This is a genomic window from Arthrobacter sp. 05T410 (assembly GCF_056396505.1).
In genome coordinates this window covers 57,672-114,190 of record NZ_JBFTLP010000005.1, presented here as the reverse complement: position 1 = coordinate 114,190, position 56,519 = coordinate 57,672, and the positions used below count along the sequence as shown (strand labels likewise).

The window sequence follows — 56,519 nt, the reverse complement described above, 5'->3', positions numbered from 1 at the left end:
GCCCTCTGGGCCTCCTATTCGCCAGGCTCCGGCCAGCTGGTGGACGTCCTCGAAGGCATCGTCGAGAGCTACGACGGCCGGCTGGTCCTCGGGGCCGCGGACATCGATGTGTTCCCGGAACTTGCCCAGGCTTTCCAGGTGCAGGCCGTGCCGACCGCCGTCGCGGTGGTCAAAGGCCAGCCCGTGCCGCTCTTCCAGGGAGGCGCGGACGAACAGCAGGTACGCAGCCTGTTCGATGAACTTCTCAAGGTCGCCGCCACCAACGGCGTGACCGGACGGATCGGCGCCGGCGGCCCGGTTGGCGCGGAACCGGAGGCGCCGCCGCTGCCGCCGCTGCACCAGGCGGCGTTCGATGCGATCGAGGCCGGCGACTACGCGGCCGCGGCCGCCGCCTACCGGCAGGCCCTGAACGAGATGCCCGCCGACGCGGAGGCCAAGGCCGGCCTGGCGCAGGTGGAACTGATGGATCGCCTGCAGGCCCTCGCCGGGCCCGAGGCAGATGCCCTGCGCCGGCTCGCGGCCGACGAACCGGACAACCTCGAGGCCCAGCTCGGGGTTGCGGACCTGGATATCGCCGGCGGCCACATCGAGGACGGCCTTGGCCGGATCGTGACGTTCATTGGCCGCAACTTCGGCCCGGAACGGGAGACCGCCCGGGTCCGGCTGCTTGAACTCTTCGACGTCGTCGGCACCGGCGACGAGCGCGTCGCCAAGGCCCGCCAGGGGCTGGCCCGGGTGCTGTTCTAGTGGGATCGGCACTCTTTGCGCCGCTGGATCTAAGGTCACTGCGGCTGCAGCACCGTGGCTGGGTGTCCCCGATGTGCCAGTACAGCTGCGACCCCGAAACGGGCGAGGGCGTGCCCACAGACTGGCACCTGATGCATCTGGGCTCCTTTGCCACCGGGGGAGCGGCCCTGGTCCTCACCGAGGCCAACGCCGTCAACGCCGCGGGCAGGATCAGCCCCCGCGACGCCGGACTCTACAACGACGACCAGGCCGCGGCCTGGGAACGCATCACCGCCTTCGTGCACCGCCACGGCACCGCGGAGACCAAGATCGGCACCCAGCTGGCGCACGCCGGCCGGAAAGCGTCCTCCTACTGGCCGTTCTCCGGCAAGGCGGGCAGCGTGCCGGCGTCCGAGGGCGGCTGGGACACCGTGGGTCCTGGCACCGGCGCATTCGACGGCTACGCGCCGCCGTCGGCCATGACGGAAGCGCAGATCGACGGCGTGATCGCCGATTTCGCCGCGTCCGCCGTGCGGGCCGTCGATGCCGGGTTCGACACGATCGAAATCCATGGCGCGCACGGCTACCTGCTGCACCAGTTCCAAAGCCCGCTGGTCAACGACCGCACGGACCGCTGGGGCGGGGACGAGGCGGGCCGGAACCGATTGACGCTTGCCGTGGTGGACGCCGTCCGCGCCGTCATCCCGGACTCCATGCCCCTGCTGCTGCGGATCTCGGCCTCGGACTGGGCGCCGGGCGGGATCGAGGCCGACGCCTCGGTCCGGATGGCTGCTGCCGCCGCCGAGCGCGGGGTGGACCTGGTGGACGTTTCCAGCGGCGGGGCCGTGGCCCACCAGCAGATTCCCGTAGGCCCGGGCTACCAGACCGGGTTCTCCGCACGGATCCGGCGCGAAACCGGGGTCAGGACCGGCACGGTGGGACTCCTGACGTCCGCCGGGCAGGCCGAACACGCGGTGGCCACCGGCCAGGCGGACGGCGTGTTCATCGCCCGTGCCGCCCTGCGGGATCCGCACTGGTGGCTGCGGGCCGCGTTTGAGCTCGGCCATGACCTCGCGTGGCCGCCGCAGTACGAGCGGGCCATGCCCCGGCATTCGTTCTAGAACCGGCATCCATTCCAGAAACAGCTGCGCGGTTCCCGCGAGTGAAAACGTACGCCTTGCGGACTATCCTTTTCGCGCCGTCCGGCGGTTAGTCTGGCGTCATGACATTCCAGCCCCCTGGCCAGCAGGGACAGCCAGCCCCGCCCGGTCCGTCTTCGCCGCCGGCGGCTGTCCTGCAGGTGCCTGCCTTGTCCCTGCTTGGCCTCGCCAAGTGCTTCGGCGACAAAATCGCCGTCGATGGCATCAGCCTGGACGTTCCGGCCGGCTCCTTCTACGGGGTGGTCGGGCCCAACGGCGCCGGTAAGACCACCACCTTGTCGATGGCGACCGGCCTGCTGCGCCCGGACTTCGGCACCGCGCTGGTCCACGGCGTCGACGTCTGGCAGCATCCGCTGGAGGCCAAGAAGCTGATGGGGATCCTGCCCGACGGCGTCCGGCTGTTCGACCGCCTCAGCGGCGAGCAGCTGGTCACCTATGCCGGCCTGCTGCGCGGGATGGACCGGGCGATGGTGGCGTCCCGGGTGGCGGAACTGCTCGCTGCCCTGGACCTGGCCAATGACGCCGGCACGCTAGTGGTGGACTACTCCGCCGGCATGACCAAGAAGATCGCGCTGGCCTCGGCGCTGATCCACGCCCCGCGGCTGCTGGTCCTCGACGAGCCGTTCGAATCGGTGGACCCGATCTCCGCGGCGAACATCCGCGACATCCTGGACCGCTACGTTTCCTCGGGCGGAACGGTCATCGTCTCCAGCCACGTCATGGACCTGGTCCAGCGCATGTGCGACCACGTCGCCGTCGTCGCGGGCGGCCGGGTCCTCGCCGCCGGGACTGTCGAGGAAGTCCGCGCCGGCGCCAGCCTCGAGGACCGCTTCGTGCAGCTCGTGGGCGGCCGGAACCACACGGAAGGGCTGGAATGGTTGCGCACCTTCTGAGGCTCAAGCTGACCCTGCTGCGCAACAGCGTCCGGCGCAGCCCGTGGCAGCTGGTGGGCCTCGGGATCGGCGCCCTGTATGCCCTGGGAATCGTGGCTGTTTGCGTTGCCGGGCTGTTCGTCCTGCGCGGGGTGGAGATTGAACTCGCCCAGACCGTGGTGGTCCTGGGCGGCGCCACGGCGCTGCTGGGCTGGGCCATCATTCCCGTCGCTGTCTCCGCCGCGGACATGACGCTGGACCCTGCCCGGTTCACCACCTTTGCCGTGCCCATGCCGAAGCTGCTGGCCGGGCTGGCGCTCGGCGGCCTGATCGGCATACCGGGTCTCGCAACCTCACTCGTTGCGCTCGCCACGGTGGGCACCTGGTCCCGCAGCCTGCCGGCCGCAGCCGGCGCCCTCGTCGGTGCCGTGCTGGGCGTGCTGAGCTGCATCGTTCTCTCCAAGGTCGTGACCACGGCCACGGCCGGACTGGCAAGCTCCCGGCGCTTCAAGGACATCAGCTCCGTCGCCTTCCTCATCCCGCTCGTGCTCACGGGGCCCATTGTGGCGGGCATCGCGAGGGGAATCGCCGGTTCCGGCGATTTCCTGACCGGCCTGGCCCGGGCCCTGTCCTGGACGCCGGCCGGGGCGGCCTTCTCGCTCGGCGGCGAGCTGGCTGCCGGCAGCTACGCGGCCGCGGCCGTGAAATTCCTCATCGCCGCGGCCACCCTGGCGGGCCTGGCCCTGGCGTGGAAACTCCTGCTGCAGCGCGCCCTGGTGACCCCGCCCTACGCCGGGACATCCAAGCGGCGGACCGGCGGCACGGGCCTGTTCGGGCTGCTCCCGGCGACACCGGCCGCCGCCGTCGCCGCGAGGTCCCTGTACTACTGGCTGCGCGATCCCCGCTACGCCGGCGCGCTCGTGGTCGTTCCGCTCCTGCCGGTGTTGTTCCTCTTCCAGGGCAGCCAGAGCGGGTTTTACGGCCCGTTCCAGTTCGTCGGGCCGCTGACGGCCTTCCTCCTGGCCTGGTCGATCTCCACGGACGTCTCCTATGACAGCACCGCCTTCGCCCTGCACGTGGCAACGGGGGTGCGCGGCGCCGACGACCGGCTCGGCCGTGCGCTGGCGTGCCTGAGCTTCGCGCTGCCGGTGGCGGTCCTCTTCAGTGTCGGGCCGTTCTTCTTCACCGGCGACTGGGACAAGCTGCCCGCGGTCCTGGGCCTCAGCCTCGGCGTCCTCTTCACCGGCCTGGGCCTGGCCTCGGTGATCTCGGCGCGCTACACCGTGAGCGTCCCGCTCCCGGGGGACAGCCCGTTCAAGAAGCCGCCGGGCAACGTGGCCCAGACCCTCGCCGTGCAGTTCGGCGGCATGGCCGTGCTGCTGGTCCTCGTGGCGCCCGAGGCGGCGCTCGTGGCCGCGCAGTTCATCACCGGCAGCTCCATGCCGGGCTGGATCACGCTGGCCCTCGGACCCGTGCTCGGCCTCACGCTCTTCGCCGTCGGTGTCCGGACCGGCGGAGCATGGCTGGACCGGCGGGCGCCGGAGCTGCTGGCACAACTGGCCGTCAACCGCTGACGGGTGCATGCTGGGAGTGCGCAGACTCGGACACCACGTAGGCCAGTAAAGGCAGGATCATGGAAGTTGTCATCCTTCCCGGCAGCAAACGGATCGCGTCGCTTGCCGCGGATGCGGTGGAAGCCCTTCTCCGCCGCAAGCCCGACGCCGTCCTGGGCCTGGCGACCGGTTCCACGCCCCTGCCGGTGTATGTCGAACTGGCGGCGCGGCACGAGCGCGCCGGACTGGATTTCAGCCGGGTCCGAGCCTTCGCCCTGGACGAGTACGTGGGGCTGCCGGCCGGCCACCCGGAGTCCTACCGCGAGGTGATCGCCCGCGAATTCACCGCACGGGTGAACATCAGTCCGGCCAACGTCCACGTGCCCGACGGCGCGGCGGCGGACATCCCCGCGGCCTGCCGGGCCTATGAAGACGCCATCCGCGACGCCGGGGGAGTGGACCTTCAGCTCCTCGGCGTCGGAACGGACGGCCACATCGGGTTCAACGAACCGGGCTCGTCGCTGGCGTCCCGGACGCGGATCAAGACCCTGATCGAGCAGACACGCCGGGACAACGCACGGTTTTTCGGCAGCCTGGCCGACGTGCCGCACCACGTCCTGACCCAAGGCCTGGGCACCATCCTGGATGCCCGCCACGTGATCCTGATCGCCACCGGTGCGCAAAAAGCCCAGGCCGTCCGGGACCTCGCGGAGGGCCCCGTCGCCGCCATCTGTGCGGCCTCCGTGCTGCAGTTGCACCCGCACGCCACCATCCTCCTGGACGAGGCGGCGGCGTCGTCGCTGCGGCTGGCGGATTACTACCGCCACAGCTACGACCACAAACCCGCCTGGCAGGGCCTCTAGGCCCCGCCGCCGGCACCCCGCAGGTCCGGCAGCGCCCTTCCAACGGCTAAGATGGGTGTCATGACTAGCATGACCGATCCTCTCGAAAACGATCCGATGCGCGAGCTCTCCGGAGCCGGGACGTCAACGGCCACGATCGAGCGCGAGGAACTGCGCCAGGAAGTTGAGCCCGGTGACCGGGAGCGCTTCTCGCACTACGTGCGCAAGGAAAAGATCATGGAATCCGCGCTGACCGGTGAACCGGTGATCGCGCTCTGCGGCAAGGTCTGGACTCCGGGCCGGGATCCGCAGAAGTTCCCCGTCTGCCCCGAATGCAAGGAAGTCTACGAGGGCCTGCGCCCCGGAAACGACGGCGGCAAGGGCTCCGGCGACAAGTAAGGGCAATCAACGGAACCAACAGGTTCCGTTAGCCGCCTTCGGACGGCGCTTCCCTATGGCGGCGCGTCGTCGCGCCCCTGATTTTCTGCTTTCCTGATTGCCGGTCCATGCTGTCCGGGTACTGCCTTACGGTCCATCCAAAAAGATTGGTGTTTTTGTGCTTAATTGGGTTTCTCCGTCGGCTGCAGCCATGCGCGGATGGAGGGCGCCTTAATGACGGAGACACTTTTTGGCGGACCCACGCTTCCCCCCGCCTATCCCGAGCGGGCCGCCTGGGGCACCGCCCCCAAGCTGCGCGCCTGGCAGCAAGAGGCGCTGGACAGCTACTTCAGCACCCACCCCAAGGATTTCCTCGCCGTCGCAACCCCCGGCGCGGGTAAGACCACCTTCGCCCTGCGCGTGGCGTCCATGCTCATCGATTCCGGGGTGGTCAACCGCGTGACCATCGTGGCGCCCACCGACCACCTCAAGCGCCAGTGGGCCGACGCCGCTGCCCGGGTGGGCATCGCGATCGACCCGAACTTCAAGAATGCCGACGGCCAGCACGGCCGCGGGTTCATCGGCGTCGCCGTGACCTATGCCCAGGTGGCCAGCAAGCCCATGCTGCACCGGGCCAAGACCGAAGCCGCCCGCACGCTGGTGATCCTGGACGAAATCCACCATGGCGGCGAGGCCCTGTCCTGGGGTGACGGCCTCCGTGAGGCGTTCGACCCGGCGGCCCGGCGGCTCTCCCTGACGGGCACCCCGTTCCGCTCGGACACCTCGCCCATCCCGTTCGTGGAGTACGCCGAGGACCGGGACGGGATCCGGCGCTCCAAGGCCGACTACACCTACGGCTACGGCAAGGCCCTGCGCGACCACGTGGTCCGCCCGGTGATGTTCATGGCGTACTCCGGCCAAATGCGCTGGCGCACCAGCGCGGGGGACGAGATGGCCGCCTCGCTCGGGGAGTCGGCCGTCACGAAGGACATCACATCCCAGGCCTGGCGCACCGCGCTGAACCCGGCCGGCGAATGGATCCCCGCCGTCCTGGCCGGCGCGGACAAACGTCTCAGCGAGGTCCGGCGCAGCGTACCGGATGCCGGTGGCCTGGTCATTGCCACCGACCACGAGGACGCCCGCGCGTATGCCGGCCAGCTGAAGAAGATCACGGGCGAATCGCCCACCGTCATCCTCTCTGACGACGCCAAGGCCTCCAGCAAGATCGAGGAATTCACCGCCAGCGAGAAGCGCTGGATGGTGGCCGTCCGGATGGTCTCCGAAGGCGTGGACGTTCCGCGGCTGTCCGTCGGCGTCTACGCCACCTCGACCTCCACCCCGCTGTTCTTCGCCCAGGCCGTGGGGCGCTTCGTGCGTGCCCGCAAGCGCGGCGAGACGGCGTCGGTCTTCCTGCCCTCGGTGCCGCAGCTGATGGCCCTGGCCAACTCGATGGAGGCCGAGCGCGACCACGCCCTGGACCGCCCGGAGAAGGAAGACAGCGACGGCCTCTTCAATCCCGAGGATTCGCTCATGGACGAGGCGAACCGCGAGGAGAAGGCCTCCGATTCCCTGATGAAGGGCAAGTTCGAGGCCCTCGACTCCCAGGCGTCCTTTGACCGGGTGCTCTTCGACGGCGGCGAATTCGGCACCGGCGGCGAGGTGGGCTCGGAGGACGAGCTCGACTTCCTCGGGATCCCGGGCCTGCTGGACGCTGAACAGGTCGGCACGCTGTTGCGCCAGCGCCAGCACGAGCAGCTGAACCGGAAGAACAGGCGCTCCCCGCAGACTGAGGCAGCCGCGGCTGCGGCCCCGGCCGTGCCGGACCACCGGATGCTCATGGACCTGCGCACCGAGCTGGCCAAAAACGTCGCGGCCTGGTCGGCCCGCACCGGGACCCCGCACGGCGTCATCCACACCAAGCTCCGGACCGTCTGCGGCGGCCCGGCCGTCGCCCAGGCCAACGAGGAACAGCTGCAGACCCGTCTGCGCAAGCTCCAGGACTGGTTCATCGGCCGGAAGTAGCCCCGCGCAGGCGGTCATGGGCACAGTGTTATGGGCACAGGGTTATGGGCCCGGGGGTTATGGGCTCAGGCCAATAGGCGCCGGGCAACAGCAGAGGGACCAGTTCACTGTGAACTGGTCCCTCTGCTGTTTACTCTGCTGTGAACTTTGCTTCGGCTACTGGCCGGCGCCGCAGACCTGGCCGTAGGTCTGGCCTGCCGCGGTGTAGTCGGCCTTCATGTCCTCGAGCTTGGCGGTGTCCGGGGAGGGCTTGGCCGACTCGTCGAAGTATTCGATGATGGTCTGCAGCGGGGCCCGCAGGTCCTCGGATGCCGCCGCCTTGATGGGCCGAAGCTGGTTGGCGACCCGGGTCATGCCGGTCTTGTCCGATGTGGCCGACTGGGCGGAGACCACGGTCTTGACCCGGGCGCAGGTTTCCTCGTTGGTCAGCTGCGGCGTGGCAGAGCAGCCGGCCGCGCCGAGCAGCGCTCCGGCGGCAATCAGGACGGTCAGGGTCTTCTTCATGGTGTACTCCGGGGTTCTACGGGTCTGTCAATATGGCAAGACTGGCGATGGGGCAAGGATTTCGAGTCTACTGGCTCAGAGGACATCGACGCCGCCGAGCTCCATCTCGGCCACGGCATCGTCCAGGTCTTCGGCAATGCCGACCGTCAGGCCGCGCAGCACCGTGACGGAGTAGCCGGCCTGGACGGCATCCAGAGCGGTCGCTTTGACGCAGTAGTCCGTGGCGATGCCCACCACCACAATGTCCTCGACGTCGTGGCTCTGCAGCCAGTCGTCCAGTCCGATCGCGTCCTCGCCGGCGGCGAAATCACTGCCGGCGAAGGAACTCACTGTGTTGTCGGAGTCTGCGGCGCCGGTAACGGGCATGGCGCCGGGCTGGCGGTCACCGGTGGGGACGTCGTCCTCGGGGGCCAGCAGCCCTTCGAAGCCGGAGTACGCCGCGGCGAACTGGCCCTTGCGGAAGTACGCCTGGATGTGTTCGGGATCAAGATCGGGATGCAGCTCGGCCCCGCGGGTGCCCGCCACGCAGTGCCGCGGCCAGCTGTCCACGAGATCGGGTTTCTCCGAGAAGTGCTCACCCGGATCGATGTGCCAGTCCTGGGTGGCCACGACGTGGTCAAACTGGCCGTGGTGGGCGTCAACGTACTCGCTGATTTCCCCGGCCAGGCTTGCCCCGCCGGGGACGGCCAGGGCACCTCCCTCACAGAAATCGTTTTGGACGTCAACGATGATCAGGGCGCGGGACATTCAGTCCTCCTCGTAGATGGTGGGGATGGCCGCCTCGCCGCGCTGGAGCCGGTTGACCACCGCGGGAAGCTCCCGCATGGTTTCCGCGTGGCGCCGGCGCGCGCGCTGGACCCCCTCCGGGCCCGTCCACCCGGGGAGGAGCTCGCCGTTCTTGACGAACTGCTGCAGCAGCGGACGGTCGTTGCCGTCGTCCTCCGGGTGATGGCCGACGCCGACGATTTCGGCCGTGGCGGTCCCGCGCTCGTTGAGCTTGCGCAGCGCGTACTTCCGGCCGCCCTTGCTGGCCTTGTTCTTGGCGGCCTTGGCGACGGAGATGAAATCGCCGGCGTCGTCGGTGCGGCTGACGAGCTTGTAGACCATGCTCGCCGTCGGGGCCCCGGACCCGGTCACGAGCGAGGTGCCCACGCCGTAGGAGTCCACCGGCGCGGACGCCAGCGCCGCGATGGCGAATTCGTCGAGGTCTGAGGTCACCACGATCTTGGTGTGGTCGTTGCCGAGCTCGTCGAGCAGCCGGCGCACCCACTGGGCCTGGGCCACGAGGTCGCCCGAGTCCAGCCGGACAGCGCCCAGCTTGTCCCCGGCGAGATCGACGGCGGTGCGGACGGCCGTTTCGACGTCGTACGTGTCCACCAGCAGGGAGGTGTCCGGCCCAAAGGCGGCAATCTGGGCCTCGAAGGCCTCCCGCTCGGTGTCATGGAGGAGCGTGAAGGAATGGGCGGCCGTGCCCACCGTCTTCAGCCCGTAGCGCAATCCGGCCTCCAGGTTCGAGGTGCTGTCGAACCCGGCAATGACAGCGGCCCGGGCAGCGGCGGCCGCCGATTCCTCGTGCGTCCGGCGCGATCCCATTTCGATGCACGGGCGGGTCCCGGCCGCGGAGATCATCCGGGAGGCGGCAGAGGCGATGGCGCAGTCGTGGTTGAGCACGGAGAGCAGGTAGGTCTCCAGGATGCAGGCCTCGGCGAACGTGGACTCAACGATCAGCACGGGGGAGTTCGGGAAGTACGCCTCACCCTCCGGATAGCCCCAGATGTCGCCGGAAAAGCTGTAGCCGGCCAGGTACTCCAGTGTCTGGTCGTTGACCACCTTGGTCCGGTGCAGGTAGTCCAGTTCCGGCTCGCCGAAGCGGAAGTTCGCGATCCCTTCCAGGAGGCGGCCGGTGCCTGCCACGATGCCGTAGCGGCGCCCGTCCGGGAGCCGCCGGGCGAAGGCCTCGAAGACCGATTTGCGGTGCGCCGCGCCGGACTGCAGGGCGCCCTGCAGCATGGTCAGCTCGTAGTGGTCTGTGTACAGGGACGTGCGGGGACGGTCCCAGCCAGCGGAGGTACTCACAAATTCACTCTAGTGTGCATCCCCATAGAATGGACAGATGACCCTCAGCGTTGCGCTCGGCCCCGACACACGGGAGAGTACCCAGACCGGAACAGTGACGTCCGGCGACGTCCTGACCGCCCCGGACGTCCCCTGGAACCTCGTGATCTGGAACGATCCCGTGAACCTGATGAGCTATGTGAGCTATGTGTTCCGCAGCTATTTCGGCTACTCGGAGGCCAAGGCGAACAAGCTGATGATGGAGGTCCACAAAAAGGGCCGCTCGATCGTGGCGCACGGCAGCAAGGAACAGGTCGAGCAGCACGCCGTCGCGATGCATGGCTACGGCCTCTGGGCGACGGTGGAAAAGGCCACCGGCGGCAACGCGGGCGGTTCCGGCAAAGGCAAGGGAAAACGTGGCTAAGGCATTCAAGTACGGGCTCAAGGGCATCAAGGGCCATCTGGAGCCGGCCGAGCGGGAGCTGCTGCGCAGCCTTTTCGATGACGTCATCTCCATGCTGGAGCCGGAGCAGCGCGCCAACGAGGACCCGCTGGCGGCCCTGGTGGGTTTGGACACCGAAGCCCGCGAACCCTCGGACCGTGCCATGCGGCGGCTGTTGCCGAACGTGATGAAGAACGACGACGACGCCTCCCTGGAGTTCCGCCGTTACACCGAGCGGTCGCTGCGCGAAAGCAAGATCGGCGCGCTGAAGGCGGCCGCACTGAGCCTGGACCGGGACAACCTCGTCCTGACCCCGGACGACGCCCGGCACTGGGCCACCGCGCTCAACGATGTCCGGCTGGTGCTGGCCGAACGCCTCGACATCCGTGATGATGCCGACGCCGACAACATCCACCTCATGCAGGACTGGGCCCAGGCCGAGGACGTCGAAAGCTACCTGGCCCTGGTGTACAACTTCACCACGTGGCTGCAGGAGTCGCTGGTCCAGGCAATGGTGCACTCGCTCGATAGGTAGGGCCGCTAAGCGACAGCGGTGGCGTCAGAAACAGGCACGGACTGTATCTGTGGAAGCTCCTCGAATGCCGGCTTTGCGAACCAGTATCCCTGAAACAAGCGGATGCCGGCTTCCTTCAGAATCCGGAACTCCGCCTCCGTCTCGATGCCCTCTGCGAGCACCGTGATGTCGAGCTCCTTGGCGATGCCGACGATGCCAGCAACGACAGCCTGGCGGGCCGGGCTGGTATCGATTCCTCGGATGAGCTTCATGTCGATCTTGATCAGGTCTGGCTGGAAATCGACCAGGAGCCCCAGCCCTGCATGACCGGCACCAAAGTCGTCGATGGCGGTGGTGAAACCATGCTTGCGGTATTCGGTGATGATGTTCGTGAGGTGGGCAGTGTCGGAAACCTCCTCATTCTCCGTGAACTCGAACATGATCGACGACGTCGGAAAGCTGCAACGACTGGCTGCAAGCAGCGTCGCACGAAGGCACGCAGCCGGTTCGTAGACCGCGTTCGGCATGAAGTTGATGGAGAGAATCAAGCCCTCACCGGCAGGAAACAGCCGCGATGCCAGCTCGATTGCCTTGACGCGGCAGTCCTGGTCGAAACGGTACTTTTGCTCAGGTGCGACTCTGGACAGGACGTGAAAAGCCCCCTCGCCCGACAAGCCTCTGACCAGTGCCTCGTAGCCCCATACGCGACCAGCAACGGCGTCATAGATCGGTTGGAAGGCCATGCTGAAATCGAAGTCGAGCTGTGACGACGTCGTGCAGCCGTCGCATGTCATATGCGGTCCTTTCGCTGTTTCGTCCATCGTGGGGGCACGACGGTCGCCCCCGATATCTCGACGGCGCCCATAGCATACAGGGCGGGGACAGCGGCAGGCTGCCACCGATGAGCAGGGGTCTTCCCCGCGTTGCCCATCCGCCGGAAACCCGTGTGACCCATCAGACACGAGTTGCAGGACACAATGTGATGGCCGCGCCTGTAGTGAAGCCCTATCCTCGAATAATCATGACTTCAGCATCAAATACGGATCCGGCAGCGCCAGCTGCGGCGGAGACCGCAGCGGGCAGCGCCGGAAATGCCGGGTTGGCATCGCGCCCCATCGGCGTCTTCGACTCCGGCGTCGGCGGCCTCACGGTGGCCCGCTCGATCATCGACCAGCTGCCCAACGAATCCATCCTGTATGTCGGTGACACTGCGCATGGCCCCTACGGCCCCCTTCCCATCGCCGAAGTCCGGGCCAACGCACTCGGCGTCATGGACGAGCTCGTGGATTCCGGCGTGAAGCTGCTGACCATCGCCTGCAACTCCGCGTCCGCCGCCGTGCTGCGTGACGCCCGCGAACGGTACACGGCCCGGTACGGGATCCCCGTGATCGAAGTGATCCAGCCGGCCGTGCGGCGTGCCGTCGCGGCGACCCGGACGGGCCGGGTGGGCGTGATCGGGACCTCGGCCACGGTGGGCTCGCGCGCCTACGAGGACACCTTCGCCGCGGCCCCGGACCTGGAGATCACGTCCGTGGCCTGCCCGGCGTTCGTGCCGTACGTGGAGGCCGGGATTACCACCGGACCGGAACTGCTCGCCGTCGCCCGCGACTACCTGGCACCGCTCATTGCCGCCGGGGTGGACACCGTGGTGCTCGGCTGCACCCACTACCCGCTGCTCACCGGCGTGATCTCCTTCGTTATGGGCGAGGACGTCACGCTGGTTTCCAGCGCCGAGGAGACGGCCAAGGACGTCTACCGGGCTTTGGCCTCCCGGGGCCTGGAGCGCACGGACACCGCGGCGCCGGAGCACAATTTCATCGCCACCGGCGACGCCGCCCAGTTTGAGCACCTCGCCCGGCGCTTCCTGGGCCCCGAGGTCCTCAGTGTCCGCCACGTGGATCACGTCGCGGCGCAGTACCCCACCGGCAGCCTCGCCCGGATCACCCCGGAAATGATCGCCGCCGCCCGGGCCGGCGCGGGCGGGCCGCGGATCTCCAACTTTGTGGGCGGGTCCGCGGGCGGGGGACCGCGGCTGTGAAGCTGACCATCGTGGGCTGTACCGGCTCCTTCCCGGGGCCGGGCTCGCCGGCGTCGTGCTATCTGCTGACCGCCAACGACGGCGAGCGGAACTGGAAGATCGTCCTGGACCTCGGCAGCGGGGCGCTCGGCGCCATCCAGCGCTACACGGACCTGGAGGACATTGACGCGATCTTCCTCACCCACCTGCACCCGGACCACTGCATGGACCTGTGCGGGCTCCATGTTGCCGTGCGCTGGAAGCCGGGCGGCTGGGGACGGGGCAGGATTCCGGTGTGGGGGCCTGCCGCGACGGCCGACCGGATGGCCACGGCCTACGGGCTGGACCTGGATCCGGGCATGCACGAGGAATTCGATTTCAGCAACTGGTCCGAGCGCAAGCCAGTCAGCGTCGGCCCGTTCACGGTGACGCCCTACGCGGTGAACCACCCCGTTGAGGAGGCCTACGCCCTCCGCGTGGAGGTCACCGAGCCCGCCAAGGACGGCACGCCCGTGACCCGCGTCCTGAGCTACTCCGGGGACACGGATTCCTGCGCGGGCCTGGAGGACGCCGCTCGCGACGCCGACCTTTTCCTGTGCGAGGCGGCGTTCGAGGAAGGCCGCGACGACGGGATCAAGGACGTGCACCTGACGGGCAAGCGGGCGGGGGAGGCCGCCGTCGCCGCCGGCGCGCGCCGGCTGCTGCTGACGCACATTCCCGTCTGGACGTCGCCGACCACCGTCATGGCCGAGGCCAAAGAGATCTTCGGCAAGGACGTGGCCGTCGCCGTCGCGGGTGTGCACTACACCGTCTAGCGCGCGCTGACCGCCCGCGCGGGCCGGGGCGGGTGAGTCGATAAGCTAAAGGCATGACTTCCCAAGCTCCCAGTGTCCCCGTCATCCGCGCCGACGGCCGTACCCCCGACCAGCTGCGCCCGATCAGCATCACGCGCGGCTGGTCCAAGCAGGCCGAGGGTTCGGCCCTGATCGAGTTCGGCAACACCCGGGTCCTGTGCACGGCTTCGCTGACCGAAGGCGTGCCGCGCTGGCTCAAGGGCGAGGGCCGCGGCTGGGTCACGGCCGAGTACGCCATGCTGCCCCGGGCCACGAACACCCGGTCCGACCGTGAGTCCGTCAAAGGCAAAATCGGCGGCCGCACCCACGAGATCTCCCGACTGATCGGCCGCTCGCTGCGCTCCATCATCGACACCAAGGCCCTCGGCGAGATCACGATCGTGCTGGACTGCGATGTCCTGCAGGCCGACGGCGGCACCCGCACCGCGGCGATCACCGGCGCCTACGTGGCACTGGCCGACGCCATCCGGTTCGCCCGCGAGAAGAAGATGATCGCCCGCAACGCCCAGCCCCTGATCGACACGATCGCCGCGGTGTCCGTCGGCATCATCGACGGCGTCCCGATGCTCGACCTGCCCTACGTCGAAGACGTGCGCGCCGAGACCGACATGAACGTCGTGGTGACAGGCTCCGGCAAGTTCGTCGAAGTCCAGGGCACCGCCGAGGGCGCACCGTTCGACCGCGACGAGCTGAACAAGCTGCTGGACCTGGCGCTGCTGGGCACGGAGCAGCTCGCCGCGATCCAGCGCGACACCCTGGCGGAGGCCCCGTGACGGAGACGCCCGTCGCGGACCGGCCGGAAGCCGACGGCCCGGGCCCGCGGCTCGTCCTCGCCACCCACAACAAAGGCAAGCTCCGGGAACTGCGTGAGCTGCTCCGCGGCCAGGTTCCCGGGCTCGACGTCGACACGCAGGTGGTGGACGCCGGCGCCGTCGGTGCCCCCGACGTCGCCGAAACCGGCGTAACCTTCGCCGAAAACTCGCTGCTCAAGGCCCGGGCGGTGGCAGAGGCCACGGGGCTCGTGGCGATCGCCGACGACTCCGGGCTTTCTGTGGACGTCCTCGGCGGCGCGCCCGGGATTTTCTCGGCCCGCTGGTCCGGCCGGCACGGCGACGACGCCGCGAACCTGCAGTTGCTGCTCGCCCAGCTGGCCGACGTGCCAGACAAGTACCGCGGGGCCGCGTTCGTCTGCGCGGCAGCGCTGGCGGTCCCCGGGTCCTCGCCCGACGGCGGCCGGGAAGTCGTGGAATACGGGCAGCTGGAAGGGACACTCCTGCGGGAGCCGCGCGGGGAGGGTGGCTTCGGCTATGACCCCGTCCTGCAGCCGAACGGGCTGGACCGCAGCTGCGCCGAGCTCAGTTCCGAGGAGAAGAACGCCATCAGCCACCGGGGCCATGCGTTCCGGGCGCTCCTGCCGGCCATCGTCGAGGCCCTGGCCGGGAAGTAGCCGGCCCGGCCAGGCTCAGGACGAAGGAAGGCGCCCCACTCGGTGGGGCGCCTTCCTTGTTAACTGCTGCGTTCACTGCGGCACTGCATTTACTGCGGCGCTGCGCTACGGGGTCCGGCGTTCTTCTTCCGGCTCGTGCTCTTCGATGAATTCGTCCACGACGTCGGTGCCGTACTTCTCGGCCTGGCGCTTGGCGATCGTGCCGCGGACAACCTCGATGGCGATCGGGATCACGGAGACCAGCACGATGGCGATGAAGATGATGTCCAGGTTGTCCTTGACCCACGGGACCTTGTCCCCGAGCAGGTAACCGAGGAGGGTGACGCCGCCGCCCCACAGCACCGCGCCGATCACGTTGTAGGTGAAGAATTTGCGTTTGCTCATCTGCGCGACGCCCACGATCACCGGGACGAAGGTGCGGATGATCGGAACGAACCGGGCCAGGATCAGGGCCTTGCCGCCGTGCTTTTCGAAGAACGCATGCGCACTATCCACGTTTTCACGCTTGAACAGCTTGGAGTTGGGCCTGTTGAACAGGGCAGGTCCCGCCTTGGACCCAATCAGGTAGCCCACCTGGTTGCCGATGATCGCGGCGACGATGATCAGCGCGGTCAGGACCCAGATGTTGACCTGGATGGTGCCGGTGGCCACGAGCAGCCCGGCCGTGAACAGCATGGAGTCCCCAGGCAGGAAGAATCCGATCAGCAGCCCGGTTTCGGCAAAGATGATGCCGCAGACCAGCAGGACCACCCACGGCGCGAAGGCCGGATTCGCCAGGAAAACCTGGGGGTTGAGCCAGTCCGGCAGGAAGGAGGCCAGGTGCGGCTGGACGGGGCCGGCGCCGCCAAGGGCGGACACGGCGAGGTCGCTCATTGCTAGTACGTTCACCTGTTAAGGGTACTTGACGGCAGGCTGCAGGCCCGGGGGCCGAGCCCCGCGGGCCGGTCCGGTGCGGGAGGGTCCGTCCGCGGGCGGTAAAGTTGGGCCGTGACTTTGGACTTTACGGCGATCGACTTTGAGACCGCGAACGGCTTCCGCGGTTCACCGTGCGCTGTTGGCCTGAGCAAGGTCCGTGGCCGCGTCGTCGTAGAGGAAGCCTCCTGGCTCATGCGGCCACCGGAAAACCATGACACATTTGATCCCCACAACGTCCGGATCCACGGCATCCGGCCGGACCAGGTGGCTGGACTGCCCCGGTTCGGGGAGTTGTTCCCGGAGATCGGCGCGTTCATCGGCGGCGACGTGCTCGCGGCCCACAATGCAGGGTTCGATCTCGGTGTGATCCGCTCCGGCCTGGAGGTGTCCGGGCTGTCCGGACCCGCCTACGACTACGTCTGCACGGTGATATTGTCCCGGCGCTGCTACTCCCTGGTGTCCAATTCGCTGCCCTACGCCGCCGAGGAGGCCGGGGTCCCGCTGCTCAACCACCACGATGCCGCCGAGGACGCCCGCGCCTGTGCCGGCATCCTGATCGACATCGCGGCCCGCAACGGGGCAGCAAGCATCGCGGAACTTTACCTGTCCCTCGGCCTGACGGTGTCCCACCAGCCGGCGTTCGACCCCCGGCGCGACCCGCTGTCCAAGGCCACCGTGGCCGCCATGGAGGCGCTCGCGGGGGGAACCGCCGGCTCGCCCCCGGGCCGGCGCTTCGTGGCCGGCTGGCCGGAGGAAGGCCCCAACCCGGCCCCCAACGCCGCCGCCAGCCCCGACCACCCGCTGTTCGGCCAGACCGTGGTGTTCACCGGCGAACTGGCAATTCCCCGCCCCGAAGCAAAGGTCCGTTCCGCAGAGCTTGGCGCCAGGCCTGAAAGCCGGGTGACGGCCCGTACCACCGTTCTGGTGGTGGGCGACGGGTTTGTGGCCGCGGACCTGCGCTCCGGCCGGTTGACCGGCAAGGCGCGCCGCGTCCTGGAACTGCACGAACGCGGGCAACGGATCGAGGTCCTGTCCGAGGGCGAATTCCTCCAGATGGTCGGCGGACATCTGGCTGCCGCACCTGCCTGACCCGGTCCTGGCTGACGGGTCCTGCCTGATCCGGTCCTGGCTGATCCGGTCCTGGCTGACGGGTCCTTTCTGCCCGGGTCCTGCCTGACCCGGCAGTCACACGGCGCAACAATCATTCCTCCCACTGCGCGCCCGCTCGTAGCCTTGGCGGATGAGCAAACCCACGGATGCACAGGCCCCCACAGCGCCGGCCAAGTCAGCGCCGCCGGCGTCAATGCCGGCGGACTCGGCGTCGTCGGCGCCCGCGAAGTCAGCACCGGCGACGCGCGGAATTGATTGGCATCGGGTGTTCGCGTTTCCGAACCCGGTGAATGAGTACGCCGCCCGCATCACCGCAGCCCTGGTGGTGGCGCTGTCCGCCGTGACCCTGCTGACCGGTTTCGGCTGGGGGCTCGCCGTCATCGCCGCCGGGTTCTGGCTGCGCGTGCTGTTCGGTCCCCGGATCTCGCCCCTGGCCCAGCTCTCGGTCAAGGTCCTGACGCCCTGGCTTGGGCGGACCCGTCTCGTTCCCGGACCGCCCAAGCGGTTCGCCCAGGGCATCGGCGCTGCCGTGTCGACGGCGTCGGCGGTGCTGCTGGCCGCCGGCCTCGCGCCGGCGGCGTGGGTGCTGCTCGCCGTGCTGATCGCCGCCGCGTCCCTTGAGGCCTTCGCCGGGTTCTGCCTCGGCTGCACCATTTTCGGCTTCCTGCAGCGCCGCGGGCTCATCCCCGAGGACGTCTGCGAAGCCTGCAACAACATCTCGCTCCGCGGCGCCTAGGATTCGGGGCGCTTAGGTCCGGTGCGCCGGGGCTCCGCCGAAGCGGTCGGGTTCCGCCGAGGCGGCCGCCAGGGACGGACATGTCCTCCGGAGGCTAGGACGGGTGGACATAGTGGCAATATGTCCAGTCGCCGCCGCCGGAGATGGGCATGTCCTGAGGATGCCGCGGCCAGGGATGGACACGTCCTTCGCAGCGGGGGCGACCGGACATGTCCTCCGGAGGCTCTGACGGGTGGACAAAGTGGGAATATGCCCAGTCCTAGCCGCCAGAAATGGGCATGTCCTGAGGATGCAGCGGCCGGGGATGGACATGTCCTTCGCAGCGGGGCGGTACGGGGCATGTCCCGCGGGCAAGCCGGGCCGCTGCTTCCGGGCGCAGCCGGCTGCGCTGCGCAAATGCCGGAGACTCGACACCTGGCGTGCACGGGCCCGGCCGAGTGTTGCCGGCCGAAGCTATGAGCCAGTGACGGCGGCCAGCTTCGACGCCATGCCCCGGATGACCTCCGGCGCCTGAAGGGCCGCCAGCCAGTCTGCCGGCAGGCACCGCTCGCCGTAGAACGCGCCCAGGATGTTCCCGGCGATCGACGCCGTTGAATCGCTGTCCCCGCTGTGGTTCACCGCCAGCGCGATCGCGGCACGGAAGTGGGCCTGGGCGGGATCGGCCTCGGCAGCGCCGGCGTCCGCCGTCCCCGTTCCTGTCCCGGTTCCCGGGGCTGTGGCCAGCACGGCGTACAGCGCGACGGCAAGGGCTTCCTCGGCCACCCACCCCTCGCCGAGTTCGCCGACCAGGCCCTCGGGGCTGAGCACGTCTCCGCCGGGCAGGTCTCCGGCCAACCGCAGGGCCGCCTCCAGCCGTGCCACCACCTCCGGATCCGGATTTTCGCCCTTGCGCAGGATGCCGCCGAGCAGCTGCCCGAGGGCCGATTCCGCCGCTTCGCGCAGCCCGTGGCCGGAGGACAGGGCATGGATGAGAAGGCTGAAAACTCCGGCGCTCTGCCGTGCCGCGGGGTGGCCGTGCGTCAGGGACGCGGCATCGGCGCTGAGCTTATAGACCGTTTCCGCTTCGAGGTGGGGGATCAGGCCGAAGGGCGCCGACCGCATCACGGTGCCGCAGCCCTTCGAATCCGGATTGACCGGCCGCTTCACGGTACCCATCTCGCCCGTGGCGAGTCCGCTCAGGCACGCGTCGCCGGGTGAGCGCCGGCTCTTCAGGACATCCTGGGCATCGATCCAGCGCGGCGGCTGGAACGGGGCCGACGCCGGCACGGCGACGCCCTGGGTGCCCAGCCAGCGCAGGTACGCGAGCCACAGGCACGCGTTGATGTCCGCCGCCACGCCGTCGTTGGCCCATTCCAGCGCCTCGAGGAGGCCGTCGGCGGTGTACAGCGTCATTTGCGTGTCGTCCGAAAACGGGCTGCCGGCGTCGAGCGCGGAAAAATCCTGCAGGCCCGCGGGGCCGAACCGGGCCCGGATGGCGGAAATGCTGTCGAACTCGACGGCGTAGCCCAGCGAATCTCCGAGCGCGCCGCCCAGCAGGCAGCCGTGGATGCGCGAGCCGTGGGCAGGGGAGTGCGGCTGGCCGGGTGTTGGGGCGGGTGCGGGGCTGGTCCCGGGCTCGGTGCTCATGCCCTCAAATTTACCCGGCGCTGCACCGCACCCCGCAATGCCGGCGCCCGCCGGGGACTTAGCGCCGCCGCCTGGGGGCCGGGCGGCGGCGGATGCGGAAGGCCGGTAGGGTGCTGGTAGGACCCGTCCAGCGGTCAGACGAGGCAACCGCCGGCGCCGTACCGCCGGGCAGCGGAGGAAACGAATGCGCGAACCAGCGTGGCGGAAGACCGGGACCACCCCCGACTACAGGTTCTCTCTGGCCAACGAGCGGACCTTCCTGGCCTGGATCCGCACGTCCCTGGCCCTGATTGCCGGAGCCCTTGCGATCGACCAGCTGGCCCCGGAGATCGCGCCCGGACCCGTGCGGATCGTGTTGTGCGTCATCCTCGCGTTCCTGGGCGCTGGCCTGGCCGCCCTGTCCTACCACCGGTGGGGTCTCATGGAGGCTGCCATGCGGAACAACAGGGAGCTGCCGTTCTCCGGAGTGATGCTGGTGATGACCATCGGCGTCGCGGCTGCGGCCCTGGTGTTCGCGGTCCTGATCCTGGTGGCGCGGTGAGGCCAGCTGCGGCCAGGGACCCCGGGCTGCAGCCCGAGCGGACCTCCCTGGCCTGGCGCCGGACGTTGCTGGCCCTCATCGTGGCGGACCTGCTGGTCTGGCGCAGCTGGGCGCTCGCAGGATCCCGGGGCGGCGTTGTAGGTCCCGTTGATTTCCTTGGCATCTGCGCGCTGGCCGCCATGGCCGCGACGCTGGTCCTGGGCGTGTGCGTGCTGGTCCGCGGGCGCGAGCTCCGGCGGTCCAACGCTGCGCCGCCGGCGACGCTGCTGCGCTGGGCCGCCGCTGCCGTCGTGGTCCTGGCCGCCAGCGCCGTAGCCGCGGTGGCCCTGGGGCACTGAACTGAGGCACTGAGCCGCGGCCCGGAACGGGCACCCAGCCGGAATCCAGCCAACATCCAGATTGCGCTGGCAGACTGCTGGCGGACCCATTCTCCCAGGCGGCCGAGGCCGCCCCGGACCACGAACCCGGCGGCGGTCCAGCGACGCCGCAACTGCAGCCCCTGGGCGCGCCGCCAGCAAAGGAATCCTGACCATGACCCTGCTTGTGCCAGCCCCAGACTCCGTTGACGTCCAGCCACCGGCCGCCAGCGACGTCCCGCCCCGGCCCGGGCTCGTGGCCCGGCTGTCCGCCGAGGCCCTGGGGACCCTGATCGTCGTGGTTGCGGGCCTGGGCGTGCCGCTCTTCACCATTCCGCAGTCGAGCCCGCTGCCCGCCGCCCTGGCCGCCGGCCTGGCCCTGACGGCGGCGATGCTCGCCGTCGGTTACGTCTCCGGCGGCCACTTCAACCCTGCCCTCACCGTGGGCAACGCCATCGCCGGCCGGATCCGGCTTGCCGACGCCGCCGCCTACATCGGCGCGCAGCTGGTGGGCGCCGTGCTCGGGGCCGTCGCCCTGTACGGCGTCCTGCGCACCGTGCCGACCATCAACGACTCCCAGGGCGCGTTCGCCACCGTGGCCGCCGGATTCGGCGAGCACTCGATCATCCAGGTGCCCATGGCAGGCGTCCTGCTCGTGGAGGTCCTCGGCACGGCACTGCTCGTGGCCATCTTCCTTGCCACGACCGCCCGCCGGAATCCGGCCAGGGCGGCTGCGCCCTTCGCGGTCGGCCTGACGACGGCGATGCTCCTGCAGTTGGGCCAGGCCCTCGGCAATGTGCCGTTCAACCCGGCCCGGGCAACGGCGGCGGCCATCTTCAGCGGCCCGGACGCGCTCGGGCAGCTGTGGCTCTTCTGGGTGGCACCGGTGGTCGGTGCGGCCATCGCCGGGCTGGTTTTCCGCGGCTTCGTGCAGTCGGCCCGGACCAGTGGACAGGCCAGTGACGCTGCCACTGCCGCGGTCACCGCCCAGCCCGCCGCCCAGCCCACCGACCAGCCCACCGCCCAGACCGACGGAAAGCTCACGGAAGCCGATGTGGATGGCGCCGATTTCGATGACGCCGGGCTGGCCGAGGTCACGGCCACCACCGCTTCTGCTTCGGCCGTCCCCGCCGGCAACGACGAGGCCCGCAGCTTCTTCGACCGCAAGGGCGGGAAGTAGCCACTGCTGACCACTTTTAACCTCCGTCACACCTCCGGGGTGGTGGCGCAAGAGTGTCGGTGGCAGCCGATACCGTAGGAATATGCGGTTATTGCACACCTCCGACTGGCACTTGGGCCGGTCCTTCCACGGCATCGGCATGCTGGATGCCCAGCGCGCCTTCATCGACCAGCTCGTGGCGTTTGTCCGGGAAGAGAGCGTCGACGTCGTCCTCATCGCCGGGGACGTTTATGACCGCGCATTGCCGGGCGTCGACGTCGTCGGCCTGCTGGATGACGCCCTGGTGCGCCTCACCGGGGCCGGCGCCGAAGTTGTGTTGACCAGCGGCAACCACGATTCCGCCATCAGGCTGGGGTTCGCGTCGCGGCTGCTCGAGCGCGGGGGAGTGCATTTGCGCACACGGCTGAATGAACTGGACGTTCCCGTGCTCTTTCCGCTCGGGGACGATGCCGGGAATGAGGCAGCGCCGGTGCTCGCCATCTACGGGATCCCCTGGCTGGAGCCCCGGCTCGTCGCCGAGCAGCTGGGCGTAGAGACCGCGAGCCACTTCGAGGTCACCCGCGCCGCCACCGAACGGATCCGTGCCGACGTGCGGCAGCGGAGTCAGACCCGGACCGTCCATTCGGTGGTCCTGGCGCACACCTTCGCCAGCGGCGGCATCAGCTCCGACAGCGAACGGGATCTGAGCATCGGCGGCGTCGGCGCGGTCCCGCTGGATCTCTTCGACGGCTTTGGCTACACCGCACTGGGCCACCTGCACGGCAGGCAGGAGCTCTCGCCGGCAGTGCGCTACTCCGGCTCGCCGCTCGCGTATTCGTTCTCGGAGGCGAAGCACAGGAAGGGCAGCTGGCTCGTGGAGGTCGACGCCGAGGGGATCGGCGGCGTGCGCGAAGTGCTCTGGGACGCGCCCCGGACCCTCGCCGTGCTCCGCGGGAAGCTGGATGACCTACTGGAGTCGGAGGACTTCGCGTGGGCCGAGACCGCCTACTGCCAGATCACGCTGACGGACGAGGCCCGCCCGGCCCAGGCGATGGACCGCCTGCGGGCACGGTTCCCCGACACCCTGGTGCTCGGCTTCGATCCCGATGGTCCCGGCGCGGCGCCCAAAGCCAGCTACAGCAGCCGGCTGGCCGAAGCCGGGGACGACCTCTCCGTCTGCTGCGGATTCCTCGAGCACGTCCGGGGCAGGCCGGCTTCCGACGCCGAAGCCGCAGTCCTCGCCGAGGCGCTCGACGCCGTACGCCTGGAAGGAGTGTCCCTGTGAGGATCCACCGCCTGGAGATTTCCGCGTTTGGCCCGTTTGCCGGCACGGAGCGGATCGACTTCGACCGCCTGAGCGCACACGGGCTCTTCCTGCTGAACGGCGCCACCGGCGCGGGCAAGACCAGCGTCCTGGACGCCATCTGTTTCGCCCTCTACGGATCGGTTCCCGGGGCCCGCCAGGACGGAAAGCGGCTGCGCAGCGACCACGCGGCGGCCGCCGCCGAACCGCGCGTCACCTGCGAATTCTCGGCCAAGGGCCGGCACTTCGAAGTCTCCCGCACGCCCGCGTGGGACAAGCCGAGTGCCCGGGGCCGGAACGGCTTCACGGTCCAGCAGGCCAACACGCTGCTGCGCGAACGCATCGACGGCGCGTGGGTGGAGAAATCGGGCCGGAATGATGAGGCCGGCGCCGAGATCACCGACGTCCTGGGCATGAACCGGGACCAGTTCACGCGCGTGGTCATGTTGCCGCAGGGGGACTTCGCGGCGTTCCTGCGCTCCAAGGCATCCGACCGTCTGGAGCTGCTGCAGAGCCTGTTCGGCACCCAGCGCTTTGAAGCCGTGGAACAGGAACTGTCCCGGCAGGCGCAGACCGCCAAGGCCGAGGTCGCCAACCTCAACGCGAAGCTGGACCTGCTGCTGGCACAGGCGGAGTCCGAAACAGCTGCGCTCGAACTCGACCCCGACGGCGCCCCCGGCCGGGACGAGCCCGATGCCCTGTTGGCCTGGCTCGACGCCGCCGCGGCAGCCGCCGCGGAGGGCCGGCGCAGCGCTGCCGCGGGAGCCGAGAAGCAGGCCGACGATCAGGCGTCCCTGTTGGAGGCGGCGAACGCGCGGGCCAACCGCCACGCCAAACTCGCCGCCGCGGAACAGCGGCGGATCGACGCCGACGCCGCCGCCCCCGTCCTGGCGGGCAAGGCCGTCACACTGGGCCTGCACCGCCAGGCCGAAATGCTCGGCGGCCAGTTGCAGGCGGTCGAAAGCGCCGCGGCAGCCGAGGACCTGGCAGGAACGGCCCTGCTGGAGGCCGCGCGGCAGCTGCGGTCCGCGGCCGCCACGGACCCGGAGCTCGCCGGGCAGGACGTCCTCGACGCCGGCGCCCCCACCGCCGACGACGACGCTGCCGACCCCGTCCGGGCGGGTAAATCCGTCATGTTGGACAGCGCGGCCGTCCGCGGAACCCTCGCCCGGCTGCGGTCCCTGCACGCAGTGCTCACCGAACGTCTGCCCGACGAAGCCCGGTTCCTCGGGCTGACCCAGCGCGGCAGTCGGCTGCGCCTGCAACTGCAGGAGCTGGAAAAAGGACGGCTTGCCGGCACCGCCGCACTGGACACCCTGCGCACTGAGTCGGCGGCCCTGTCCGCCGGCATCCGCCCCCTCGAGGAGCTGGCCGCGGAAGTCCAGTTGCGCACCAAGGAGGCCACGGCAGCGGACGAACTCGTGACCATCGTTGGCCGCTTCCTCGCCGCCGAGGCCGAGTGCGCGGCAATCTCCGGGCAGCACACCGCGGCCCTCAGCACGCACCAGGACCGGAGGCAGCACTGGCTGGACCTCCGTGAGCAACGGCTCACCAACGCCGCCGCCGAGCTCGCCACCCAGCTCCTGGCCGGGGTCCCATGTCCTGTCTGCGGCAGCCCTGAGCACCCGGCACCTGCCCCCGCGGCAGCCTCCGCCCTGGCCGTCGCCGAGGCCGAGAAAGCCGCGCAACTGGCCAGCGACACGGCAGAAGAAGCCGTCGCCGCCCTAGGTCGTGAGCTCGCCGGGGCCCAACAGAACGTCGCCGTCCTGGCCGCGCAGGGCGGCAACACACCTGCCGGGGAAGCCCGTGAGGAGGCAGCCTTGGCCCGGGAACGGGCTGATGACGCCGTCCGCGCTGCCACGGACCTTGCTGCGAGCCGGGCGCGGATGGCAGAACTCGAAGCGGTGATCGCCGACGCAGAGCGGGCGCAGGCCGACGCCGCCTCCGGCATCGTGCAGACGCAATCGACGATCGCCGAAATCGACGAACAGGCACAGGCCCTCGAAGCCACCCTGGACAAGCTGCGCGCCGGCCACGCGACCCTCGAACAGCGGATCGCCGCCCTGACGGCAACCACGGCGGTCCTGGAGCACGCCGACGCCGCACACTCAGCCCACGAACAGGCTGCCGCCCGCACCGCGGAGGCACGCCGGCACCTTGAAGTGGCCCTTCCCGGAGCCGGTTTCAGCACCGAAACCGCGGCGCGGGAAGCGCTGCTGGCAACGCCGGTGGCAACAAGCCTTGAAACGGCCATCCGGGTCGGACAGGACGAGGCCGCCAGGATCCAGGAACTGTTCGCCGGAGAGGACCTGGCCCTGGCGGCAGCCGAGCGGGCCGCCGGGGACATCGTCAGCGACGCCGCCCTCGAGGAGCTCAGGACGGAATCGGCGGCGGCTGAACGCAAAGCCCGGGAAGCCGTGCTTGCGGCCGGGCTGGCGGAAAACTCGCTCCGGATACTCGGGCGCATCGCCGGTGACTACGCGGACCTCGCTGCCGCCGGCAGGGAACCGCGGGACCGGGCCGCGATGCTCACCGCCGTCGCCGACGCGGCCAAGGGCGGCGGAGACAACACCTATCGCATGAGCCTGAACAGCTATGTCCTCGCCGCCCGGCTCGAGCAGGTGGCCGTCGCTGCCTCCGAACGCCTGATCGGTATGAGCGATGGCCGCTACACGCTGCAGCACACCGACGCCAAGGCAGCACGCGGCGCGAAGTCCGGCCTTGGCCTGGAGGTCGTGGACGAGTGGACCGGCCAGCGCCGGGACACCGCCACCCTCTCCGGCGGCGAGTCCTTCATGGCCTCACTGGCGCTGGCCCTTGGGCTGGCGGACGTCGTGCAGCATGAGTCCGGTGGCGTGGACATCGAGACCCTCTTCGTGGACGAGGGCTTCGGCAGCCTCGACGAACAGGCGCTGGAACAAGTCATGGACGCCCTGGAAAGCCTCCGCGACGGCGGCCGGGTGGTGGGGCTCGTGAGCCACGTCGCCGAAATGAAGCAGCGCATCGGCACCCAGCTCCAGGTGGACAAGGGCCGCAGCGGCTCCACCCTGCACATCAGCGACGACACCCGGGCCTGAGCCGGACCCAGAGTGGGCCCTGGGACCGGTCCCGGGGCCCACTCTGGGTCCCGTCCCGGGGTCTGGTCCCAGGGCCGGCGTCCGGGGATCGGGTATCATTGGTCTGTTACCGGGTCGCGCGCATCGGGAGGAGGGACGATGCGCCGTATTTAGCGAACCCGGAAACCATGAACCCTTCACCGTCTTCTTTGGTGTCTACTCTTGACGCCCCACTGCCGCCGACCTACGCGCTGCCGGCCGCTTCAATTTCGACCGACGCTCTGCCTGCCCCGTCGCCCGGAAAGGGCGGCCGCTACGCGCAGCTGCCGTTGCTCGCCGGCCGCAGCTTCATCCCCCTCGGGCTCTTCGCCCGACTGCCGCTTGCCATGCTGACGGTCGGCGCCCTGACACTCGTCACCGCCGTCACAGGCTCGTACGCCGTGGGCGGCGCCGCGGCTGGCGCCGTCGGCATCGGTTCCGCACTCGGTGCCCCCGTCCTCGGCGTCCTCGCCGACCGGCTCGGCCAGCGCGGCGTCCTGCTCGTATCCGCCGTCGCCAACACCGTGGCCATCGTTGCCCTGATCCTCACGGCCTACCTCATCCCCGGGGTCCACGACCTTGCCGCCGCGGTGCCCGTGCTGGCCGCGGCCTTCGTGGCCGGGGTGAGCTGCCCGCAGGTCGGTCCGCTGGCCCGCGTCCGCTGGATGGCACTGACCTCCCGGACGTCCGGCTCCGGAACCGGTGCGGCCGGAAACTCCGCGGACCTGGACACCGCCCTTTCCTATGAAAGCACCGCGGACGAGCTCACCTTCGTGCTCGGCCCCGCACTCGTCGGAATCCTCGCGAGCCTGCTCGCGCCGTGGCTGCCGCTGGCCCTCGCTGCAGCACTGACCGTGGTCCTCGTACCCGCCTTCGCCGTCCACCCCACGCACCTTGCGGTCGTCCGCACAACGAAACGCCGGCCCGCCGGTCCTGCCGCAGGCCACGCGGCCGGCCCGGCGCCCACGACGGCGGGGGACAACCACGGGGAAACCCGCACGGCAGCCCGGCGGGTCAAAACCTTCGCCGCCGTCGCCCTCCCGGTGCTGGCGATGGTGTGCATGGGCACGTTCTTCGGCTCCACCCAGACAGCCCTGAGCTCTTTCTCCGCCAGCTTCGCCACCTCCGAACTCGCGGGCCTGCTCTACGCAGTCATGGGACTGAGCTCTGCCGCGGCCGCCCTCTCGGTCGCGTACTGGCCCCGGCGCTTCACGGTGAACGCCCGCTGGATTGCCTGCGCGGCCCTGATGGCCGGCTTCGCATCGCTGCTGTTGCTGCCCTCGACGGCGCTGCCCATGGTCCTTGTACTGCTGGTCCTGGGCCTGCCCGTTGGTCCGCTCATGGTCACTGTCTTCGCGATCGGCGGCCTCGTGGCCCCGGCCGGAAAGCTCGGCACGGTCATGACAGCCCTGGCCAGCGGCATTGTGGCCGGCACCGCGCTCGGATCCTCCATCGCCGGACAGCTGGCGCAGAACTTCGGGTATTCGACGGCCTTCCTGGTTCCGGTGTGCGCCGCCACGGCGCTGTTCCTGCTCGGAACGGCAGCCGCCGTCGTACTGCGGCAGCGCGGGAAGAAGACGGCCGCGGCCGCATAGACCCCGACGGGACAGCGCTGCGGCGGCGCTTTCCGCGGGCTTAGCCCAGCTGCGCCTCGATGCGACGCGCCGCCTCGGTCAGGGCCGCTGCGACCTCGTCCGGATCCTGCGCGGCGCGGATATAGACGACGGCGAGGGCGGCCGGACGCCCGCCAGGCACACGCAGCGGCACCGCAATCGAGGACACCCCGGGGATCACCTCGTCATGGCTGGCGGCATAGCCGCGGCGCCGGGCCTCGGCCGCCTCGGACCGGTACGGGATGCCCGGGACCAGGGCCCGCCACTCCTGCTCCGGGTAGGCTGACTGGATCGCAATGCCCGGCGCCCCTGCGCTGATGGGGTGCCGCGAACCCGGGTGCTGCACCACCGCGGCGCCGCTGTGCCGCGGATCCACGGTCACCAGCGTCACGCACTCCTCCCGGTCCCAGACCGCCACGAAGGCGCTCATGGTCAGGGTGTTGGCCAGCTGGGTCAGTTCCGGCAACGCCGCCGACTGCAGGTTCCGGGAGACCCCGCGGGCCAGGACCGCGAGGCCCGGGCCGGGCTGGACGCGGCCGCCATCGTCACGCACCAGCAGCGAGTGGTCCTCGAGCGTGCGCAGGATCCGGTAGGCCACGGAGCGGTGGACGCCCATGGCGTCGGCGAGTTCGGCAATGGTCAACGGCTGCTGGGCCTCGGCGAGGATCTCCAGCGCCCTGATACCGCGGGACAGCGTCTGGGACGGGGAAGCCTGGGCGGTGCCGGCATTCGGGGTCATGGGGTCCATCCTAGGTGCGGGGTTACTGGACGCCGGGCTCGCCGGGCTACCCTTGTGTTCCGGCTCATGGTCAGCTAGCGTTCTATATGGGAACTGTTTGTTCGATTATAGAACACAATACAGAACTCGACTATAGAACACGGCTGATCCAAAGCACACCCACACCACGGTCGGGAAACGCAACGAACGCAAGGGATCAATGATGATTGCCACGCCGCGCGGCCACGCCGGGGGCGCCCAGGGCCCCCTGTCGGTACCGCGGGCCAACCACTTCCGGGGCAGCCTCGGCAGGTTTGCCACCGGCGTCGCGATCGTGACCTTCGACGGGGCCACGAAACGCCACGGCATCACCGTGAACTCCTTCACCTCGGTCTCGATGGACCCTCCGCTGGTGCTGGTGAGCATCGCCCGCACGGCCAGGGCCCACGACGAGCTCGCCGGCCGGCCCTTCACCGTGAATATCCTTGGCGCCGAGCAGCGGTACCTGGCCATGCACTTCGCCGGCAGGCCCGGCCCCGAGCCGCTGTGGGTGGAGGGGAAGACCGCGCCGCGGCTGTCCAATGTCCTCGCATATTTCGAATGCAAGCCCTGGGCGGCGTACGACGGCGGCGACCACACCCTTTATATCGGCGAGGTAGTGGACTTCAACTACCGCAACGGCGATGCCTTGGCCTTCGCCAACAGCACCTTTACCACCATCCCGGAAAGCCAGCTGGGTATGGAGGATCTGCTCTAGCGCCACATTCCTTCCCGGCAATTCAGCGCAACGACGACTGGAGGACGACCAATGGGTATCCGTACCGGACGGCAGTACCTGGACAAGCTCAATGCCATGACGCCGCACGTGGTGATCGACGGCGAGGTGGTGAGCGAGAAGATCGCCGAGCACCCGGCCTTCCGCAATGTGGCCCGCTCCTACGCCAGGCTCTTCGACATGCAGCATGATCCGCAGTACCAGGAGGCGCTCACTTACGCCTCACCCAGCACCGGGGACCTGGTCAGCGCCTCCTTCCTGGTGCCGAAGACCGTCGAGGACCTCCAGCGGCGGCGCCGCGCCATCTCCACCTGGGCCGAGTCCTCCAACGGCTTCCTTGGCCGCTCCGGGGACTATATGAACTCCGCGCTGACCGCGCTGGGCACGGCGGGGAAGTGGTTCGCGCAGGCGGATCCGAAGTTCGGCGAGAACATCCGCAACTACTACGAGTGGGCCCGGGAAAACGACGTGCTCGCCACCCACACACTCATCCCGCCGCAGGTCAACCGGTCCGTGTCCGGGTCGGAGCAGCTCGGCGGCCAGCTCTCGGCCCGGATCGTGGAGGAGCGCGGGGACGGGATCGTCATCCAGGGCGCGCGCATGCTCGCCACCATCGCCCCGATCGCCGACGAACTGCTCGTGTTTCCGTCCACGGTCCTGCGGGGCACCCCGGAGGACGCCCCCTACTCTTACGCGTTCGCCATCCCCAACGACGCCCCGGGCCTGCGCTACCTCTGCCGCACCTCGCTGTACAACGGCGGCAGCACCCACGACGAGCCGCTGGCCTCCCGCTATGAGGAAATGGACGCCGTCGCGGTTTTTGACCACGTCTTCGTGCCCAACGAGCGCATCTTCATGCTGGGCCACCCGCAGCTGTGCAACAGTTTCTACACCGAGACCGGGGCCGGCGCGCTCATGACCCACCAGGTGGTCACCCGCACGATCGCCAAGAGCGAGTTCTACCTGGGCCTGGCATCGGAACTGGCCGAATCGATCGGCATCGACGGATTCCAGCACATCCAGGAGGATATCGCAGAGCTGATTATCGACGTCGAAATCGGCAAGGCCCTGGTCCGCGCGTCCGAGGCCGACGCCGGACTCAACGACGCCGGCGTCATGCTGCCGAAGTGGTCCACCCTGAACGCCGCCCGCAACTGGTACCCGAAGATCGCCCAGCGCTTCCCGCAGATCATCCGGAAGTTCTCGGCGTCGGGCCTCATGGCCCTGCCGGGGGAGGCGGACGTCAACAGCGAGGCCCGGGAGGACATCGAGCTGTACCTGCAGGGCAAGACCCTGACCGGCCCCGAGCGGGTCCGGCTGTTCAAACTGGCCTTCGACGCCTCGATCTCCGGGTTCTCCGGGCGCCAGTCGCTCTACGAGTACTTCTTCTTCGGAGACCCCGTCCGCATGGCCGGCGCCCTGGTCAACACCTACGACCGCGAGCCGGTCCGGGCCAGGGTCCGCGAGCTGCTCAACCGCACCGACTGACCCGCGGAAGACACTTTCCGGGAACATGTGTGCCTTATCACATCTTTCGTAGTAGTATTCAGGATACTAACTGACCGTTCGATCAGTAATTCATGAGGCATCAGTTATCCACTTCGCACCCACCCGGGCAGTACCTCTGCCCCCAGCAACGGAGTTCCAATGACCGTAACTTCATCCGTAGATTCCGAGGCGGGTCCCAGCAGCAAACACGAGGAACGCAAGGTCCTCGCCGGGACACTGGTCGGCACCACCATCGAGTGGTACGACTTCTTTATTTTTGCCCAGCTGACAGCAACGCTGCTGTCGCCGCTGTTCCTGGCCCCGCTGAACGCCTCCAACCCTGGCCTGGCGCAGATCCTGTCCTTCGCCCTGATCGGCATCAGCTTCCTCTTCCGCCCGCTCGGCGCGATCGTCGCCGGCCACCTCGGCGACCGCCTCGGCCGCAAGGCCATGCTGGTCTTCACCCTGATCATGATGGGCGCCGCCACGGCCCTGATCGGCATGCTGCCCACCTATGCGCAGATCGGCGTCTGGGCCCCGATCCTCCTGATCCTGCTCCGCGTCATCCAGGGCTTCTCCGCCGGCGGTGAATGGGGCGGCGCCGCCCTGATGGCCGTGGAGCACGCTCCCAAGAGCAGGCGCGGCCTGTTCGGCGCCTACCCGCAGATCGGCGTTCCGGTCGGCATGATCCTCGCGACCGGCCTGCTGTACTTCCTCAACACGTCCATGTCCAAGGAAGACTTCGCATCCTGGGGCTGGCGTGTGCCGTTCCTGCTCTCCATCGTGCTGATCGTGGTCGGCTACCTGATCCGCCGGGCAGTCGCTGAGAGCCCCGTCTTCAAGGAGATGCAGGACCGCAAGGAAGAAAGCAAGGCGCCCCTGGGCGAGCTGCTCCGCAAGCACAAGAAGGCTGTCCTCTATTCGACGATGATCTTCATCGGCAACAACGCTGCCGGCTACCTGCTGATTGCCTTCTTCATCTCCTACGCCACCAAGACGCTGAAGATGCCCACCCCGCAGATCCTGCTCGCCACGACGCTGGCTTCCTTCGGCTGGCTGATCTTCACGCTGGTCGGCGGCTGGCTCTCGGACAAGATCGGCCGCGTCAAGACGTTCCTGATCGGCTACGGCATTGTCTTTGCCTGGATGATCCCGATGTTCGCCCTCATCGACACCAAGAACATTGTGCTCTACGGCGTCGCGCTGTTCGTCCTCACGGTCGGCCTGGGCCTGTCCTACGGCCCCATGTCCGCCATGTACGCCGAGATGTTCCCGCCGGAGGTGCGCTACTCGGGCATCTCGATCGGCTACGCCTTCGGCGCCATCCTCGGCGGCGCGTTCGCGGCCACCATCGCGGAAGTCCTCCTGCAGGGCACCCACTGGACCGGCTCCATCGGCATCTACATCATGATCCTCTGCGTCATCTCCGCCGTCGGCGTCCTGTTGGCCGGGGAAACGAAGGGCCGCCCGCTCGGCGTCGCGCACCACGCGCCGGCCGAAGCCGCAAAGCACTAGCAACCAGGCAAGCACGAGGGGCGCGGACCGCAAGGTCCGTGCCCCTCTGGGTTAAAGAGCAACGCGGGGTCACTTCGCGCCCATCCAGATCATTCGGATGGGCCGTAAGTGACCCCGCGTCGCTTTTGTGAGTCGGGTTTAGACGCCCAGGAAGCTGATGGCGCCTTGCTTGAAGGCGCGGCTGGTGATGGCGTTGGTGTGGTTGCGGCCCGGCAGCACGAGCTGTTCGACCATGCCGCCGGCCTTGGCGCCCAGGGCGGCGAGCTCCGGCATGGTGGCGGCCCGGTCGTCGTTTTCCCCCGCCACGAGGAGCATCGGCATGTGGGGGACCGCTTCGGCGGGGTCATACGGCTCGGTCTTGATTGCCTCGACCAGGGACAGCAGCGCGAAGATGTTGTTGCTGGGCAGCAGCATGGCCATCTTCAGCAGCCCGGCGGTCGACTCGTCCGCGATCGGCGTGCCGTCGGCCAGGTACCGCTGCGCGGCGATCAGGTCGAAGTCCGCCAGGGGGTCGGCGACATTCGGGCCGCCCAGGACCAGCCGGTGCACCAGCTCGTGCTGTGTGGCTCCGAACTCCCAGGCGAGCCGGGACCCCAGCGAATAGCCGATCACGTCGAGCCCGCTGGACGGGTCCCCGTCGCGCAGCGGCCGCGCGCCGGCGTCGAAGACTATCTGCAGCAGGTCCGCACGGATCCGGCTGGGGGAGTAGGAGTCCATGTCCTCCGGGGCGCCGCTGCGGCCGTGGCCGGGCAGGTCCACGGTGATGACGCGCCGGCCGGCTTCCAGGAGCGCGGTGAGCCAGCCGCTGTCTTCCCAGTTGAGCTTGGAGGAGGAGGAGAAGCCGTGCAGCAGCAGGACGGGACGGAACCCGGCGTCGTTCTGGGGCTCATGCACCTGCACGTACAGCTGGGGGTCGGTGCCCTCAACGGTGTGCGAATGCTGCTCGCCGGTGTGTCTGCCGCTCATGCTCTCAGTCCTCATCAAGTACGGCGCTCAGGCGGACCCGGCGCTTAGGTGCCTCTTCCTTCGGGACCGTGCCCACGATGCCGGCGGTGTTGTCCGGCACCTCAAACACAATCAGGGGCTCGCCGACATTGATCTTGTCGCCGGGCCCGCCGTAGATACGCACTACCTTACCTGCCTGCGGGCTGGGCAATTCAACGGCCGACTTGGTGGTTTCGACCTCCACGAGCGGCTGGTTGCGCTCCACCTGCTCGCCCGGGGAAACCAGCCATTCCAGCACGGTGGCCTCGATCAGGCCCTCGCCGAGATCCGGGAGCGGGAAGGAAATTTCAGCCACGTTTGTACTCCAATACTCGCTGGATGCCGAAGAGGATCCGGTCAATGTTCGGGATGTATTCATCTTCCAGGTCGCCCGAGGGGTACGGGACGTCGAAGCCGGTGATGCGCTCCACCGGCGCCCTGAGGGTGTCGAAGCAGCTTTGCGTGATCAGCTGCGCCACTTCGGCGCCGAGGCCGGAGGTCAGCGGCGCCTCGTGGACGACGACGGCGCGGCGCGTCTTGCGCACGGAGGCGGCGAGGGCCTCGGCGTCGATCGGCTTGAGCCAGCGCAGGTCCAGGACCTCGATATCGATCCCGTCCTCGGCCGCGAGCTCCGCCACCTGCAGGCAGCGGGCCACCATGGCGCCCCAGGCGACCAGCGTGAGGTGGCGGCCTTCGCGCATCACCTTGGCGCCGGTGGGGGAGCCGTCGTCCGCATCGCAGTGCGCAAGGTCCACCTCACCCTTCTGCCAGTACCTCGACTTGGGCTCCATGAAGATCACCGGGTCCGGCCGCGTGGCGGCGTACTTGAGCAGGTGGTAGGCCTCATGCGGGTTCGACGGCGAGACCACCTTCAGGCCCGGTACGTGGGCGAAGAGCGCCTCCAGGCTTTCGCCGTGGTGTTCGGGGGCGCGGATGCCGCCGAAGCTGGGCACCCGCAGGGTGATGGGCATCGGCATGGTGCCCCGGCTGCGGTAGTTCATCCGGGCGATCTGGCAGACGATCTGGTTGATGGCAGGGTAGGCGAAGCCGTCGAACTGGACCTCGGGAATGGGGTGGAACCCGGCCATCGCCAGGCCCACGGACATGCCCAGGATGCCGGATTCCGCCAGCGGGGTGTCAAAGACGCGCTGCGCGCCGTGCCTGGCCTGCAGGCCGTCGGTGATGCGGAAGACGCCGCCGAGCCGGCCGCAGTCCTCGCCGAAGATGACGGCTTTGGGGTTGTCCGCGAGGACCTCGTCGAGGGCGCGGTTGAGTGCTTGCTGCATCGACATCACCGTGGTGGCGGGCTCGCTTCCTGCCGGGTTGGTGACAGTGTCGTCGCCGGTGTTGTCGGCAGTGTTGTCGGCAGTGTTGTCGCCTGCGGCGTCTACGTTTTCGAGAATCGAGTTAGACATGTTCGGACTCCTCGCGCCAGTTGGCGGCCTGGGCCTGCAGGGCAGGGGTGGTTTCCTGGAAGACCAGGTCAAACATTTCGGTGCCGGGCCGGGAGCCCAGGGCCTGGATGCCGGTACGGATCTGCTCCTCTTCGGCCTTGGCCGCGGCCAGCGCTTCGGCGAAGAACGCCTCGTCGGCGATGCCATCGGCCAGCAGCCGCTGCCGCAGCCGTTCGAGCGGGTCGGTGCCGGCGCTGTCGCGTTCCTCGTCGAGGGAGCGGTAGCGGCCCGGGTCATCGGACGTGGAGTGCGGGCCGCGGCGGTACGTCATGGCCTCGATGAGCACGGGGCCGTTGCCGGCGCGGGCGTGGGCGAAGGCGCGGCGGGTCGCCTCGAGGACCGCGACGACGTCGTCGCCGTCGATCTTCAGCGCGGGCATGCCGTAACCGGCGGCGCGGGCGGCGACGGAGCCGCCGGCCACCTGCCGTTCGGTGGGGACCGAGATGGCCCAGCCGTTGTTCTGGACGAAGAACACGACGGGCGCCTTCATCACGGCGGCGAAGTTCATCGCCTCGTGCACGTCGCCCTGGGAGGAGGCGCCGTCGCCGAAGTACGTCATTGCGACGCCGTCCTTTTTGTCCAGCGTCTGGCCGTGGGCCCAGCCGACGGCGTGCAGGACGGATCCGGCAACTACCGCCTGGATCGGGGCCAGCCGGGATTCCAGCGGGTTGTACAGGCCGCCGTGCCACGTGGCCTTGTGGGTGGACATGTAGGCCACCATGTCCACCCCCATGGTCCGGGCAACGCCCATTTCGCGGTAGGTGGGGAAGACGAAGTCCCGGGTGGTGTCCACGGCGTAGCCGCTGCCCACCTGGGCCGCTTCCTGGCCGAGTTCGGGGGCGTAGCCGGGGATGATGCCCTGCCGCTGCCAGGCGATGGCCGAGGTGTCGAGGTGCCGGACGGCCACCATGAGCGAATAGAGCTCGCGGAGTTCATCGGCTGTGAGCGGCCCGGCAGCGCTGCCGGAAGCCACGGGGAGAATTGTATCCATGCCTGTGACCCTAGTCACCGGCGGCGGGGTGGGCAATCAGCCTAGGCTGGGGTGCCCAGACTGCACACTTATGCCGCCCCGCGCGCCGGTGAGCTTGGCAATTTGTCTAGCGGCTGGGCTGTTCCGCCTGGTCGGCTTTTGCGCCGGCGGCGGCGGCGTTGCGGTTCCGGGTGATCCGGGCGCCGGTCCAGCACGCCACGGCGATGCCGGCCACCAGTACCAGGGTGCTGACCAGCTGCTTGCTGCTCTCAGGGCTGCTGAAGCCGACGGCGAAGATCAGTGCCAGGAGCACGAGCCCGAAGATCGTCAGCCCGGGGAAGCCCTTCATCCGCAGCGGCAGCGCCGTGCCGTCGCGGTCTGCCCGGCGGCGCAGGATCAGCTGGGACACCAGGGCCGAGCCCCACACAACGAGGCAGGTGGAACCGACCAGCTGGAACAGCGCCGGCAGGATCTGGTCGGGGAAGAGCAGTTCCAGGACGGCGGCCAGGAAGCCGAAGGCCACGGAGACGCTCACTGCCACGACCGGGACCCGGGCCGTGTTGAGCCTGGAGAGGAACTTGGGGGCTTCGCCGCGCTCAGAGAGCGAGTACACCATGCGGGACGCGCCGTAGAGGTTGGCGTTCAGGGCGGACAGCAGCGCGATAACGGCGACCAGGGTGATCGCGGCGCCGGCGCCGGGGATCCGGGCGACGTCGAGGACGCCGGCGAAGGGGGACTTCAGGGCCGCGGAGGTTGAGGGAAGGACGGCCGCGATGACGAATACCGAGCCGATGTAGAACACGAGGATCCGCCAGACGACGGTGCGGATCGCCTGGGCGACGCTGCGCTCCGGGTTTTCCGTCTCGGCCGCGGCCACGCTGACAATCTCGGTGCCGCCGAAGGCGAAGATGACGACGAAGAGTGCCGTTGCGATGCCGCCCAGGCCAGCCGGGGCGAAGCCGGATGTGAAGTTGCCGAGGCCAGGAGACGGGACGTCCGGCAGCAAGCCCAGCAGCAGGGCCCCGCCGATGGCCAGGAATATCACGATGGCAGCCACCTTGAGGATGGCGAACCAGAATTCGAACTCGCCGAAGTTCTTCACGCCCGCCAGGTTGATGGCGGTGAACAGGGCCATGAAGATCAGGGACAGTGCCCAGACGGGGATCACCGGCCACACCGTGAACAGGAGCCCGGCCGCGCCGAGGGCCTCGGCGGCGATGACCACCACGAGCTGCAGCCACCAGAGCCAGCCGACGGTGGCGCCCGCGGTCTTGCCCATGGCCTTTTGCGTGTACACGGAGAAGGCGCCGCTGTTGGGATTGGCCGCGGCCATCTCTCCGAGCGCCCACATCACCAGGATGATCAGGGTTCCGGCGACGAGGTAGGAGATCAGCACGGCCGGTCCCGCCGCCTGGATTCCTGCCCCCGAGCCGAGGAACAGGCCGGCGCCGATCGCGCTGCCCAGTCCCATCATGGTCAGCTGGCGTGGTTTCATGCTGTGCCCCAGGCTCGGGGCGGGAACCGCGGTGGGTAGCGTCGCGGTGGACTTCATCGTCATGGCGAACCTTCGTGTGGTTTGGATCTTTGCGTCCTTATGGGACCTATTGAATTTACCGGATTTGGGCCCGGCCCCCGGCCGCCGGGGCGCCTCCGCCGTGAGAGCATGGTGGCAGTTTGCTAACTGAATCGGGGCATCGGTGGCTGTTTGTCCGGCCCGGTCCCGCTTGGGAAGGAAGAATCAGTGGACGTTGATCCGCTTGATGCAAAGATTGTCCGATTTTTCACGGATTCCCCCCGGGCCTCGGTCCTGGAGGCCTCCCGGGTGCTGAAGGTTGCCCGCGCCACGGTGCAGTCGCGCCTGGACCGGATGCAGGACGCCGGCGTGATTGGCTCATGGGTGCCCCAGCCCGATCCGGCGCACTTTGGCTACCCCGTGGTGGCTTTCTGCTCCCTCACGATCAACCAGGACCTCGGGCACGACGCCGTCGTGGAGGCCCTGGCGCGGATCCCCGAGCTGATTGAGATCCATACCGTCTCCGGGAGCTCGGACCTCATGGCCCGGATAGCCGCCCGCTCCAATTCGGACCTCCAGCGCGTCCTCGATGCCATGATCGCCACCAGATCGGTCCTGCGCTCGTCCTCCGTGATCGTGCTCAATACGCACTTCCAGGGCCGCACCCTGCCGCTGCTGGAAGCCGCGGCCGCCGGCACGGGCTAGAGGACACTCAGGTTTTCGGGCAGGCTGGTCCGGCCGGTGAGCAAGAGCAGCAAATCACCGGCGGACGGCAACCGGGAGCCGATGGCTCCGGCGAGCTCCAGGGAGGCCGCGACCGCCGGGGCCAAGGCGGCGGGCGGCGGCAGGCCCAGGGCGCGCGCCAGATCCAGGGTGTGCACGGCCAGCTCGAAGGTCCGGGTCGGCAGGTAGTCGATGAGCGTCATTACTCCGGCCGGGGTGGCCACCAGGGCATCGTCGGGCGTGTTCCTGACGAGGGCCGTGACGCGTTGGACAAGCTCCCGCACGGCAGCGGCAGGGTCCTCGCCCAGCGCCTCCCCGGTTTCCCTGCCCCGCTGCGCAATCGCGGCGGGCGAGGTGGCGCCCCGGACGCCCAGGAAGTATTCCACCGGACCGGGCACCCGCGCCCCGGCGGCCGGGGTGGCGAGGTAGGTTTCCACGGTTGTCAGGGCCCGGCTCGTGTGGCCGGTCAGCGCCCGGACATCCCATTCACCCAGTGCCGGCCGCGACCACGCCTGGTGCGGTACCTGCCCGGCGAGCTCCATGAATGCCTGGGCCGCTCCCGCGTATCGGGCCCTGACCGCCTCTGCGCCCGCTGCCTCTGCGCCCGTACCCTCCGGGTCCATGACTTCTCCGTCCATAGCCTCGATTAATACCGTTGCCGGCACCCGCGGACAAGCCCGGTCCGTGCGCCGCGGCATCCCGGTCCGGCCCATGTGACCCGAAACATTTTGCGCCCGGGCGGCGCGGCCGTATCATTAGTTCTAGTCAATGTGACTATAACTAATCCGGCGGTCGGGCCGGATCCAGCCGGGCAGTCCATTTCGGGACCCGCCCGGGACCTCAGAGGGCGGGTAGATCACCGTTTACACCACAGCAGCCAACGTCTCGGAGCGCCAGACCGCGCCGCCGTCGCTGGCCATCTCCACGGTGATCTTTGCGCTGCGTCCCAGCGAACGCTCCGGGCGGCCCACGCTGTGGATCCCGCTGGTGCGCCGGATCCGCGAACCTTTCAAGGGCCTCTGGGCGCTGCCGGGCGGCCCGCTCACGCACTCCGAGTCACTCCAGGACGCCGCCTCGCGGAACCTGCGCGAGACCACCGGGCTGGCCCCGAACTACCTCGAACAGCTCTACGCCTTTGGCGGGCTGCACCGCTCGCCCACCCAGCGCGTCGTCTCGATCGTGTACTGGGCACTCGTCCAGCCCACGGAGGCCGCGCTGGCCGACGAATCGGAGAACGTGCGCTGGTTCCGCGCCGACAGGCTGGACGGGCTGGCCTTCGACCACAACTCGATCGTCGACTACGCGCTGTGGCGGCTGCGCAACAAGATGGCCTACGGATCCATCGCCTACCACCTGCTGGGCGAGTACTTCACCCTCGCCCAGGTCCGGGAGGTCTACGAGGCCGTCCTGGACCGCGAACTCGATCCCGCCAACTTCCGCCGGCAGGTCAAGGCCACGCCGGAAATCGAAGAAACCGACCATTATCTGCAGGGCGGCAAGCACCGCCCGCCCCGCCTCTACCGCTTCACCGGCCGCCCAGGCCTCGACCCAGACAACAGGAGCACACCATGAGCAGCGTCAACACGGCAATCCAGCTGATCACGCGCGAGCAGGCCACTACTCTGGCACAGGGCACGGCCGCCTCCACCTGCAGCCCCGCGCTGGCCCGCGGGCCCTGGGACTACGACCTCGCCGAGGCCCTCGCCGGCGTGCCCGCCTACGGGCCGGGGGCCTCCTCCACCGACGTCGCACCGGCCTCCACTCCCCGGCAGGGCCAGCTCCCGGAAGAATACAAGCTCGCTTCCGACGCCGAGCTCGACGCCCGGATCCGCGCCGCCAAAGCGGCACTGGGGGACCGCGCCGTCGTGCTGGGGCACTTCTACCAGCGCGACGAAGTGATCGAATACGCCGACTTCGTGGGCGATTCGTTCCAGCTCGCCAACGCCGCCCTGACCCGGCCCGACGCTGAGGCCATCGTCTTCTGCGGCGTGCACTTCATGGCCGAGACGGCGGACATCCTGTCCCGCCCCCACCAGGCCGTGATCCTGCCCAACCTGGCCGCCGGCTGCTCGATGGCCGACATGGCGGACATCGACTCGGTCACCGAGTGCTGGGAACAGCTTGAGGAGGTCTTCGGCACCGAGCCCGACGCCGAGGGCCGGGTCCCTGTCATCCCGGTCACCTACATGAACTCCTCCGCCGCCCTCAAGGGCTTCTGCGGCGAGCGCGGCGGGATCGTCTGCACCTCCTCGAACGCCGCGACCGTGCTGGAATGGGCGTTCGAACGCGGCCAGCGCGTGCTGTTCTTCCCCGACCAGCACCTGGGCCGCAACACCGCGAAGGCCATGGGGGTGCCGCTGGAGCAGATGCCGATGTGGAACCCGCGCAAGGACCTCGGCGGCAACGACGAACAGGCCCTGCTCGATTCCCGGGTAATCCTCTGGCACGGCTTCTGTTCGGTCCACAAGCGCTTCAACGTGGGCCAGATCGAAAAGGCCCGCGCCGAGTTCCCCGGCGTGCAGGTGATCGTGCACCCGGAATGCCCCATGGAGGTGGTGGATGCCGCCGATTCCGCCGGGTCCACCGACTTCATCAAGAAGGCCATCGCTGCGGCCACGGAGCCCACCACGTTTGCGATCGGCACCGAGATCAACATGGTGAACCGGCTCGCCGCGGAATACCCGCAGCACACCATCTTCTGCCTCGACCCGGTGATCTGCCCCTGCTCCACGATGTACCGCATCCACCCCGGCTATCTCGCCTGGGTCCTGGAAGCGCTCGTCCGGGGCGAGGTGCTGAACCGCATCACCGTGGACGAGGACGTGGCCGCCCCGGCCAGGGTGGCCCTGGAACGCATGCTGGCGGCGCGGCCGTGACCAGGCGGCTCGTGATCGTCGGCAGCGGGATTGCTGGGCTCTACGCCGCGCTGCTCGCCACCGACGACGCCGCCACCGGCGGCCGTGACATCGAAGTGGTCCTCCTGAGCAAGGGGACGCTGGAGCAAAGCAACACCTTCTACGCCCAGGGCGGCATCTCGGCCGTGCTGGCCCCGGAAGATGCTGCCCCCGGGGACTCCGTGGCAGCGCACATCGCGGACACGCTCGCCGCCGGTGCCGGGCTCAACGACCCCGAGGCAGTCCGGATCCTGTGCACGGAGGCTGTCCGGGACATCGCCGGCCTGGGCCGCTACGGCGTGCACTTCGACGCAGCTCCCGACGGCGGACCGGCCCTGGGCCTGGAAGCGGCACACTCGGCCCCGCGCATCCTGCACGCCGGCGGGGACGCGACGGGCGCCTGCATCGCCCGCGGGCTCGTCGCCGCCGTCCTCGAACGCGCCGTCCTGGACCGCGCCGGCCACGGCCGGCTCCGGGTGGAGACCAGCGCGTTCGTCACCGGGCTCCTGACCGAACCTGGTGTCCGCCCGGAAGCTCCGTCACAGCCCGGCAGCGCACCCCCGACGCCGGCCCGGGTCACCGGCGTGGCCTACCTGGCTGGCGGACGGCCCCAGGAGCTGGCCGCCGACGCCGTCCTGCTCACCACCGGCGGTGCGGGCCGGCTCTTTGCCCGCACCAGCAACCCCGCCGTCGCCACCGCCGACGGCCTGGCCCTGGCCTGGCGTGCCGGCGCCGCGGTGCGGGACCTCGAGTTCTTCCAGTTCCACCCCACCACCCTTGCCGCCGGGGAGATTCCGGGCGGGCCGCCGGCCCTGCTCATCTCCGAAGCGGTCCGCGGCGAGGGCGCGGTGCTGCTGGATGCCGCGGGATACCGCTTCATGCCCGACTACCACCCCGACGCCGAACTGGCCCCCCGCGACGTCGTCTCCCGCAGCATCGCCCTGCACCTGGCCGCCACCGGGGCCGCGCCGGACAGCCCGGTCTACCTGGACGCCCGCGGCATCGAGGCAGAGCGGGGCGCGGGCTTCCTGGCCCGGCGGTTCCCGACCATCACGGCGGCCACCCTCGCCGCAGGGTACGACTGGACCACGGAGACCGTACCCGTGTCCCCGGCTGCCCACTACTGGATGGGTGGCGTGTGCACCGACCTGTGGGGCCGCACGTCGGTACCGGGCCTGTATGCCGCCGGCGAGGTGGCCCGCACGGGCGCCCAAGGGGCCAACCGGCTGGCGAGCAACTCGCTGCTGGAGGGCCTGGTGTTCGGCCGCCGGGCGGTCGAGGACTTCCTGCGCGCCGACCCGTCGCACGACACCACTGCTCCGCGTGCTCCCCACGATCCCCACGATCCCCCTAGCCTCGCAAGCTCGGCCAGGGAACCCGGATCGTGTGGGCCCACGGCCGCGGGCGGCCTCCCCTTGACGCACGCTTCCGCAGCGCCGTCGCACGACTTCACGTCAGGGGAGGACACTTTAGCGAGCGTGTCCGAAGATTTTGTGAAGTCGGTATCCGCGTACGGGGTTTTCTCGCGCGACGCTCTTCGGCGGTTGATGACGGCGGACGCCGGGGTAATGCGCAGCGGGGAGCAACTGCGGGAGGCGGAGACCGTGCTTGCGGCCTGGGACGCCGTTGTCCATTCTGAGACCGCTCCCGATGCCGGCCACAGTGACTGGCTCTGCCAGGATGCCCATGAGGACCGGAACCTGCTCCTCGCGGCCCGCCTGCTTGTGGCGGCTGCCCTGAACCGCACGCAGTCCGTCGGAGCCCACTACCGGGCGGACACGGACGACGCCTCAGCCCTCACCCATTCCATGCAAAGGATTTCCTCGTGACCACCACTGCCCACGCAACCGCTGCCCCGGAAACCCTGCCCTCCCGCACCGCGGCGCTCGCCGGGAGCCTGCCCGAGGCTGCCGTCCTGGCCGTCCTCCGCGCGGCGTTGCAGGAGGACGCCCCGTACGGGGACGTCACTTCCCAGACGCTCATCCCGGCGCAGGCGCGGGCCACCGCGGTGCTCAACGCCCGCGTTCCCGGGGTGCTGAGCGGCGGGGAGGTCTTCGCCGCGGCGATGCGGCTGACCGACCCGGGCGCCGTCGTCGAACTGCTGGTCCACGACGGCGAGGCCTTCGCCGCCGGAACCGCCCTGGCCCGCGTGACCGGGAACGCCCGCGCCGTGCTGCTGGCCGAACGCGTCGCACTGAACCTGGTCCAGCGGATGAGCGCCATCGCCACCAAAACGGCCGAGTTCGTGGCGCTCGTGGCCGGCACCCGGGCCCGGATCACCGATACCCGCAAGACCACGCCGGGGCTGCGGGTGCTCGAACGCTACGCCGTCCGCTGCGGCGGTGGCGCCAACCACCGTTTCAGCCTCTCCGACGCCGTCCTGGCCAAGGACAACCACCTGGCCGTCCTCACCGGCGGCGATCCGGCGAAGCTGACCGCAGTGCTCAGCGGCGCCAAGGCCCAGCTCGGCCACACAACACACTTCGAAGTGGAGGTGGACACCATGGAGCAGATCGAGCCCGTCCTGGCCGCCGGGGTGGACACCATCATGCTGGACAACTTCTCCCTGGCCGAGCTCGCGGCCGGCGTTGGGCTGGTGGGCGGCCGGGCCCGCGTCGAGGCCAGCGGCAACGTCAACCTCGCCACCGTGGCGGACATCGCGGCCACCGGGGTGGACGTCATCTCGATCGGCGCCCTGACGCACAGTGTCACGGCACTGGACCTCGGCCTGGACATTGAGCTTGACGTCGAGCCGGCCGTCGACTCAGGCGCCGGCCCGGCGGCCGGCTGAGGCGCGCCATGATCTTCCTCGACGCCGCGGCCACCACCCCGGTCCGCCGCGAGGTGCTGGAGGCCATGTGGCCGTACCTCACGGGCGAATTCGGCAACCCGTCAAGCCATCACTCCCTGGGTGAGGCGGCTGCCGCGGCGCTCGCAGGGGCCCGCGCCGCAACCGCCAGGGCCCTCGGCTGCCGTCCCGGGGAAGTCGTCTTCACCTCCGGCGGCACGGAAGCGGACAACCTCGCCGTCAAGGGCATCGCCCTGGCCCGGCGCGCCGCCGATCCGCGCCTGGACCGGGTGGCGATCAGCGCCGTCGAGCATCCCGCGGTGGAAGAATCCGCCAGGTACCTTGAACGGGTCCACGGGTTCGCCGTCGACGTGATCCCCGTGGACCGCTTCGGGCAGGTGAGCGACGAGGCCCTCGCCGCTGTGCTGCAGCCCGGCACGGCCCTGGTCAGCATCATGTACGCCAACAACGAGGTCGGCACGGTCCAGCCGATCGCCCGGCTCGCGGCGCTGGCCCATGCCCACGGGGTCCCGTTCCACACCGACGCCGTCCAGGCCGCCGGCTGGCTGCCGCTGGACACCGGCGCACTGGGCGTGGACGCGCTGAGCATTTCCGGCCACAAGTTGGGCGCGCCCAAAGGCAGCGGCGCGCTGTTTGTGCGCGGCCGGGTCCGGCTTGAACCGCTGGTCCACGGCGGCGGGCAGGAACGGGGCCGCCGGTCGGGCACGGAAAACGTCGCCGGGGCCGTGGCACTGGCGACGGCACTGGCGCTGCCGCGGGAACCGGCCGGGCACGTCGCTGCCCTCCGCGACGGGTTTATTGACGCCGTGCTGGCCGGTGTTCCCGGCGCACTGCTCACCGGCCACCCCACCGAGCGGCTGCCCTCGGTGGCATCCTTCTGCTTCCCGGGCACCAGCGGCGAGTCCGTGCTGCTGGAGCTCGAACGCCAGGGCATCATCTGCTCCAGCGGTTCCGCGTGCGCCGCCGGCTCGGATGCGCCCTCGCCGGTGCTGCTGGCCCTGGGCATCGAGCCCGAGATCGCCCAGACGGCGGTGCGGTTCAGCTTCGACTCGACCGTGACGGCAGCGCAGTTGCAGGAGGCGGCGGCCGCGGTCCGCACCGCCGTCGCCGGCGTCCGCTCCCTCGGGACCCCCTCCACCGGTTGAGCTGTCACTAAATGTCCTTATCGGGCCTCCATAGCGGCTTGAACTGATAGCTCAACCCGGGGTGAGGGCCCCGGGCGACGTCAGCGGTGGCGGGCGCGGCGGAAGATCCAGTGCCGCAGCATCGTGAACCGCACGGCGGTGGCGGCGAAACCGGAGAGGGTGGTGGTCCACAGCTCCTCGGCCACGGTGGCGTCCGGGTTGACCCAGTGCAGGACGGCGAGGCTGCCGCCAGTGATCAGCAGCGCGACGACGATCACGATCAGGCCGTTGAGGTGGTCGCGCTTCATCCGGCGGCGTTCGGTGATCTTGAACGTCAGGCGCCGGTTGAGGGCGGTATTCATGAACGACGTTAGGATCAGGGCCGCCGCGTTGGCCGGTTGGGCCCCAAGCCAGGGCCGGGAGAGGGCGTACAGGGCCAGGGAGGTCAGGGTGCAGACAATGCCGACGCCGGTGAACCGGATGAGCTGCCGGACCACGGGGTAACGGAGGACTCCACGGTACCGGCGGGTCTTCGGCCCGAGGACGACGGCGGGGGCAGGGTCAAGCTGTTCGAGCTGGGACTCCATCCGCTCAGTACAGCTCGCCCACGGGGATGTCCACGGCCAGCCGGTTTGCCGGGCCCGCCAGCGGACATGCCCAGGCCTCGTTGTAGGCGCACGAGGGGTTGTAGGCGAAATTGAAGTCCAGGATGAATTCGGCCTGGGGCCCGGAGCCCCGCACGCCGTGGAAAGCTCCCTTGATGGTGTCCAGGAGGTAGCGTCCAGCGCCGTAACTGCCGCCGGGCTGGCCTGCGGTGGCGTCACGGAACGGCACGAAGATGCCCCCGCCGTAGCCCCTGAGCTTCCAGACCGCGAGCTGTCCCATCTCGGGCAGGTCGAAGGTGCCCAGCCGCACAAACCGGACCAGGCCGTCGGTCCCGGTCTCTACGTTCATCTCCCGCCCGGCGCCCTCGGGGGTCAGCGGGACGTGGAAACGGTAGATCGGATCGTAGTCCGCCGTCTTCAGGCCGCCGAAAGTGGCTTTGGCCTCGGCCGTCAGCGCGGAGGCCGGGTGGGTGCCGAACATGCGGTCCCGCTCCTGGCGCCAGTAGGAATGCGCCTCGGCCGGGCTGTCCGCGGCAATCTTTCGCGTGGTGGCGTAGAGGGCAAAGGTCCGCAGCCGCCAGTCCGCGATATCGAGGGCCGACATGCCTGCCACGTCGCCCAGATCCCCAAAGTGCGTTCCGTCAATGCTCTGTTCGGCCATGCCCCCAGCGTATCCGCTTTCGCGGGGCCGAACTTTGTGCGCCGGAATTGTGCCCCGGATTCCGGGGCCGGACCCGCGCGCCGAATGGCCCGTTCCGGCGGACCCTCCGGCCGTAGACTTTCGCGCATGCGCAACCCCCTGCAGAACGCGGCCGCCGGCAATACCCTCAAGAGCCCCGGCGGAACACCGGGCGGCCCCGGGCACCCGCCGCGCGCCGGGCGCGCGGCGGCGTCGCTGGCGGAGCTCGTGACGTACCGGACCGTGTCCATCCGGGCCGAGGGGTCCTCCCGGTCCGGGTCCTCCCATGCCGGGGCCGGGGTGGAAACAGCGGAGTTCGAGGCCTTCATCGCGGCGCTGCCCCGGTTGTATCCGGCGGTCCATGCTGCCCTGGAACTGGAGCGGGTCAACGGCCACGCACTCCTGTACCGCTGGCCCGGCGCCGCACCAGCGGAGGACCCAGCGGCCGTGCACCGGGCGTCGGTGCTGATGGCGCACTACGACGTCGTCCCGGCAGACGACCCGGGGGAGTGGACACACCCGCCGTTCTCCGGCCACAACGACGGCACGTTCCTCTGGGGCCGCGGGACGCTTGATGACAAGGGCCAGCTCGTGGCCATCCTGGAAGCGGCCGAGAGCCTGCTGCTGGCGGGGTATGCGCCCGCGCACGACCTCTACTTCTCGTTCGGCAACAACGAGGAGACGGCCGGCAACAGCGCGGCGGCCGCCGCGGACCTGCTGGCCGGCCGTGGCGTGGTGCCCTGGCTCGTGCTGGACGAGGGCGGTGCCGTCGCGGGCGGCGCCTTCCCGGGGGTGAGCCGGCCGGCCGCCGTCGTCGGCGTGGCCGAAAAGGGAATCCTGGACGTGGAGCTGCTGACCCGGGACCCGGGCGGACACGCCTCCACGCCGCCGCGGATGGGGGCCACGGCGCGGCTGGCCCGTGCCATCACCCGGATCGAGCGCAGCCCGTTCCCGCAGTCGCTGCCGGAGGTGACCGCCGAGATGCTGCGCCGCTTCGGCCCGCACACCCCGCCACCGCTGCGGGCCGTGTTCGCGAACGTGGCACTGCTCCGGGCGCCGATCACCTGGCTCTTCGGCCGGCTCGGCAGCGAGACCAACGCCATGACCCGAACCACCGTCGCCATCACCACGCTCGAAGGCAGCTCCGGGGCCAACGTCCTCGCCGCCACGGCGAAGGCCAACGCCAACATCAGGGTAGCGGTGGGGGAGACGGTCGAGGGCACCATGGCACTGCTGCGGAAAATCATCCGCGACCCGAAAGTCGAACTGCGCGTCGTGGAGGGCAACGACCCGTCTCCGGTGTCGCCGTCCTCGGGGGCCCAGTGGGACCTGCTGGCGGACTGCATCGGGCAGGTCTTCCCCGAGGCGATCATCACCCCCTACATCATGATGGGCGGCACCGACTCGCGCCGTTTCACCGGGATCTGCGGTGCCGTGTACCGCTTCGCGCCCTTCTTCATGGACGTCCGGGCCCGCGGCTCGATCCACGCCGTTGACGAAAAGATCGGGCTGGAGACGCTGGAGCAGGGGGTCCGGTTCTACGAAACACTGATGCGGGAGCTCTGAGTCATGCGGCGCCCCGGCTACGCTGGCACCATGACAGGGACGGCCCCTTCTTCAGCAGGCACCGCTTCTTCAGCAGGCACTGCATCTTCAGCAGGCACCGCAGGAATCCGGTGCGCTGTGCTGCGCACCGGCGCGGTGCTCGCGGTCGCGGCGGCAGCCCTTTCGGGCTGCAGCAGCGACGGCAAGGGGACACCGGTCTGGACCGCGGGCAGCAGCGCGGCGGACAGTGCGGGTCCCGGTGCGAGTGAGAGTGCGACGCCGTCTGCCACCACTGGTGCCGCCGCCTCGGCCGGCGCTTCCCCCAGCGCGGGCTCGAGCGCAGCGGCCTGGAAGGTCTTTACCGACCCGGCAAAGTCCGTCAGTTTTGAGGTGCCGCAGGACTGGATTGTCCAGTCCGTAGCTCCCGACGCCGGTGCGCTGCCCGGAGCGCTGAAGATCACCGTCAAGGACGCCGGCGGGGCTTACCTGGCCACCTTGCAGACCGGCCTGCCCCCGCAGCCGGCCGCGGCCTGCCCGGACGACGCTGCACGCAACTACGTCGTGGTCAGCAGCGTGCCGGTTGACCTGCCGCACGCCGGCGGCGGGGGAACCATTGACCCGCACGTGGTGTTCCGGGTGATCCAGGGCTACAAGTACTTCGGCTCCTACGGCATCACCAACGTGGTGGGCGGCGCCGGCGGCAGGAGCTGCGCGTTGCAGAACGTGGTCCGTGGCCCGGCCGGCAAGGGGGACTATTCGTTCGGGGACCTGACAGTGCTCAAAGCGTTGGCGCCGGACCAGAAGGTTGCCCCCGCCAAGGCCTTCGACACTCTCGACCAGGCGGCCAAGTACGTCAATGAGGGGTCCGAATTCGCGAACCTCCAGCGGATGCTAATGTCTCTGAAGATCAAAAACTAGTCCCGCCCGCCCCGCACATCCCCGGGCCGTTGACGGCGGCTTCCCCTGCACCCACCTCAATCCCACATCCCGGAGACAGAGATACATGGAACGCGCCGTAGCCGCCCGCATGGCCTTCAAGACCGTTGCCGAAACCAAGGTGGCTCTCGCCGTGGCGGTGGCCCGGAACGCCGGCTACGACTCGATTGAAGAATCGCTCAGGGTGACCGCGGGAGGCGGGGACGTGCCGCTGACCGAGCTCTCGGACCATCACGGCGGCCGCTTCCACTACATGGAATTCGCCGAACCCACCGAAGTCCTGGTTGAGTATTCGGCCACCGTCACCGGCTTCGCGCTGCCCGAGGAACCCGGGCTCATGGAACTGATCCGCTATGTCAGGCCCAGCCGCTACGCGGAATCAGACCGGCTGTTGCCCACCGCCTATGCCGAATTCGGCGGGCTCCAGGGCGAGGAGCTACTCCACGCCGTCCGGGACTGGGTTTTCAACGAGCTGCGCTACGTCAGCGGATCCTCGCGGGGGACCGACGGCGCGGTCGAAACACTGCTGCACCGCCGCGGCGTCTGCCGGGACTTTGCCCACCTCGCCATTGCCCTGCTGCGTTCCAAGAACGTCCCGGCCCGGCTGGCCGCCGTCTACGCCCCGGGACTGACCCCGATGGACTTCCACGCCGTGGCCGAGGCGCACATCAATGGCGCCTGGCACGTCATCGACCCCACGGGGCTGGCGCCGCGGGACAGCATGCTGCGGATCACGGCAGGACGCGATTCCTCGGACACCGCCTTCCTGTCCACCGTGGGCGGCAGCCTGTCCCTGAAGGAACTCAGCGTCACCGCCGTCGTCGATGACCTGCCGCAGGAAGACCCGGCCCAGCTCGTCGCGATCCACTAGGCAGCGCACGGCCTCACGGCACGGTCTTAGCGCACGGAGACAGCGGCGCGGAGCTTCTCGGTCAGCCGCAGCAGCTCCTGCTGTTCGGCGGCGGAGAGGGCCGGGCCCACGAGCGCGGCGATGTCGCGCACGTGTTCCCGGCCGATCTGCTTCTGCAGGTCCCGTCCGGCATCGGTGAGCCGGATGAGGATCCCGCGTCCGTCCTCCGGGGCTGGAGTCCGTTCAACGAGCCCGCGCTTCCCGAGCCGCTCCACCAGCCGGCTCAGGCTGGACTGGCTCAGCAGCACGTTGTCGTTGAGTTCGTTCAGGCGCAGCCACCCGGAGGGGCAGCGGGAGAGCGTAAACAGGACGTCGTACTCATTGAGCGCCAGGGCTTTGAATGCCGGCGCCGCCTGCAGCTTGCGCATCACCGCCACCTGGGCCCGGAACAGGGACTCCCAGGTTTCCGCGGCCAGGCGTACCGGCGATTCGGTAGTCTTGGCGGGCATCATGAGCCCTGAACGGTGGTCTCTGCCGCGGCGGCGTCGGCGGTGCCCGCTGCCAGTGCGGCCGCCACCCGGCCGGCGTGCGTCGGCGGTTCGGGAACGTGTGCCGGCTTGAGCGCGGCATATTCCTTGCGCAGCACCGGCAGCACTTCCTCGCCGAACAGGTCCAGCTGTTCCAGGACGGTCTTCAGCGGCAGGCCGGCGTGGTCGATCAGGAAGAGCTGGCGCTGGTAGTCGCCGAAGTACTCCCTGAACGTCAGGGTCTTTTCGATCACTTCCTGCGGGCTGCCGACGGTCAACGGGGTCTGGGACGTGAAGTCCTCCAGCGAGGGGCCGTGGCCGTAGACCGGGGCGTTGTCGAAGTAGGGGCGGAACTCCTTGACGGCGTCCTGGGAGTTCTTCCGCATGAAGAACTGGCCGCCGAGGCCCACAATCGCCTGGTCCGCCTTGCCGTGGCCGTAGTGCTCATAGCGTTCGCGGTAGAGGCCGATCAGCTGCTGGTAGTGCTCCTTGGGCCAGAAGATGTTGTTGGCGAAGAAGCCGTCACCGTAGTACGCCGCCACTTCGGCGATCTGCGGCGTGCGGATCGAGCCGTGCCACACGAAGGGGGCGACGCCGTCGAGCGGGCGGGGGGTGGAGGTGAAGTTCTGCAACGGGGTGCGGTGCTTGCCGGACCAGTTGACGGTGTCCTCGTCCCAGAGGCGGCGCAGCAGGGAGTAGTTCTCGATCGCGAGTTCGATCCCGTCCTGGATGTTCTTGCCGAACCAGGGGTAGACGGGGGCGGTGTTGCCGCGGCCCAGGACCAGGTCCACGCGTCCGTCCGCGAGGTGCTGGAGCATCGCGAAGTCCTCTGCGATCTTCACGGGGTCGTTCGTGGTGATCAGGGTCGTGGCCGTGGACAGGATGATGCGCTCGGTCTGGGCCGCGATGTACGCCAGCGTGGTGGTGGGGGAGGACGAGAAGAACGGCCGGTTATGGTGCTCGCCGATGGCGTAGACATCCATGCCGATCTCTTCGACCTTCTTGGCGATCGCCACGGACGCCTTGATGCGCTCGTGCTCAGTCGGGGTGCGGCCCGTGGTGGGGTCGGTAGTGATGTCGCTGACGCTGAATACGCCGATCTGCATGGTGTGCCTTTCCGTGGCCGGGGTGGATCCGGGATCTGCTTCTACTATAGCCGATTTAGATGCGTTTGCATCTATCGACCGGTATAACGCCCGGCGTGGACGAATATTCCCGCGCCGTTCCGGCCGGGTTTGCCGCCCCGTCTTCCCGGCCGCGTTGCCGGCCGCGTTCCCGCCTTCGGCGACGGCGCGGGCCTAGGATGCAATCAATCGGCTGGCCGCGAGGTGCCCGCCCTCCCGGAAGGCCGCCATGCGCCGTGTTGTAGCTTTTCTGTGTCTGGTGGAGCTCACCAGTGGAGTCCTGCAGGGCTATTACACGCCCATCCTCACCGATATCGCCCGGCACCTGGGAATCCACGACGCCGACGTCAACTGGTTCGAGGCCGCGCAGCTCATGGTCAGCGCCCTCGCCGTCCCGGTGCTGGCCAAGCTGGGGGACATGTACGGGCACAAGAGGATCCTGCTGGTTTCCACGCTGGTCACCGCCACGGCCTCCTGGGGCGTCGCGCTCGCCCCGGACTTCTGGACCTTCCTGGCCGCGTGGTCGTTCCAGGGTTTCTACGTGGTCTGGCTGCCCCTGGAAATTGCCCTGATCTTCAGCCGCGTCCATCAGCTGCCCGACGGCGCCGCCCGCACGCGGCGCGCGGCCGGCGTCCTCGTCGGGGCGCTGGAAGCCGGTGTCATCGCCGGGGCGCTCGCCGCCGGTGCGCTCGTGGAAGTGTTCGCGGGCCAGCTGCAGCTGGTGCTCCTGGTCCCCGCGGTGGCCGTCTCCTCATGCTGGTTCGCCGTCAGGTTTGGCGTGCCGGAGTCGCGGGAGCGCAGCGGCGGACGCGTGGACACCCGCGGCTTCACGCTCCTCGCCCTCGGGCTGCTGCTTGTCACGTCCGGGCTGACCTTCATGCGCCTCAACGGGGCCGGCGCGTGGTGGCCGTGGGCGCTGGTGGGAGCCGGAATTCTGGTGTTCGTTCCGTTTGCGCGGTTGGAGCTGCGCGCGGCCGATCCGCTCGTCGACATCCGAATGCTGCGGGGTAAGTCCATGTGGCCCGTCCAGCTGACCGCCGGGCTCTTTGGCGTCTCGGTGCTCGGCGCGCAGGCCCCGCTGTCCACCTTCGCCCGGACGGATCCCGCGCTGCACGGCTACGGCCTCGGGCTGCGCGCCGGGCAGGTCTCCATCATCATCGGGGTCTACGTGCTGGCGCTGCTGGTGGGCGCGCTGCTGTACCCGGTGGTGACCCGCCGGCTCACCCCGCGCTGGACCCTCGTGGGCGCCGCCACGCTCGTGGGCCTGGGCTACCTGCTGTTCCTGCCGTTCCACGGCAGTCTCGCCCAAGCGCTGGCCAACATGGCGATCGCCGGTGTCGGCTCCGGGGCCCTCGTGGCGGCGCTGCCTTCGGCGGCCGCCGCGGCCGCGCCCCTCAACCGGACCGCGATGGCCACGGGTTTGACCAACACCACCAAGACCATCGGCGGAGCCTTCGCGTCCGCGGTGTTCGGCATCGCCCTGGTCAGCCACGTCCTGGCCGAGGCCGGGGCCGGCGCGGGGGACGCCGGTCAGACCGCGGCGCCGCTCGCCGGCTACCTCACGGTATGGACCATCTGCGGAGTCACCGGGCTTGCCGCCGCTGCCGCGCTGGTGGTGGTGCCCCGTCTGGCCTTCTCCGACCCGGCAGCCGTGGCCGCCGCACCGCTTAGGGCCGGCTCGCACTAGGGGTGGCCTTCCTCCCCGGCGACTGAGGAAGTATGTTCTTAGCGTGACGGGTACGCGGAGGTACGAGCGGGGGCGGGCGGCGGCCGCGGCTGTCCTGGTGGCAATCAGCTTTTTGGTTTCGGGATGTTCGGCACCCACCGTGCTGGCCCCGGCGAGCACGGTGGACGCGCGCGCGGTGCTGGCGGCGTTCAAGTCCCGGGACATGGTGGGGCACCTGCAGGCGCTGCAGCGGGTGGCCGATGCCAACGGCGGGAACCGGGCCTCGGGCACCTCGGGGTATGAGGAGTCGGCCCGCTACGTCGAGGAACAGCTGCGCGCGGCCGGGTACTCGCCGGTGCGGCAGAGCTTCACGTTCAAAGAGGACGGCCGGCGGGGCAAGACGGTGGAGTCCTTCAACATCCTCGCCGACACGGGTGGCGATGCCGGGCACACCGTGGTGGTGGGCGCGCACCTGGACTCCGTGCAGGAGGGACCGGGCATTGATGACAACGGCAGCGGGGTCGCGGCCGTCCTGGAGACCGCGCGGTGGATGAAGGAGGCCGGGATCGCCCCGGCCAACCGGGTCCGGTTCGCGTTCTGGGGCGGCGAGGAGGACGGGCTGTACGGGTCCCAGCACTACGTCGACGAACTGAGTGCGGCCGAGATCGGCCAGACCGCGGCGAACCTGAACGTGGACATGGTGGCCTCGCCCAACGGTGTGCGGTCCGTCCATGACGGGGACGGATCGGATTTCGGCGACGCCGGCCCGGCCGGGTCCAAGGCGATCGAGGACGTCTTCTTCCGCTACTTCCAGGAGAACGCGCTGCCGGCCGAGACCACGCCCTTTGACGGGGGCTCGGACTACGACGCCTTCCTCTCGGCCGGCATTCCCGGCGGCGGGCTGTTCACCGGCGATGTCGAGAAGAAGACCCAGGCCCAGGCGCAGGCCTATGGCGGGGTGGCCGGCAAGGACCTCGATCCCTGCTACCACGAGGCCTGCGACACCATCGCCAACACCAACCCGCAACTGCTCACCGAAATGTCCGGCGCCCTGGCCTACGGCACCGTGGCCTACGCGATGGCCAAGACCGGCTAAACACCAGCTTCGCCTTTCAAACGACTCTCAAAACGGTGTCCCATCCCTCGCCGCGTTCGCCGGCCCCGTTGGGAGAGGAAGTCGGATGTCCATGGCGCCGGCGCCCATGTCCGCCGGATGCCCGGCAGCCGGCATTTTTCCGAGTAGCCCGGGGCCTTCAAAGGTGAGAAACCCTGCCGAATCGGGTAGTTAATCAGCCGTTTGAGGGGAAAAGACAGGTACCCGCTACTCAGGTGCTGTGAGTTTCCTGAGTTTACGATAAGAAACGGAAAAGCATTTGGGCAGGCGTCTAGGATCTGCCCAGTTCCCGCCTAGAGCACCTCTATGCGGGAGTAAATACGGGCCCCGTGAAGCAAAGGTCAGTGCGCCACAGGCGCTGCGCTGTCCCCTTCCCCGCGCCCGTCATCCGGGAACCCGGGTTGTGTTTGCGCTCGGGCAACTTCGCTAGTCGGAAGTACGGGGGACATCGACAGATGGATATCTTCGAAAGCTTGGAGTCTGAGGTCCGCAGCTACTGCCGCAGTTGGGACACCGTGTTTGAACGTGCGTCCGGCAGCAGCCTCTACAGTGAAGACGGCAGAGAATATTTGGACTTCTTTTCCGGTGCCGGAGCACTGAACTACGGGCACAACAACCCGGTGCTGCTGCAGCCGCTGGTGGACTATCTTCTCTCCGGCGCAATCGTTCATTCACTCGATATGAAAACACCGGCCAAGCGGCGCTTCCTGGAAACCTTCCGGGAGTTGATCCTCGAGCCCAGGAATTTGGACTACAAAGTCATGTTCCCCGGACCGACGGGAACAAACTCAGTGGAGGCAGCCCTGAAGCTTGCCCGGAAGGTTACCGGCAGGCAGCATGTCCTGAGCTTCACCAACGCGTTTCACGGGATGACCCTGGGATCGTTGTCGGTCACGGGCAATTCAATGAAACGGCAGGGAGCCGGCGTCCCGCTGACGAACACATCGAGCATGCCCTATGACGGGTTCTTCAATGGTCAGATGCCGGACTTTCTGTGGCTCCGGCAAGCCTTGGAGGACAGGGGATCGGGCATCGATAAGCCCGCAGCGGTGATCGTGGAAACCGTCCAGGGCGAGGGTGGGCTCAGGGCCGCCCGGGTGTCCTGGCTGCGAGGCCTTGCCGAGCTGTGCCGGCAACACGACATCCTGCTCATCGTGGATGATGTCCAGGCCGGCTGCGGACGGACCGGGACCTTCTTCAGCTTCGAGGAGGCGGGGATCACTCCGGATATCGTCTGCCTGTCGAAGTCCATCTCGGGCTTTGGACTGCCTTTGGCACTGACACTGTTCAAACCCGGACTGGATATTTGGAAGCCTGGCGAGCACAACGGAACTTTCCGGGGGCACAACCCGGCATTCGTCACCGGCGCCGCTGCCCTGGAGCACTACTGGCGGGACGGCAGCTTCCAGTCAAGCGTCGCGGGGCTCATTTCCCAGCTCCACGAGGGGCTTACCCAGATCGCAGCGGGCGTCGAAGGCGCCACGGTCCGTGGCCGGGGACTGCTCGCGGGTGTTTACTACCCCAACCCCGAGACTGCGGAGAGGATTGCGGCTGAATCCTTTGCCCGGGGTCTGCTCGTGGAAACGTCCGGACCCGAAGGGGAAGTGGTCAAGACGATGCCCGCGCTGACTATCAGCCCCGAGGATCTTCAGAAGGGACTCGATATTCTCGCTGCGGCCGCAGTGACTGTGACCGGGGAGCCGGTGGCCTTGGGATCAACCATTTGAGCATCCGATCAGGGCGAAACGGCTCGAAGGGGCCAGTGCCCCTTGCAAGAATCGATGTAGATTTCGGGGAGCAAAATGGGTACCCGCAAGGCAACAGCTTTCAACGACAGTGATCTAGCGGAAACCGACCGGGCGATTCCCCCGGGTAGTGTCATTGTTCAAAAGTTTGGCGGTTCGTCCCTGGCGGATGCCGCGGGTATCCTCCGGGCAGCCGAGCGGATCGCCAAAACACGGACCAACGGCTATCGGGTCGTGGCGGTGGTGTCCGCCATGGGGGACACCACCGATGAACTCTGCGATCTTGCCGCGGAAGTTTCCGCCCGGCCCTTGCCTGTGGACCTTGACGCCCTGCTGAGCATCGGCGAGCTTGTGTCCTCGGCCCTTTTGGCGATTGCCCTGGCGGATCTCGGCCAGCTGCCCCGCACATTTACGGGCAGTGCGGCCGGCCTCATTACCGACAACATCCACGGCAAGGCACACATCACCGATGTCAGGCCGGACCGCGTCCGCAGTAGTCTGGCCCGTGGCGAGGTCCCCATCGTCGCAGGATTCCAGGGCAGGACGCAGAAACGGAACAGGGTGACCACGCTCGGCCGTGGCGGCTCGGATCTCACCGCGGTCGCCCTGGCCGCTGCGCTCGAAGCCGATATTTGCGAGATATACACGGACGTCGACGGCGTCTACACCGCGGACCCCCGGGTTGTCCCGACGGCGCGGAAGATCGAGATCCTCTCGAGCGAGGAAATGCTTGAGTTCGCCGCCTCCGGCTGCAAGGTATTGCACCTGCGGTGTGTTGAATACGCCCGCCGGTTCGGTATTCCGATCCATGTGAGGTCCTCCTTCGTGCCGGAGCCCGGGACGTTGATCCTGCCCGGCCTTGACCGTCATCCACTGCTCCAGCCCGCCAGGGAACAACCCGAGGTGACCGCTGTAGCCGGG

General features: G+C 69.0%; 54 protein-coding genes (2 of these 54 cut by a window edge). 37 read left to right on the top strand and 17 right to left on the bottom strand.

Going from position 1 to position 56,519, the window contains the following annotated elements; translation table 11 throughout:
- The 7 genes from AC1DFR_RS09280 to AC1DFR_RS09250 form a co-directional block, all read left to right on the top strand.
- On the top strand, nt 1-747 hold the 3' portion of the coding sequence (locus AC1DFR_RS09280; protein WP_476873175.1) for a co-chaperone YbbN. It extends 291 nt beyond the left edge of the window; the window shows 747 of its 1,038 coding nt (coding positions 292-1,038); its start codon lies off the left edge, out of view; it ends in the stop codon at nt 745-747.
- A complete protein-coding gene (locus tag AC1DFR_RS09275; RefSeq protein ID WP_476873174.1) occupies nt 747-1,847 on the top strand; it encodes an NADH:flavin oxidoreductase/NADH oxidase in 1,101 nt (366 codons plus the stop codon). The genes AC1DFR_RS09280 and AC1DFR_RS09275 overlap by 1 nt, the downstream gene beginning before the upstream one ends.
- Before the next feature lie 101 nt (nt 1,848-1,948).
- Nucleotides 1,949-2,779, top strand: coding sequence for an ABC transporter ATP-binding protein (locus AC1DFR_RS09270; RefSeq protein ID WP_476873173.1), 831 nt, complete (start codon nt 1,949-1,951; stop codon nt 2,777-2,779).
- Nucleotides 2,761-4,332, top strand: a complete 1,572-nt coding sequence (locus tag AC1DFR_RS09265; protein WP_230008508.1) for a transporter — start codon at nt 2,761-2,763, stop codon at nt 4,330-4,332. Before AC1DFR_RS09270 ends, AC1DFR_RS09265 begins: the two co-directional genes overlap by 19 nt.
- Before the next feature lie 59 nt (nt 4,333-4,391).
- Entirely contained in the window at nt 4,392-5,174 is a 783-nt protein-coding gene (nagB, locus tag AC1DFR_RS09260; RefSeq protein WP_230008509.1) for a glucosamine-6-phosphate deaminase, read from the top strand.
- 60 nt (nt 5,175-5,234) lie between these two features.
- The gene (locus tag AC1DFR_RS09255) at nt 5,235-5,552 is read left to right on the top strand and encodes a DUF3039 domain-containing protein (RefSeq protein WP_370122952.1); all 318 of its coding nucleotides are present in this window, start codon (nt 5,235-5,237) and stop codon (nt 5,550-5,552) included.
- 213 nt (nt 5,553-5,765) lie between these two features.
- Nucleotides 5,766-7,553: a DEAD/DEAH box helicase gene (locus tag AC1DFR_RS09250; protein ID WP_079554437.1), complete on the top strand. Its 1,788-nt coding sequence runs from the start codon at nt 5,766-5,768 to the stop codon at nt 7,551-7,553.
- 156 nt (nt 7,554-7,709) lie between these two features.
- Here AC1DFR_RS09250 and AC1DFR_RS09245 read toward each other — a convergent pair whose 3' ends face one another.
- The 3 genes from AC1DFR_RS09245 to AC1DFR_RS09235 form a co-directional block, all read right to left on the bottom strand.
- Entirely contained in the window at nt 7,710-8,057 is a 348-nt protein-coding gene (locus AC1DFR_RS09245) for a hypothetical protein (protein ID WP_223915998.1), read from the bottom strand.
- 75 nt (nt 8,058-8,132) lie between these two features.
- Nucleotides 8,133-8,804, bottom strand: a complete 672-nt coding sequence (locus AC1DFR_RS09240) for an isochorismatase family protein (RefSeq protein ID WP_476873172.1) — start codon at nt 8,802-8,804, stop codon at nt 8,133-8,135.
- Nucleotides 8,805-10,133 carry a nicotinate phosphoribosyltransferase gene (locus tag AC1DFR_RS09235; protein WP_476873171.1) on the bottom strand — a complete coding sequence of 443 codons (1,329 nt, stop codon included), beginning with the start codon at nt 10,131-10,133 and terminating at the stop codon, nt 8,805-8,807. It lies immediately after the preceding gene.
- Between the two features lie 37 nt (nt 10,134-10,170).
- On the opposite strand from AC1DFR_RS09235, the gene clpS reads away from it, so the two are divergent.
- Entirely contained in the window at nt 10,171-10,536 is a 366-nt protein-coding gene (clpS, locus tag AC1DFR_RS09230) for an ATP-dependent Clp protease adapter ClpS (RefSeq protein ID WP_018775730.1), read from the top strand.
- Complete coding sequence (locus tag AC1DFR_RS09225; protein WP_223915995.1) at nt 10,529-11,089, top strand: DUF2017 domain-containing protein; 561 nt, start codon at nt 10,529-10,531, stop codon at nt 11,087-11,089. Before clpS ends, AC1DFR_RS09225 begins: the two co-directional genes overlap by 8 nt.
- A 5-nt stretch (nt 11,090-11,094) precedes the next feature.
- Here AC1DFR_RS09225 and AC1DFR_RS09220 read toward each other — a convergent pair whose 3' ends face one another.
- Nucleotides 11,095-11,889, bottom strand: coding sequence for an EAL domain-containing protein (locus AC1DFR_RS09220; protein WP_476873170.1), 795 nt, complete (start codon nt 11,887-11,889; stop codon nt 11,095-11,097).
- A 200-nt stretch (nt 11,890-12,089) separates the two neighbouring features.
- On the opposite strand from AC1DFR_RS09220, the gene murI reads away from it, so the two are divergent.
- The 4 genes from murI to rdgB are packed head-to-tail and all read left to right on the top strand — an operon-like array spanning nt 12,090 to nt 15,386.
- Nucleotides 12,090-13,106 carry a glutamate racemase gene (gene murI, locus AC1DFR_RS09215; RefSeq protein WP_476848862.1) on the top strand — a complete coding sequence of 339 codons (1,017 nt, stop codon included), beginning with the start codon at nt 12,090-12,092 and terminating at the stop codon, nt 13,104-13,106.
- Nucleotides 13,103-13,900: an MBL fold metallo-hydrolase gene (locus AC1DFR_RS09210; RefSeq protein ID WP_223915988.1), complete on the top strand. Its 798-nt coding sequence runs from the start codon at nt 13,103-13,105 to the stop codon at nt 13,898-13,900. The genes murI and AC1DFR_RS09210 overlap by 4 nt, the downstream gene beginning before the upstream one ends.
- Before the next feature lie 53 nt (nt 13,901-13,953).
- Nucleotides 13,954-14,712, top strand: coding sequence for a ribonuclease PH (rph, locus tag AC1DFR_RS09205; RefSeq protein WP_028276043.1), 759 nt, complete (start codon nt 13,954-13,956; stop codon nt 14,710-14,712).
- On the top strand, nt 14,709-15,386 hold the full coding sequence (gene rdgB / locus AC1DFR_RS09200; protein ID WP_476857506.1) for an RdgB/HAM1 family non-canonical purine NTP pyrophosphatase: 678 nt from the start codon (nt 14,709-14,711) through the stop codon (nt 15,384-15,386). The genes rph and rdgB overlap by 4 nt, the downstream gene beginning before the upstream one ends.
- A gap of 105 nt (nt 15,387-15,491) precedes the next feature.
- On the opposite strand, the gene AC1DFR_RS09195 is transcribed toward rdgB, so the two are convergent.
- On the bottom strand, nt 15,492-16,259 hold the full coding sequence (locus AC1DFR_RS09195; RefSeq protein WP_476849009.1) for a VTT domain-containing protein: 768 nt from the start codon (nt 16,257-16,259) through the stop codon (nt 15,492-15,494).
- A gap of 114 nt (nt 16,260-16,373) precedes the next feature.
- Between AC1DFR_RS09195 and AC1DFR_RS09190 the strand changes: the two genes are divergently transcribed.
- Both AC1DFR_RS09190 and AC1DFR_RS09185 read left to right on the top strand, forming a co-directional pair.
- Complete coding sequence (locus AC1DFR_RS09190) at nt 16,374-17,390, top strand: 3'-5' exonuclease (RefSeq protein ID WP_476873169.1); 1,017 nt, start codon at nt 16,374-16,376, stop codon at nt 17,388-17,390.
- A gap of 214 nt (nt 17,391-17,604) precedes the next feature.
- Entirely contained in the window at nt 17,605-18,147 is a 543-nt protein-coding gene (locus AC1DFR_RS09185) for a DUF4395 domain-containing protein (RefSeq protein WP_223916168.1), read from the top strand.
- A gap of 453 nt (nt 18,148-18,600) precedes the next feature.
- On the opposite strand, the gene AC1DFR_RS09180 is transcribed toward AC1DFR_RS09185, so the two are convergent.
- Nucleotides 18,601-19,773: an ADP-ribosylglycohydrolase family protein gene (locus AC1DFR_RS09180; protein WP_476873168.1), complete on the bottom strand. Its 1,173-nt coding sequence runs from the start codon at nt 19,771-19,773 to the stop codon at nt 18,601-18,603.
- 184 nt (nt 19,774-19,957) lie between these two features.
- Here AC1DFR_RS09180 and AC1DFR_RS09175 point away from each other — a divergent pair, with 184 nt between their 5' ends.
- The 6 genes from AC1DFR_RS09175 (at nt 19,958) to AC1DFR_RS09150 (ending at nt 27,822) form a co-directional block, all read left to right on the top strand.
- Complete coding sequence (locus AC1DFR_RS09175) at nt 19,958-20,314, top strand: YidH family protein (protein ID WP_018775740.1); 357 nt, start codon at nt 19,958-19,960, stop codon at nt 20,312-20,314.
- Entirely contained in the window at nt 20,311-20,652 is a 342-nt protein-coding gene (locus AC1DFR_RS09170) for a DUF202 domain-containing protein (RefSeq protein WP_230012221.1), read from the top strand. Before AC1DFR_RS09175 ends, AC1DFR_RS09170 begins: the two co-directional genes overlap by 4 nt.
- A 193-nt stretch (nt 20,653-20,845) precedes the next feature.
- Nucleotides 20,846-21,850, top strand: a complete 1,005-nt coding sequence (locus tag AC1DFR_RS09165) for an aquaporin (RefSeq protein ID WP_476873167.1) — start codon at nt 20,846-20,848, stop codon at nt 21,848-21,850.
- Nucleotides 21,851-21,932: 82 nt separating this feature from the next.
- Nucleotides 21,933-23,114 carry an exonuclease SbcCD subunit D gene (locus tag AC1DFR_RS09160; protein ID WP_476857503.1) on the top strand — a complete coding sequence of 394 codons (1,182 nt, stop codon included), beginning with the start codon at nt 21,933-21,935 and terminating at the stop codon, nt 23,112-23,114.
- Nucleotides 23,111-26,209, top strand: a complete 3,099-nt coding sequence (locus tag AC1DFR_RS09155) for an AAA family ATPase (RefSeq protein ID WP_476873166.1) — start codon at nt 23,111-23,113, stop codon at nt 26,207-26,209. Before AC1DFR_RS09160 ends, AC1DFR_RS09155 begins: the two co-directional genes overlap by 4 nt.
- Before the next feature lie 188 nt (nt 26,210-26,397).
- Nucleotides 26,398-27,822, top strand: coding sequence for an MFS transporter (locus AC1DFR_RS09150; RefSeq protein ID WP_476873246.1), 1,425 nt, complete (start codon nt 26,398-26,400; stop codon nt 27,820-27,822).
- Nucleotides 27,823-27,862: 40 nt separating this feature from the next.
- On the opposite strand, the gene AC1DFR_RS09145 is transcribed toward AC1DFR_RS09150, so the two are convergent.
- Nucleotides 27,863-28,579 carry an IclR family transcriptional regulator gene (locus AC1DFR_RS09145; RefSeq protein ID WP_230008911.1) on the bottom strand — a complete coding sequence of 239 codons (717 nt, stop codon included), beginning with the start codon at nt 28,577-28,579 and terminating at the stop codon, nt 27,863-27,865.
- Nucleotides 28,580-28,778: 199 nt separating this feature from the next.
- Between AC1DFR_RS09145 and AC1DFR_RS09140 the strand changes: the two genes are divergently transcribed.
- The 3 genes from AC1DFR_RS09140 to AC1DFR_RS09130 all read left to right on the top strand — a co-directional run bounded on the left by AC1DFR_RS09140 (nt 28,779) and on the right by AC1DFR_RS09130 (nt 32,336).
- Entirely contained in the window at nt 28,779-29,315 is a 537-nt protein-coding gene (locus tag AC1DFR_RS09140) for a flavin reductase family protein (protein WP_476857500.1), read from the top strand.
- Between the two features lie 51 nt (nt 29,316-29,366).
- A complete protein-coding gene (hpaB, locus tag AC1DFR_RS09135) occupies nt 29,367-30,821 on the top strand; it encodes a 4-hydroxyphenylacetate 3-monooxygenase, oxygenase component (protein WP_223915967.1) in 1,455 nt (484 codons plus the stop codon).
- Nucleotides 30,822-30,980: 159 nt separating this feature from the next.
- Nucleotides 30,981-32,336 carry an MFS transporter gene (locus AC1DFR_RS09130; protein WP_476858811.1) on the top strand — a complete coding sequence of 452 codons (1,356 nt, stop codon included), beginning with the start codon at nt 30,981-30,983 and terminating at the stop codon, nt 32,334-32,336.
- Between the two features lie 138 nt (nt 32,337-32,474).
- Here the strand turns inward: AC1DFR_RS09130 and AC1DFR_RS09125 are convergent, their stop codons facing one another.
- From AC1DFR_RS09125 to AC1DFR_RS09105, 5 genes are all read right to left on the bottom strand, one after another.
- Nucleotides 32,475-33,302, bottom strand: a complete 828-nt coding sequence (locus AC1DFR_RS09125; protein ID WP_476848875.1) for an alpha/beta fold hydrolase — start codon at nt 33,300-33,302, stop codon at nt 32,475-32,477.
- 4 nt (nt 33,303-33,306) lie between these two features.
- Nucleotides 33,307-33,636 carry a biotin/lipoyl-containing protein gene (locus tag AC1DFR_RS09120; protein WP_018775751.1) on the bottom strand — a complete coding sequence of 110 codons (330 nt, stop codon included), beginning with the start codon at nt 33,634-33,636 and terminating at the stop codon, nt 33,307-33,309.
- The gene (locus AC1DFR_RS09115; protein ID WP_476873245.1) at nt 33,629-34,612 is read right to left on the bottom strand and encodes an alpha-ketoacid dehydrogenase subunit beta; all 984 of its coding nucleotides are present in this window, start codon (nt 34,610-34,612) and stop codon (nt 33,629-33,631) included. Before AC1DFR_RS09115 ends, AC1DFR_RS09120 begins: the two co-directional genes overlap by 8 nt.
- Nucleotides 34,613-34,727: 115 nt before the next feature.
- Entirely contained in the window at nt 34,728-35,765 is a 1,038-nt protein-coding gene (locus AC1DFR_RS09110) for a thiamine pyrophosphate-dependent enzyme (protein WP_476857496.1), read from the bottom strand.
- A 106-nt stretch (nt 35,766-35,871) separates the two neighbouring features.
- Nucleotides 35,872-37,302, bottom strand: coding sequence for an amino acid permease (locus tag AC1DFR_RS09105; protein WP_476848877.1), 1,431 nt, complete (start codon nt 37,300-37,302; stop codon nt 35,872-35,874).
- A gap of 183 nt (nt 37,303-37,485) precedes the next feature.
- Between AC1DFR_RS09105 and AC1DFR_RS09100 the strand changes: the two genes are divergently transcribed.
- Nucleotides 37,486-37,962, top strand: a complete 477-nt coding sequence (locus tag AC1DFR_RS09100; RefSeq protein WP_028277521.1) for an Lrp/AsnC family transcriptional regulator — start codon at nt 37,486-37,488, stop codon at nt 37,960-37,962.
- Here AC1DFR_RS09100 and AC1DFR_RS09095 read toward each other — a convergent pair.
- Nucleotides 37,959-38,618 (bottom strand): maleylpyruvate isomerase N-terminal domain-containing protein, encoded by a 660-nt coding sequence (locus AC1DFR_RS09095; RefSeq protein ID WP_476873165.1) that lies wholly within the window; start codon nt 38,616-38,618, stop codon nt 37,959-37,961. The genes AC1DFR_RS09100 and AC1DFR_RS09095 overlap by 4 nt on opposite strands.
- A 217-nt stretch (nt 38,619-38,835) precedes the next feature.
- On the opposite strand from AC1DFR_RS09095, the gene AC1DFR_RS09090 reads away from it, so the two are divergent.
- Genes AC1DFR_RS09090 through AC1DFR_RS09070 form a run of 5 tightly spaced genes read left to right on the top strand, consistent with a single transcriptional unit; the run spans nt 38,836 to nt 44,828 of the window.
- Complete coding sequence (locus AC1DFR_RS09090) at nt 38,836-39,552, top strand: NUDIX hydrolase (RefSeq protein WP_230012031.1); 717 nt, start codon at nt 38,836-38,838, stop codon at nt 39,550-39,552.
- Nucleotides 39,549-40,856: a quinolinate synthase NadA gene (gene nadA, locus AC1DFR_RS09085; RefSeq protein ID WP_476873164.1), complete on the top strand. Its 1,308-nt coding sequence runs from the start codon at nt 39,549-39,551 to the stop codon at nt 40,854-40,856. The genes AC1DFR_RS09090 and nadA overlap by 4 nt, the downstream gene beginning before the upstream one ends.
- Nucleotides 40,853-42,703, top strand: a complete 1,851-nt coding sequence (locus tag AC1DFR_RS09080; protein ID WP_476873163.1) for an L-aspartate oxidase — start codon at nt 40,853-40,855, stop codon at nt 42,701-42,703. Before nadA ends, AC1DFR_RS09080 begins: the two co-directional genes overlap by 4 nt.
- 35 nt (nt 42,704-42,738) lie before the next feature.
- Nucleotides 42,739-43,665: a carboxylating nicotinate-nucleotide diphosphorylase gene (gene nadC / locus AC1DFR_RS09075; protein WP_476857533.1), complete on the top strand. Its 927-nt coding sequence runs from the start codon at nt 42,739-42,741 to the stop codon at nt 43,663-43,665.
- An 8-nt stretch (nt 43,666-43,673) separates the two neighbouring features.
- Nucleotides 43,674-44,828: a cysteine desulfurase family protein gene (locus AC1DFR_RS09070; protein WP_476873162.1), complete on the top strand. Its 1,155-nt coding sequence runs from the start codon at nt 43,674-43,676 to the stop codon at nt 44,826-44,828.
- 80 nt (nt 44,829-44,908) lie between these two features.
- Here the strand turns inward: AC1DFR_RS09070 and AC1DFR_RS09065 are convergent, their stop codons facing one another.
- The gene (locus AC1DFR_RS09065; RefSeq protein ID WP_476857822.1) at nt 44,909-45,394 is read right to left on the bottom strand and encodes a GtrA family protein; all 486 of its coding nucleotides are present in this window, start codon (nt 45,392-45,394) and stop codon (nt 44,909-44,911) included.
- Nucleotides 45,395-45,398: 4 nt separating this feature from the next.
- Entirely contained in the window at nt 45,399-46,073 is a 675-nt protein-coding gene (locus tag AC1DFR_RS09060) for a DUF1684 domain-containing protein (protein ID WP_028277528.1), read from the bottom strand.
- Between the two features lie 126 nt (nt 46,074-46,199).
- On the opposite strand from AC1DFR_RS09060, the gene AC1DFR_RS09055 reads away from it, so the two are divergent.
- The 3 genes from AC1DFR_RS09055 (at nt 46,200) to AC1DFR_RS09045 (ending at nt 49,443) form a co-directional block, all read left to right on the top strand.
- A complete protein-coding gene (locus tag AC1DFR_RS09055; RefSeq protein ID WP_476873161.1) occupies nt 46,200-47,657 on the top strand; it encodes a M20/M25/M40 family metallo-hydrolase in 1,458 nt (485 codons plus the stop codon).
- A 117-nt stretch (nt 47,658-47,774) separates the two neighbouring features.
- Entirely contained in the window at nt 47,775-48,554 is a 780-nt protein-coding gene (locus tag AC1DFR_RS09050; RefSeq protein WP_476873160.1) for a hypothetical protein, read from the top strand.
- Nucleotides 48,555-48,639: 85 nt separating this feature from the next.
- Nucleotides 48,640-49,443, top strand: a complete 804-nt coding sequence (locus AC1DFR_RS09045) for a transglutaminase-like domain-containing protein (RefSeq protein ID WP_476857819.1) — start codon at nt 48,640-48,642, stop codon at nt 49,441-49,443.
- A gap of 26 nt (nt 49,444-49,469) precedes the next feature.
- Here the strand turns inward: AC1DFR_RS09045 and AC1DFR_RS09040 are convergent, their stop codons facing one another.
- On the bottom strand, nt 49,470-49,931 hold the full coding sequence (locus AC1DFR_RS09040) for a MarR family winged helix-turn-helix transcriptional regulator (RefSeq protein WP_223916163.1): 462 nt from the start codon (nt 49,929-49,931) through the stop codon (nt 49,470-49,472).
- Nucleotides 49,931-51,055, bottom strand: a complete 1,125-nt coding sequence (locus tag AC1DFR_RS09035) for an LLM class flavin-dependent oxidoreductase (protein ID WP_476857818.1) — start codon at nt 51,053-51,055, stop codon at nt 49,931-49,933. Before AC1DFR_RS09035 ends, AC1DFR_RS09040 begins: the two co-directional genes overlap by 1 nt.
- 277 nt (nt 51,056-51,332) lie before the next feature.
- On the opposite strand from AC1DFR_RS09035, the gene AC1DFR_RS09030 reads away from it, so the two are divergent.
- The 4 genes from AC1DFR_RS09030 to AC1DFR_RS09015 all read left to right on the top strand — a co-directional run.
- Complete coding sequence (locus AC1DFR_RS09030; protein WP_476873159.1) at nt 51,333-52,760, top strand: MFS transporter; 1,428 nt, start codon at nt 51,333-51,335, stop codon at nt 52,758-52,760.
- A gap of 43 nt (nt 52,761-52,803) precedes the next feature.
- Nucleotides 52,804-53,835, top strand: a complete 1,032-nt coding sequence (locus AC1DFR_RS09025; RefSeq protein ID WP_476873158.1) for a M20/M25/M40 family metallo-hydrolase — start codon at nt 52,804-52,806, stop codon at nt 53,833-53,835.
- A gap of 473 nt (nt 53,836-54,308) precedes the next feature.
- Nucleotides 54,309-55,580 carry a diaminobutyrate--2-oxoglutarate transaminase gene (gene ectB / locus AC1DFR_RS09020; RefSeq protein ID WP_476848890.1) on the top strand — a complete coding sequence of 424 codons (1,272 nt, stop codon included), beginning with the start codon at nt 54,309-54,311 and terminating at the stop codon, nt 55,578-55,580.
- A gap of 75 nt (nt 55,581-55,655) precedes the next feature.
- Nucleotides 55,656-56,519 carry the 5' portion of an aspartate kinase gene (locus tag AC1DFR_RS09015; RefSeq protein ID WP_476848891.1) on the top strand. Its footprint extends 588 nt past the window's final position, so only the first 864 of its 1,452 coding nucleotides appear in the window; it begins with the start codon at nt 55,656-55,658; the stop codon falls past the right edge of the window.

Coding starts and splice junctions, on each gene's coding strand:
- AC1DFR_RS09270 (WP_476873173.1), top strand. CDS start 1,949: ATGACATTCCAGCCCCCTGGCCAGCAGGGACAGCCAGCCCCGCCCGGT.
- AC1DFR_RS09265 (WP_230008508.1), top strand. CDS start 2,761: ATGGTTGCGCACCTTCTGAGGCTCAAGCTGACCCTGCTGCGCAACAGC.
- nagB (WP_230008509.1), top strand. CDS start 4,392: ATGGAAGTTGTCATCCTTCCCGGCAGCAAACGGATCGCGTCGCTTGCC.
- AC1DFR_RS09255 (WP_370122952.1), top strand. CDS start 5,235: ATGACTAGCATGACCGATCCTCTCGAAAACGATCCGATGCGCGAGCTC.
- AC1DFR_RS09250 (WP_079554437.1), top strand. CDS start 5,766: ATGACGGAGACACTTTTTGGCGGACCCACGCTTCCCCCCGCCTATCCC.
- AC1DFR_RS09245 (WP_223915998.1), bottom strand. CDS start 8,057: ATGAAGAAGACCCTGACCGTCCTGATTGCCGCCGGAGCGCTGCTCGGC.
- AC1DFR_RS09240 (WP_476873172.1), bottom strand. CDS start 8,804: ATGTCCCGCGCCCTGATCATCGTTGACGTCCAAAACGATTTCTGTGAG.
- clpS (WP_018775730.1), top strand. CDS start 10,171: ATGACCCTCAGCGTTGCGCTCGGCCCCGACACACGGGAGAGTACCCAG.
- AC1DFR_RS09220 (WP_476873170.1), bottom strand. CDS start 11,889: ATGGACGAAACAGCGAAAGGACCGCATATGACATGCGACGGCTGCACG.
- murI (WP_476848862.1), top strand. CDS start 12,090: ATGACTTCAGCATCAAATACGGATCCGGCAGCGCCAGCTGCGGCGGAG.
- rph (WP_028276043.1), top strand. CDS start 13,954: ATGACTTCCCAAGCTCCCAGTGTCCCCGTCATCCGCGCCGACGGCCGT.
- AC1DFR_RS09195 (WP_476849009.1), bottom strand. CDS start 16,259: ATGAGCGACCTCGCCGTGTCCGCCCTTGGCGGCGCCGGCCCCGTCCAG.
- AC1DFR_RS09185 (WP_223916168.1), top strand. CDS start 17,605: ATGCCGGCGGACTCGGCGTCGTCGGCGCCCGCGAAGTCAGCACCGGCG.
- AC1DFR_RS09180 (WP_476873168.1), bottom strand. CDS start 19,773: ATGAGCACCGAGCCCGGGACCAGCCCCGCACCCGCCCCAACACCCGGC.
- AC1DFR_RS09175 (WP_018775740.1), top strand. CDS start 19,958: ATGCGCGAACCAGCGTGGCGGAAGACCGGGACCACCCCCGACTACAGG.
- AC1DFR_RS09165 (WP_476873167.1), top strand. CDS start 20,846: ATGACCCTGCTTGTGCCAGCCCCAGACTCCGTTGACGTCCAGCCACCG.
- AC1DFR_RS09160 (WP_476857503.1), top strand. CDS start 21,933: ATGCGGTTATTGCACACCTCCGACTGGCACTTGGGCCGGTCCTTCCAC.
- AC1DFR_RS09145 (WP_230008911.1), bottom strand. CDS start 28,579: ATGACCCCGAATGCCGGCACCGCCCAGGCTTCCCCGTCCCAGACGCTG.
- AC1DFR_RS09140 (WP_476857500.1), top strand. CDS start 28,779: ATGATGATTGCCACGCCGCGCGGCCACGCCGGGGGCGCCCAGGGCCCC.
- hpaB (WP_223915967.1), top strand. CDS start 29,367: ATGGGTATCCGTACCGGACGGCAGTACCTGGACAAGCTCAATGCCATG.
- AC1DFR_RS09130 (WP_476858811.1), top strand. CDS start 30,981: ATGACCGTAACTTCATCCGTAGATTCCGAGGCGGGTCCCAGCAGCAAA.
- AC1DFR_RS09125 (WP_476848875.1), bottom strand. CDS start 33,302: ATGAGCGGCAGACACACCGGCGAGCAGCATTCGCACACCGTTGAGGGC.
- AC1DFR_RS09115 (WP_476873245.1), bottom strand. CDS start 34,612: ATGTCGATGCAGCAAGCACTCAACCGCGCCCTCGACGAGGTCCTCGCG.
- AC1DFR_RS09110 (WP_476857496.1), bottom strand. CDS start 35,765: ATGGATACAATTCTCCCCGTGGCTTCCGGCAGCGCTGCCGGGCCGCTC.
- AC1DFR_RS09105 (WP_476848877.1), bottom strand. CDS start 37,302: ATGACGATGAAGTCCACCGCGACGCTACCCACCGCGGTTCCCGCCCCG.
- AC1DFR_RS09095 (WP_476873165.1), bottom strand. CDS start 38,618: ATGGACGGAGAAGTCATGGACCCGGAGGGTACGGGCGCAGAGGCAGCG.
- nadA (WP_476873164.1), top strand. CDS start 39,549: ATGAGCAGCGTCAACACGGCAATCCAGCTGATCACGCGCGAGCAGGCC.
- AC1DFR_RS09070 (WP_476873162.1), top strand. CDS start 43,674: ATGATCTTCCTCGACGCCGCGGCCACCACCCCGGTCCGCCGCGAGGTG.
- AC1DFR_RS09065 (WP_476857822.1), bottom strand. CDS start 45,394: ATGGAGTCCCAGCTCGAACAGCTTGACCCTGCCCCCGCCGTCGTCCTC.
- AC1DFR_RS09060 (WP_028277528.1), bottom strand. CDS start 46,073: ATGGCCGAACAGAGCATTGACGGAACGCACTTTGGGGATCTGGGCGAC.
- AC1DFR_RS09055 (WP_476873161.1), top strand. CDS start 46,200: ATGCGCAACCCCCTGCAGAACGCGGCCGCCGGCAATACCCTCAAGAGC.
- AC1DFR_RS09045 (WP_476857819.1), top strand. CDS start 48,640: ATGGAACGCGCCGTAGCCGCCCGCATGGCCTTCAAGACCGTTGCCGAA.
- AC1DFR_RS09040 (WP_223916163.1), bottom strand. CDS start 49,931: ATGCCCGCCAAGACTACCGAATCGCCGGTACGCCTGGCCGCGGAAACC.
- AC1DFR_RS09035 (WP_476857818.1), bottom strand. CDS start 51,055: ATGCAGATCGGCGTATTCAGCGTCAGCGACATCACTACCGACCCCACC.
- ectB (WP_476848890.1), top strand. CDS start 54,309: ATGGATATCTTCGAAAGCTTGGAGTCTGAGGTCCGCAGCTACTGCCGC.